Consider the following 56909-nt stretch of genomic DNA (forward strand, 5'->3'; position numbering starts at 1 on the left):
GGCCATGGCGATTTCCTGTTGTCTTTTTTGAGCTGCATTTCTTGTCCCGCGATTCCGGGGCGATTTCCAGTGAAAATGCTGCCGAGTGCAAAACTGGCTTTTTGCCGCCCTATGCTGTAGAAGCCGGCGCAAAGAGGTTAATCCATGTACAGACAAGCGCTTGCGAACGGCGAAAAAATCTTCGCCGTGGCCCCCATGATCGACTGGACCGACACGAGGTGCAGGTTTCTGCATCGGCAATTGTCGAAGCGCGCGCTGCTGTTTACCGAAATGATCGTTGCCGACGCCATCATCCATGGCCAGCGCGAGAGATTGCTTGGTTACCATCCGCAGGAGCACCCCGTCGCATTGCAGCTTGGCGGGTCTGATCCGGTAAAGCTTGCCGAGGCGGTGAGGATTGCCGGTGACTACGGATATGACGAGATCAATCTCAATGTCGGCTGCCCTTCCGACCGGGTACAATCCGGCACCTTCGGCGCCTGTCTGATGCGAGAACCCGACGTCGTGGCGCAATGCGTATCGGCGATGAAAGCGGTCGCGGCCGTGCCTGTTACGGTCAAATGCCGCATCGGGGTGGACGATCAGGAGCCGGAAGCGGTGCTGCCGGATTTTCTGAGGCGCGTTGTTGCTGCCGGTGCGGATGCTGTCTGGATCCATGCGCGAAAGGCCTGGCTGCAGGGGCTCTCACCGAAAGAAAATCGTGAAGTGCCGCCGCTCGATTATGAGCTCGTTTATCGCATGAAGCGGGAAAACCCTGCAGTCTTCGTCGGTATCAATGGCGGTATCGCCGATCTCGATCAGGCATGTGGCCATCTGCAGCATATGGATGGCGTGATGCTCGGCCGGGCCGCCTATCACAACACCTCCATCCTCGCCGATGTCGATCATCGCATCTATGGCGAGAAGGCCCGCCAGCCGGACTGGTTGGCGCTGCGCGATGTCATGATGGCCTATGCCGCCGATTATATTGCGGCCGGTGGACGTCTTAATCACGTCACCCGCCACATGGTCGGCCTGTTTCAGGGCATGCCCGGCGCACGCCGTTTCCGCCAGATATTATCCAGCGATGCGACCCGCCCGGGTGCGGGGCCGGAAGTGATCGAGGCGGCTTTCGCTGCCATCGATTTCAACCCGACGAAGGAACTGGCGGGCTGAGGGCCGAAAAGGGTCTTCCCGGTGTTCCAGGAGGAAGCCGACGCGGGCTTGCCCAGCCTTATCTGCCTCAGAGTGCTTTCTGCAACTCCTGTGCACCGACAGGCGCATTGACCTTGCCGCCGGTGATGAAGAAGGCGAAGACGTCGCGCGGGGTTTTCTCGACCTTGCGGTCTGGCGCGATCAGCGGCAGATCGTCGGGCATGCCGCCCGTCGCATAGGTCTTCACCCGTTTGGCCCAGTGGCCGATCTCCGCCTCCGGATAGCAGGTCTTGATATCGTCCTCGCCTTTTTGCAGACGGCAATAGACGAAATCGGCGGTCACATCCGGCAGCATCGGATAATCGTGATGGTCGGCGCAGACGACCGCGACCTTGTGTCTGGCAAGAAGATCGATGAATTCCGGCACCTGGAATGTCTCGTTGCGTACCTCGACCACATGACGAAGACGGATGCCATCCTGTTTTTCCGGCAGCAGTGCCAGAAACGCGCCGAAATCCTCCGCGTCGAATTTTTTGGTCGGCGCGAATTGCCACAGGATCGGGCCTAGATGCGCCCCAAGTTCCGTCAGCCCCTGAGTCAGGAACTTCGTCATGGATTCACCGGCCTCGGCCATAACCCTGCGGTTGGTGACGAAACGGCTCGCCTTCAGCGAAAAAATGAAATCATCGGGCACTTCGGAGGCCCATTTGGCGAAAGTCTCCGGCTTCTGGCTGCTGTAATAGGTGCCGTTCACCTCGATGGCCGTCAATTGCCGGCTGGCATGTTCGAGCTGGCGTTTCTTCGGCAGTTTTTCCGGATAAAACGTGCCTTCCCAGGGCTCGAAGGTCCAGCCGCCGATACCGGTGCGGATCGTGCCTGATGTCGACATATGCTGTTCCTCCCAATTCTGCGCTGTTTTCCGACGCGCTGCGCTATCGTCATTCTCTAGCCTGCAGCGACGGTCGATGTGTTTCTGATCATGGATCCCCGCCGCAAGGGCGAGGATGACGGAGGAGGCGCGGGGACCCTTGCGGCAATCCCCGGCGATTACTCCGCAGCTTCCCGCTTGCCTGCCGGACGACGGTCCAGAAGTTCCTTGAGGAAGTGCCCGGTATAAGAGCGTTCCACCTTGACGATGTCTTCCGGCGTGCCAGTCGCCACCACTTCGCCGCCGCCCGTGCCGCCTTCAGGCCCGATATCGATGATCCAGTCCGCCGTCTTGATGACTTCGAGATTATGTTCGATCACCACGACGGAATTGCCTTGATCGACCAGCGCCTGCAGCATTTCCAGCAGCTTGTTGACGTCATGGAAATGCAGGCCGGTGGTCGGCTCGTCGAGAATATAGAGCGTGCGGCCCGTCGAGCGTTTCGACAGTTCCTTGGCGAGCTTGACGCGCTGCGCCTCGCCGCCGGAGAGCGTATTGGCCTGCTGGCCGACCTTGATGTAACCGAGGCCGACATCGAAGAGCGATTGCAGCTTGTCACGCACGGCCGGCACGGCGGCGAAGAATTCCACGCCTTCCTCCACCGTCATATCCAGCACGTCCGCGATGGACTTGCCCTTGAAGGTGACATCAAGCGTCTCGCGATTATAACGCTTGCCGTGGCAGACATCGCAGGTGACGTAAACGTCAGGCAGGAAGTGCATCTCGATCTTGATGACGCCGTCGCCCTGGCAGGCCTCGCAGCGGCCGCCCTTGACGTTGAAGGAGAAACGGCCCGGCGCATAACCGCGCGCCTTGGCTTCCGGCAGGCCGGCGAACCAGTCGCGGATCGGCGTGAAGGCGCCGGTATAGGTGGCGGGGTTGGAGCGCGGCGTGCGGCCAATCGGCGACTGGTCGATATCGATGACCTTGTCGATGAATTCGAAACCGTCGATACGGTCGTGTTCGGCCGGGATTTCCCGCGCGCCCATCACCCGGCGCGCCGCCGATTTATACAGCGTCTCGATCAGGAAGGTGGACTTGCCGCCGCCCGATACGCCGGTCACCGCGGTGAAGACGCCGAGCGGCACGGCGGCCGTGACATTCTTCAGATTGTTGCCGCGTGCGCCAAAAACCTTGATCTCGCGGCCCTTCTTGGGCTTGCGGCGCTCCGCCGGCACGGCGACGCCGAGTTCGCCGGAGAGATATTTGCCGGTCAGCGATTTCGGATTGGCTATCACCTCCTGCGGTGATCCCTCGGCGATCACCTGACCGCCATGAATGCCGGCGGCCGGGCCGATATCGACGACATAATCCGCCGTCAGAATGGCGTCCTCGTCATGTTCGACCACGATGACCGTATTGCCGATATCGCGCAGGTGTTTCAGCGTATCGAGCAGGCGGGCATTGTCGCGCTGGTGCAGGCCGATGGAGGGCTCGTCGAGAACATAGAGAACGCCTGTGAGGCCCGAGCCGATCTGCGAGGCCAGCCGGATGCGTTGGCTTTCACCGCCCGAAAGCGTGCCGGAATTGCGCGACAGGCTGAGATAATCCAGCCCGACATCGTTGAGAAAACGCAGGCGTTCGCGGATTTCCTTGAGGATACGGACTGCGATCTCATTCTGCTTGGCGTTGAGGTTTTCCGGCAGCACCTCGAACCAGTCGCGCGCGGTGCGGATCGACATTTCGGTGACTTCACCGATATGCAGCCTGTTGATTTTGACGGCGAGCGCTTCCGGCTTCAGGCGATAACCGGCGCAGGCCGGGCAGGGGGCCGCCGACATGTAGCGTTCGATTTCCTCACGCGCCCAGGCGCTATCGGTCTCTTTCCAGCGACGTTCCAGATTGGGCACGATGCCTTCGAAATTCTTCACCGTCTTGTAGGAGCGCGCGCCGTCCTGATAGTTGAATTCGATCTTGTCATCCGTGCCCTGCAGGATGGCGTGCTGTGCGTCCTTGGAGAGATCGGACCATTTGCTCGACAGCTTGAAACCGAAGGCCTTGCCCAGCGCTTCCAGCGTCTGGTTGTAATAGGGCGAGGAGGATTTTGCCCAGGGCGCAATCGCGCCGTCGCGCAGCGTGCGGGCCGGCTCCGGCACAATCAGGTTTTCATCCACCTTCTGCTGCGAGCCGAGGCCATCGCAACTCGGGCAGGCGCCGAAAGGATTGTTGAAGGAGAACAGCCGCGGTTCGATTTCCGGAATGGTGAAGCCGGAGACGGGGCAGGCGAATTTTTCCGAAAACAGCACACGCTCATGGGTTTCGTTAAGCGACTTGTTGGCGGAGCCGCCGGCGGCGGTCTCTTCCGGCGGCAGGGGCTTGTCGGCGAATTCCGCGACAGCCAGCCCGTCGGCGAGCTTGAGGCAGGTCTCGAGACTGTCGGCAAGGCGCGCGGCCATATCCGGGCGCACCACCGCACGGTCGACCACCACGTCGATATCGTGCTTGTATTTCTTGTCGAGGGCCGGAACGTCGGCGATTTCGTAGAACTGGCCATCCACCTTGACGCGCTGGAAGCCCTTCTTCATGAGATCGGCGAGTTCCTTTTTATATTCGCCTTTGCGGCCGCGCACCATCGGCGCGAGAATATAAAGACGTGTGCCTTCCTCGAAAGCGAGGATGCGGTCGACCATCTGGCTCACCGTCTGGCTCTCGATCGGCAGACCGGTCGCAGGCGAATAGGGGACGCCTACACGCGCGAACAGCAGGCGCATATAGTCGTAGATTTCGGTGACCGTGCCGACCGTGGAGCGCGGATTGCGCGATGTGGTCTTCTGCTCGATGGAGATTGCCGGCGACAGGCCGTCGATCTGGTCGACATCCGGCTTTTGCATCATTTCCAGGAACTGGCGCGCATAGGCCGAGAGGCTTTCGACATAACGGCGCTGGCCTTCGGCATAGATCGTGTCGAAGGCAAGCGAGGACTTGCCCGAGCCGGAAAGGCCGGTCATGACGATCAGCTTGTTGCGCGGCAGGTCCAGATCGATGCCCTTGAGGTTATGCTCACGGGCGCCACGGATGGAAATCGTCTTCAGTTCACTCATGACAAGGCTCGGACAAAAATAACAGGCTTGATGGCGGCGCGTCCTTATGTAGTGACGCAGCCGGATGTGTCGAGGTCTATTCCCTATCGGTCACAGCTTTTCGGAATGCTTGACTCGAAATCTGCGATTTAATAGAACAAAAAAGGAACGAATTGCAAGCGCGAATGTCTGCTCCGGCAGCTTAAGATTATTCTTTGTGGATAGTTCCATGCTTGCGGTGCCCTTTGCGGGCAGCGGCAGCTATTGTGTGGCGAATTTTTTGAAATGCAATTGCCGGTCATGATGGCCGGCGGACAGGATGACGAGATGGCTGGTAGCGTAAACAAGGTAATTCTGATCGGGAACGTGGGCGCCGATCCCGAAATCCGCCGGACGCAGGATGGCCGCCCCATCGCCAATCTGCGTATCGCCACCTCGGAGACCTGGCGGGACCGCAACAGCGGCGAGCGCCGCGAAAAGACCGAATGGCACACTGTCGTCGTCTTCAACGAAGGCCTGTGCAAGGTTGTCGAGCAATATGTCAAGAAGGGCGCCAAGCTCTACATCGAAGGCCAGCTGCAGACCCGCAAATGGCAGGACCAGACCGGTAACGACCGTTACTCCACCGAAATCGTTTTGCAGGGTTTCAACTCCACGCTGACGATGCTCGATGGTCGCGGTGAGGGCGGTGGCCGCAGCGGCGGCGATTTCGGCGGCGGCAATGATTATGGCAGCGGCGGCGGCTCCAGCTATGGCGGCGGTTACGACCAGCAGTCCTCGTCGCGCGGCGGCTCTTCCCGTGGCGGCAGCCAGCCTTCCGGCGGCTTCTCCAACGACATGGACGACGATATTCCGTTCTGACGCTGATATCGAAGAAACTATCACAACCGTTCTGACGCTGATATCGAAGAAACTATCACAAGTCAGAATTTTTGTGATTTTTTCCTATTCTCTGGTATCTTGGGAGGACTGACGGGAGATTCAAACACATGGCGACCATGACCGTTTACTTGCCAGATCCCATGAAAGAATGGATCGAGACCCAGGTCCTGACAGGCGAATATGCCAGCGTCAGCGACTATGTGCGGGATCTGGTGCGTCGTGACCGGGCGCGGCGGGGGCAGGAGTTCAGCGTTGATGAGCTTCGCCAGATCGTCGCGGATTCCCGTGCGAGCGGCATCGGTTCCCGCAGTATGGATGATCTGTTTGCCGAAGCCGAACGGATAGCGGCGGCACGTGGAGTTGTGCGTGAATAGCTATCGGCTGACTAAACAGGCCGAAAGCGAAATTCTCGATATCTTTATCTATGGCGTTGAACAGTTCGGATTGAGACAGGCACATTTTTACAAGAATGAAATGGAAAGCTGTTTCCAGTTGCTTGGCGATAATCCGCGCATGGGACGTCTTGCCCCGGCGATTGGGGAAGGTGTGCGCCGACATGAGCATGGAAGCCATATCATCCTTTATGAAATTGACGGTTCAGGCGTCCTCATTCTCACGGTGGTGCATGGTCGAAGCATCCGCCACCTAAAGCTTTGACGCTTTCGAGTAGCAGTTGACGTCCTTGGAATTTTTCAGCGTGTGTTCTTCCCGCTCATTGGCTTGAGTGCTGCTGCTTATGCCGCGACCTTGTCCGCCAGCATCGCAACCATGACATCGGATTGCGACACGATGCCTACCATCTTGCCCCTGGCGTCGATCACCGGCAGGTAATGAAGCCCGTCTTCGGCAAAGCGGATGATGGCTTCCTCTATCGGGGTTTCCGGCCGCACGGCTTTCACCGGCGATGTCATGATGTCCTTCACCGTATCGTTGGGCGCGCTTGCAGCTGACAGGATGAGGCGCAGCCGTTGCAGGAAACCGATGGAGGGACGGCCGTTTCTCCAGCTCGCCTTTTCCAGAAAATCCGTCTGGGTGACAATGCCGACGATTTCGGCGCTGTCATTGGTGACGGGCAATGCCTTGAAATGGTGACTGCGCATCAGCGCATGGGCATGGCGCAGGCTGTCATCCGGGGCAACGCCCACCACATCCCGCGACATGACGCTTTCGCAATCGAGATGTAGAGCGCGACGCCGGTAGGAGCGCAGCTCAGTCTTGCGCAGGATGGTTTCCAGCGCATCACGGTCGATATCGATGAACTCGTCATATTCCCTCAACACCTCGTCGAGATCGGTGGAGGAAAAGCCGATTTTCTGGATGGGCGTCGGGTCCGTGGTGCCATGGGCGGCCTTGCCGAGCTTCAGGCCGTGTGGGTAGGCGCGGCCGGTGGCGTTGTTATAGGCGAGGGCCAGGGCAAGAAGGATCAGCGAATTTCCGGCGACCGGCCACAGCAGAAAGCCATAACCTAGGCTGTGCACGGCAGGGCCGCCGAGAACGGCGGTCAGTGCGACAGCACCGCTTGGCGGGTGCAGGCAGCGCAGCGCCATCATCGCGGCAATGGCGAGGCTGATGGCGAGCGCACTGGCAAAGAATGGATCCGGAACCAGAAGCGCCACTGTCACGCCCACAAAGGCGGAAACAAGATTGCCGCAGAGGATCGACCAGGGCTGCGCCAGCGGGCTGGAGGGTACGGCAAACAAAAGCACGGCCGACGCGCCCATCGGCGCGATCATGGCGGGCAGGGTGGGATCGAAACGCAGAGCGAGACTTCCCAGGAGGCCGGTCAGTAGAATGCCGACAAAGGCGCCGGTTGCGGAGCGCAGCCTTTCCCTGTTGCTGACGGGTGCGGCATCCGGGATGAAGCGGCGCAGCGTGGAACGCATGGAGATGACTTTCGAATCCGGAAAAACATGCGTCTTTTAGCTGAAGGCGCGGTCGGATTGAAAGGGAGGATTTTCCGGCATTTCAAAGGTCGGCAGGAGTTTATTGCGCTGGTCTCGACGAGACCAGCGATTCAGAAGTTGAAGGCCGATTTTATTCCGTCGACGACGAATTGCACGGAAAGGGCCGCAAGCAGCACGCCGAGAAGCCGGGTCAGGATGGCGCGACCGGTATTGCCGAGAAAACGGTCCATCCGCTCCGAGACGATCAGCGCGGCATAAACGAGGGCCATGGCGAAAGCGAGGATCAGGATGAGCACCACCATCTCGACGGTGGTCTTCATCGATCCAGCGAGAAGCACGGTGGCGGAAATTGCGCCCGGCCCGGCGATCAGCGGCAGGGCCAGCGGAAAGACCGCCAGATTATGGAGGTGGTCCTTGGTAATGGCGATTTCGGAGGTCTTTTCCTTGCGCTCCTGGCGTTTTTCGAAAATCATCTCGAAGGAAATCCAGAACAGCAGAAGGCCGCCGGCGATGCGGAAAGCGCCGAGTGAAATGCCGAGAAGGTTGAGGATGGCAAGGCCGAAAAGCGCGAAGACGGCAAGAATGCCGAAGGCGATGATCGAACCGCGCAACGCCACCTGGCTGCGCTGGTCGCGGTTCATGCCGGCGGTCAGCGCCAGGAAGACGGGGGCGAGGCCCGGCGGATCGAGCGTGACCAGAAGTGTGGTAAGCGCGTTGATGAGGGTTTCGCTGCTGGCCATTCTTTCCCCGTCTCATCTGTTTTTAGGGCGGAGCCTACGCAACTCGCCGGCACTTTAAAAGGGAGCGGGGACGCTTTTACCGGGCTAAATCGCGAAAAGCGCCGTTCGTCTTGCAAATGACGCAAAAGACTGTTCAAAACTCGCCGAGAAATTGGCTTAACGTGGCTGTTTCCGCTATAAAAATCCATCCGATTCTTAACAGAGAATGTGATCCGTTTTGACTGACCAGAGCCCCCCCGGCGGCGGAAAACTTCCGCCAGGCATTGAACCGATTTCCATCATGGAGGAAATGCAGCGGTCGTATCTCGATTACGCCATGAGCGTCATCGTGTCCCGCGCGCTTCCCGATGTGCGAGACGGCCTGAAGCCGGTTCATCGCCGTATTCTCTACGGCATGTCCGAACTCGGCATCGACTGGAACAAGAAATACGTCAAATGCGCCCGCGTTACCGGGGACGTGATGGGTAAATTCCATCCGCACGGCAATGCGGCTATTTATGACGCCTTGGCGCGTATGGCGCAGGACTGGTCGCTCCGTCTGCCGCTGATCGACGGGCAGGGCAATTTCGGTTCCATCGACGGCGATCCGCCGGCGGCCGAACGTTACACCGAATGCCGTCTGGAAAAGGCCGCGCATTCGCTGCTTGACGATCTCGACAAGGAAACGGTCGATTTCCGCGACAACTATGACGGCACCCTGCAGGAGCCGGTCGTCATTCCGGCCAAGTTCCCGAACCTTCTGGTGAACGGGGCAGGCGGCATCGCCGTCGGCATGGCCACCAATATTCCGCCGCATAATCTCGCCGAGGTCATCGACGGCTGTATCGCCATGATCGACAATCCGGCGATCGAGCTGCCGGAACTGATGCAGATCATTCCCGGTCCTGACTTCCCGACCGGCGCGCTGATCATGGGCCGTTCCGGCATCCGCTCGGCCTATGAGACGGGCCGCGGCTCGGTCATCATGCGCGGCCGCGCGACCATTGAGCCGATGCGCGGCGACCGCGAACAGATCATCATCACCGAGGTTCCCTACCAGGTGAACAAGTCGTCGATGATCGAGAAGATGGCCGAGCTGGTCAAGGAAAAGCGCATCGAGGGTATTTCCGACCTGCGCGACGAATCCGACCGCCAGGGCTATCGCGTCGTCATCGAACTGAAGCGCGACGCCAATGGGGAAGTGATCCTGAACCAGCTTTACCGCTACACGCCGCTGCAGACCTCCTTCGGCTGCAACATGGTGGCGCTGAACGGTGGCAAGCCGGAGCAAATGACGCTCATCGACATGCTGCGCGCCTTCGTGGCCTTCCGCGAGGATGTCGTCAGCCGCCGTACGAAATATCTGCTGCGCAAGGCGCGCGAGCGCGCGCATGTGTTGGTTGGTCTGGCGATTGCGGTTGCCAATATCGACGAGGTCATCCGTGTCATCCGTCATGCGCCCGATCCGGCTTCGGCGCGTGAAGAGCTGATGACGCGGCGCTGGCCGGCGCAGGATGTGGAAAGCCTGATCCGTCTGATCGACGATCCGCGTCACCGCATCAATGAAGACGGCACCTATAACCTCTCCGAAGAGCAGGCGCGCGCCATTCTCGAACTGCGCCTTGCCCGCCTCACCGCGCTCGGTCGCGATGAAATCGGCGACGAACTGAACAAGATCGGCGCGGAAATTTCCGAATATCTGGAAATTCTGTCGTCGCGCCTGCGCATCCAGCAGATCGTCAAGGACGAGCTTGGCGCCATCCGCGATGAATTCGGCACGCCGCGCCGCTCGGAGATTGTTGAAGGCGGTCCTGACATGGACGATGAAGACCTCATCGCCCGCGAGGACATGGTCGTCACCGTTTCGCATCTCGGCTATATCAAGCGCGTGCCGCTGACCACGTACCGGGCGCAGCGTCGCGGCGGCAAGGGCCGTTCCGGCATGGCGACGCGCGACGAGGATTTCGTCAACCGTCTCTTCGTTGCCAATACCCATACGCCGGTACTGTTCTTCTCCTCGCGTGGCATCGTCTACAAGGAAAAGGTCTGGCGTCTGCCGATCGGCACGCCGCAGTCCAAGGGCAAGGCCCTCATCAACATGCTGCCGCTGGAGCCCGGCGAGCGCATCACCACCATCATGCCGTTGCCCGAGGACGAAACGACCTGGGAAACGCTGGATGTGATGTTCTCGACGACACGCGGCACGGTTCGCCGCAACAAGCTCGGCGATTTCGTGCAGGTGAACCGCAATGGCAAGATCGCCATGAAGCTGGACGAGGAGGGCGATGAAATCCTCTCCGTCGAAACCTGCACGGACCGCGACGACGTGTTGCTGACGACCGCGCTCGGCCAGTGCATCCGCTTCCCCGTGGATGATGTGCGCGTCTTTGCCGGCCGCAATTCGGTGGGCGTGCGCGGCATCAACATGGCCGAGGGCGACCGCATCATCTCCATGACCATTGTCGGCCATGTGGAAGCTGAACCGTGGGAGCGTGCGGCCTATCTGAAGCGCTCGGCTACCGAGCGGCGTGCTGCAGGTGTCGATGAAGATGATATCGCGCTTGTCGGCGAAGAAGTGACGGAAGAGGGCGAACTCAGCGAAGAGCGTTATCAGGAGCTGAAGGCACGGGAAGAATTCGTGCTGACGGTTTCCGTGAAGGGCTTCGGCAAGCGTTCCTCGTCTTACGACTTCCGTACCTCGGGTCGCGGCGGCAAGGGCATCCGCGCCACCGATACCTCGAAGACCAACGAGATCGGCGAACTCGTCGCGGCATTCCCCGTGGACGAAGGCGACCAGATCATGCTGGTTTCCGATGGCGGTCAGCTCATCCGCGTGCCGGTCAACGGCATCCGCATCGCCAGCCGCGCCACCAAGGGTGTGACGATCTTCTCGACCGCCAAGGATGAGAAGGTGGTTTCCGTGGAGCGCATCAACGAGCCGGAAGGCGACGACGAAGCAGAGAATGGCAATGGCGAAGATGCCGCCGACGATCTGCCGGATACGCCGGAGGCACCGGAAAACGAGGCGTAAGCCGCCTCGTTATCTTCGGTTACCAATCAAGAAAAACCCCGCGGTGCTCAGGCTCCGCGGGGTTTTTTCTTTGTGTCGTATCGGCTGCGTTTGATTTTTAGCGAATCCGAATATGGACCGGAGCGCGACCCGAGCGGCTTGCGACATGAAGGTGGATGTTCGCTTCCGGCTGATTGGAGCGCCAGGCGCGGGCGCCATGCGACAGAAGCAGCGCCACGAGATCGCGTGTCTTCGCCTTGGAACGATTAAGACCGAGATCGGCGATGCGCATCGCCGCTTCGTGAATGGGGTGCAGAACCGAAAGGCTGCCGTGCCCGTTGCCAGACGCAATGTCCGAATAATTCTCGTTGACTGCCATCTTGGAAAGCCTCGCTACTCATTACACAATTCGAGGAGACAGGCGATGTTTCGACAATGAAGCACCGCCTGCGGAAACACCAGTTACTGGAGTGACGCCCAGCAGCTGACGCCTTTCTTTTTCAATGCATTGCATGCATTCACCGCAGCGTTCTGGCCATCGAAGCCGCCGAAACGGGCGCGGTAGATCTGGGAGCCGTCCTTGCTGAAGGCGACCGTGAAGGGTTTTGCGGAGCGCAGTGCCGCGCCGCCTTTTTCCTGCGCGTTCTGCAACAGGCCGCGGGCGGAGTTTTCGTCCGGCGATGCGCCGATCTGGATCACCCAGCCACCCTGCGGCGCCTCGGCCCTGGGGGAGACGGAAGGGGCGGCGGATGCAGATCCTGCCGTCGACGCGGTGACGATATTGTCCACCTTGGTCGAGTTGGTGATCAGGTTGCGATCGGGAGCGACCGGTGCGCGAACAATCGGATCCTTGCCCTTTTGCCAGGTCGCGGCTTCCATGGCCTTGACGGCGGCATTGGAAGAGGAACCGGCAAAGGCGCTGACCGGCGCTTCTTCATACCGGGTCTGCGGTACCGGACCGGAATTGGGCAGGCCGGCTGCGGTTGCTGCAACTGCCACGGAAGGCACGGCTGCAGCCACGGCGACGGGCTCTTCGACCGGCGCAGAGCGTGTCTGTGCGATCAGGTTGCTGTTGCCGCCGCGCGATGCCTGCGGCAGGTAGGTTGCGACGAGCTTGCGCATGGTGGCGTCACGGGCGGCGCTGGAGCGTCCGCCGAGAACGACGGCGACGATGGAGCGGCCGTCGAGCTGCGCCGAGGTCGCGAGATTGCTGCCGGCTGCGCGGGTGTAACCCGTCTTGATGCCGTCCACACCCTTCACGGTGCCCACGAGACGATTGTGATTACCGATGACCTGCTTGCCGAAATTGAAGGTACGGGTATTGAAATAACCGTAATATTGCGGGAAATGCTGGCGAAGCGCGACGCCGAGGCGGGCCTGGTCGCGGGCCGTCGTCATCTGCGCCGTGTTGGGCAGGCCGTTGGCATTGCGATAGGTCGTGCGGGTCATGCCAAGCGCACGGGCCTTGGCGGTCATCATCCGGGCAAAACGGTCTTCCGAACCGCCGAGATATTCGCCAAGCGCAGTCGCCATGTCGTTGGCCGACCGGGTGACGAGAGCAAGTATGGCCTGCTCGACCGTGATGCTGCCGCCGGCGCGAACGCCGAGCTTGGAAGGCGGCTCCTTGGCGGCATTTGCCGAGACCGGCACCTTGGAATCGAGCGAGATGCGCCCGGTATTGAGCGCCTCGAAAGTGAGGTAAAGCGTCATCATCTTCGTCAGCGAAGCCGGATAACGCAGCCCGTCCGGATCTTCACCGTAGAGGACCTTGCCGGTCTTTGCGTCGATGACGATGCCTGCATATTTCGGTTCGGCCTGCGCGGTCTGAACGGATGTTGCGGTTATGAACGCCGCAGCAAGGGTCAACGCAACAAACCTTACAAAAGACGTCGCACCCGCCTTGCGCGAAAGTGCCCCAGATAGACTTTTCAACACTGCTGAACTCTTCAATCGCATATTTCTATTCCGCTCGGGCACGCCCCGCCCGATGCTCCGGGTAGAAACTTTATCGGGATGGCGTTACCAAGTGGTTTATGAAAGGTGTCCGCCTTCCATAAAATGCGACTTTTCGCACGCAATCTGTGCCGTGACGTTTCACGGATTTCCGCCTCTTACGAGGCGCTGCTCGATATAGGTTTTCACATCTGTGTCCAGTTTTTGCCATTGCGGCAGCAGGGCGGAGGAAAAACGGTAGAACAGGCTGAGGTCCTGGCCGGCGTGGATATCCCTCTGGCAATCGCTGCCCGCTGCCCCCTGCGGCGTTTGCGGCAGCAGGCAACGCACCACATAGGCATTTTCGCCCGGGCGGTCGCCGGTCAATATGACCTCCCTGCCGTAGCCGGAATCGGCGCGCAGGCGGTGCAGCACAAGGCCATGTTTCAGCGGCACCGGTTCTCCTTCGGTCAGTCGCGAATAGATCGGCCCGAAACGGCCGGACATATCTTCCGACATGGTGCTTTGCGAAAGCTGGATGAAAATCAGCCCAGCCGCCTGCGAGGGATCGTCGAAGATGACCCGATTCGTATCCTCGTAACCTCTGAGGTCCGGCCAGGTGAGATAAAGGTCTACCCGTTCGCGTTCGCCGCCCTGTCGTTCGGCGGGCGCCCGCAGCGTGTTTTTGACGAGCTTCAGCCGGTCGTTGCCGATGGCGATCTCCACTTCCCCGGTATCGGTCGTATGGCCGGCCTGAAGAATTCGCTCGCCATACCATTTGATGCCGACATTGAGGACGCCGAGAAAAATGAGGAGGGTTCCGGCGATGAGGACGGCCCGGAGCACGAGGGACGAGGACAGGAGGGGTTTCTGATCGTGCATGGGCTTCCATTGTCGTTCCGGCCGCCGGGAAATTCCCGGACGGAAAATAGCCGTGCAAAGCTTTAACCCGGGGCGACCGGCATTGAAATGACGTTTTGCCGCTGCTACCTGATAAGCACCAAGCAAAGGACGGCATATGGCAGCGCGCGACAGATATTCCCGGAAGCTCGAATGTTCCAGATGTGGCCATCAGGGTTTTGCCGAGGCGTCGGAATCGGACGACAAGAGCCGCCGGGACGTCGATTTTCGCATTGATGAAATGCCTCGTGGATTTCGCGCGGAGCGCGTCTCGGGCGATCCGACTGATTTCATGATCCGCTGCGCCCAATGCGGCAATATATTCCGCTTCCTGCAGAAAACCACCTATGCGCCCGGAGGCGAACCGCGCGTGAAGGCCTGAACGGGAAGGTACGGGTATGAGTTTACCGCAACAACCGAACGGGGCGCCGCAGAGGCGTAAACCGATCTGGCCCTGGATCGTGCTTCTGGTGCTGACCCTCTCAGCCATCTATTCCTATAATCGCGCCAGCGAAATCCTTGCCGAATTGTCCGACACCTTGCCGCCGGCTCTGCTGAACCTGTTCGAGGACATTCTCCGGGGCGACGGCCGGCGCGGCGATGGCGGGCCGAGCATCGGCGTCTGAGGCGGGAACGTTGCGGCGTGCTGCCGGCCTTTTGGCGGCGCTTCGTCTTGTGTGACGATAAAAGAAAAAAGCCCCGCAAACAGGCGGGGCAGGTTGATCGCTCGGGGAAAGTTGGGCAATGCCCGGGAGCGATGGCTTGATATAAGTGACAATATTGCTGACGTGATAGGCCACTTATGTCCCAAACAGTACGCTTATGCATAAATTTCGCTCAGTCCGCAGGTTTTTGAACGATGATCTCGGCAAATCTGTAAGACAACTTGACAGACTTTCGCCTTATTCTTTGCATTGCCTCGAATTGCACATATTCGCCTTTAACATAACGTGACATGAGCAGACGCATGGATAAATCGGGAATCATTTTCGTGGCGCTTTTGCTGGTGCTTGTCGCAATCGTTTTAAGCCTGGCGCTATTCGATACGGCCCAACAGGTCCCGTCGATTCCTTCGGGCGAAGGATCCCTGCTGCCGCCGGCAACCACCCCGGGGCAATGATCTGCCGGACCATGAGAGAAGGGCGATGCCGCTCGCCCGGGCGGGATTGACGGGCCTTTTCAAACCGCTATAAAGCCTCACCACCGATGGATGGGTGTCCGAGTGGTTTAAGGAACCGGTCTTGAAAACCGGCGTGCGTGAGAGCGTACCGTGGGTTCGAATCCCACCCCATCTGCCACTTTTGTTTCGCATATGTTCTCATTTGCCCTTGCGCGCCGCGCTGCTTCCGGTTCATATATTCCCACTGGTTCCCATAACGTTTCGTACTATCCCGGTCATTTCCGGGTGCCAAACCGGGTATCAAATATAAAAACCGGGTATCGATGGAGTGGGCGTGCTTACCGACACGGCGATTCTAAAAGCGAAGGCGCAGGACAAGCCCTACAAGCTATCTGACACCAATGGTCTCCACGTCTATGTGACGAAGACCGGAAGCAAGATTTTTCGCTATCGCTATGAATTTCTTGGCAAGGAAAAGACCCTCGTCATAGGTGATTATCCCGAGATGAGTTTGCTCGAGGCGAGACGCGCGAGAGACAATGCGCGCCAGCTCCTCAAATCGGGGAGGGACCCGTCTGCGCAGAAAAAGCTTGAGAAGGCCATTCAGCGCTCTGACGCCGAGGCAACATTCGAGGTGCTCGCGAAGGAGCGGTTCAAACCGATTTCGGCTCTAGGCACATTATAGGGATACAACATAAAGTAACATTTGATAATTTTTCCCGCGAATGTTGATTAGAGGTCTCGAACATGTGTAAAAAAATATTGTACGAGATTCTAAATTGCGAGGCGGGACGTGGACGAAAATATGATGGAGGCGATCAATGACATCGCTGGTGGAGGCGCAATTTGCTTCGTGGGAGCGGGGTTCTCATGGGGAGCGACTGATAGTAAAAACGTCGAAGTGCCTAGCGTCGGCAAGCTTTGTGATGAAATCTGCAAGTTCCCTGGGCTGGAGGACGCGAAGGGATCTCCGCTCACAGATTTAGCTGACTACTGTGATGACAAACCTGAATTAAAAGAAGCGTTACATAACCTTCTGGTAGCGCGTCTCACAAGTTGCACAGTAAAACAGTTTCATTTTGATGTTATGCAAATGCCGTGGCGCGCCGTCTTCACCACCAACTTCGATGATGTTGCCGAAACAGCGATGGAGAAAAAGAGGCCCCAAATTATTACCACGGCCTCTGATGCGAGAAATCTAAAGGCCGGTACGTGCCCCCTATATTACTTGCATGGCAGGGCGAGAGATTTCTTGGAGGGTGTCAGAGACCCTTCGTTAGTCGTCTCAGAGACGAATTATCTTGAGCTAAAGGACGAAAATAGGAACTTATACGCTGCATTAGTAAACGAGGTTCACGCTGCAAAACGGGTATTTTTTATTGGCTACTCGCTGAGAGATGCTGAGATTGCATCCCGTCTCTTTTCAATTGAGGGCTTCAAAGATAAATCCATTGTAATTTGTGCGCCGGACGAAAAAAAAGTTACTGTGAGTCGTCTAACCAAGTTTGGAGCGACCTACCCATTGGGTGTAGAAAGATTTGCTGACCTCCTTCCCAAAAGGACAACTCCTCCCTCGAAAAGTGATGATCTTTCCTTGTTGGCATACGTTTCTGCGAAGAAGCCGATTGCCGCGAAAGAAGATGTCAGCAGCGAAGATCTCGAAACTTTGCTGCTATCTGGCAAATTCGATGATGCGGCTTACGCAGCTCAGCAACGAAACCGGCATCAGCGGCCTGAATATTGTATTCCAAGGAGCGCTCATCTATCGACTGTCTTCGATACTAATTTAAAAAGATTTATCGTAACGTCCGACTTAGGTAATGGAAAGTCGATATTCCTCGACCAGGTAGCTTATGAAGCTCAAGGCAAGGGTTATGAGGTAATTACGGTTTACACTCAGCTTCCCGACGCTTTATCGGAACTTGAGACGTTGTTATCTAGTAACAATAAAAGGCTATACATTGTCGATGGGCTAGTGCGCTATCGAAAAGCCGTACGTTTCATTGGAAGCAGGCTTCCGGCAAACAGTATTTTGATCTGTGCATCCAACGAGATGCTTGACGACATTTCTCTTTCGACAGTTGCAGAAGAAATGGGAGGGGCGACAAGAGAAATTGATCTTAACGTTTTGTCCTCCAGCGAACTCGACGATTGGGATTACCTGTTGGAGAGATGGGGGTTTTGGGAAAATCGCATCGAGGAAAGCAAATTCGAGAGGTTAGATTTCCTGCGTAATAGATGTGGCGCAGAGAACAGATCGATAATTCTGTCTCTGTTCAGAGAATCCAAGCTTAGCGTGAAAATCGAGCAGATAGTTGACTTTTTTGTTACGCGCTATCCATCTCACCGAAAGTCCTTCATAGCTGTGCTTATAAACGCTTTGTGCCAGAATCATGTCGATTGGCTGCGTATCGTTGACTGGCTGAAGATTGACAACTCGGAACTGAAAAAAGCCGTTATCTCCTCGCCGGTAGGCGAAATTATGAGAGATAAGAAACGCTGGTACGAGTTCACCTCAACGGAACTTGCGCTTTACATCCTCAACAATCATGATTTTGATTTTGATGATGTGGTGGGCGTCTATACAAAGATCGTAAGGGAAACTGCGTACAGCAGTAACGACCCTAGAAGTGGCTTCGATGCCCGAGAAAATCTCAAAGAATTAATGCGTTACCGTTTCTTGACTAGACTTTTCAACAACGAGGAGACAGGAACAAGTTCAATCAATGCTGTATATCATCAACTTTCAACCGTTCCTAGGATCAGAGAGAACGACCAGTTTTGGCTGCAATACGCGATGGCCAGAATGGAAGTGGACGATTTGCCAAAAGCAGAAACTTATTTGAAGACCGCGATAGGGATAGCGACAAAAAAGGGAGAGGCTTATTCCAAGCGCCAAATAATCGATCAGCGTGTTCGGCTTATTTTCCGAAAGTATGCAGCCACCACAAAAAAAATCGTCAAAGCAGATATAATTTTAGCGTGCGATGATCTCATAGATCTTCTGAAAGATAAGTCATCGCCGATGATTTATCCGTTAAGGTCGGCCAAGTACGTCCTCGCTTTTCTTGAGGAGAAAGCAGACCGGCTTGATCAAGCGCTTGTAGAGTCGTTGCGGTCGGCAGCAGAGGAGTTGGCGCGTAGAATACCGGAGGGCCGACTTGATAAGGCTCAGAAAGGCGAAACAGAGGTCATAAAAAAATGCGTGAGGTCCATCAAGCTGATACTCGGGAGCCTTTGAGTAGAGACCGTGGCGAGCGGTTGCCGTCAACAGGGACGCCTAAGCCGAAATATCGCCTTTCCTTGGTCCCGGTCATTGCAAGTTCCCTTTCTGCGCGCGTAGGCTGCGATAGGTGAGGGAGCCGTTTGCGGTGTCGAACGTCCCATCGATAAAAAGCTCTCCGCATTCGTCGAGGAACCGATCGGTGTGTTCCGGATGCGCGGCCAACACGGAAATGATTTGACCCGCCAGTTTACTTGCGGGTTCTCCGGCCTGCCACCCCAAGTCCGTCGCCAGTTGGGCGGCCTTGGCGATGAAGTTGTTCACCGCCGGCGTTCTGCCATTTTGCTGAAAACACGATTTAGAAATCGCGCGAGGGGATATCCCGGTCGCGCTGCCTGCCGTTGCAACGGCCGCAAATCGGCGCCAACGAGAAACCCGCCTTTCGGCGGGTTCCATGATGCTTATTCATCAGATTTCCGGGCAACCCCGTTCATTGGCGAAGGTGATGCGGTCCGGGCCCCGGCGGGTGAAGCCCTCGACGACAACACGGCCGGGGGTGACGCGCACGACCTCGGGATCGCGCAGGCCTGCCTCACGCGCAGCGGCGCGGGCTTCGCGTTCGCTGCAGCCGCGCATGCGCGGCGGGCCACGGCGGTCTACGTCCCGGTCACGATCGCGGATGACAGGGCGAACGCCATCTGGGCCGATTCTGAGTTCCATGTCCTGCGCACCCGCTTGGATCGGCGCGGCGAAGGATACCAGGGCGATGCCGATCGCCAGGCCTGTGGTCTTCATAAGCTTGATCATGTTTCCTCCCTCAGCCGAAACCGGCGGAAAGCTGGTTGTTTGCGGGGAGAGAACGCGGTCGCCTTCAGTTTGTTCCTTGCGGACGCAGTGAACCGGAGGTGCTGAGGCGGCTAAACCTGGCCTGATCGGTAAGCTCAAAAGATAGAAATCATTAACCACGTTCGTTACAATTTTATCGAATTTGCAGAACTCGTTCGCATTTTCGCCACGTTATGCACAAGATTAAGCGACTGTTAGGTGCTTCGATGGCAGGGGCAAATAATCGAGGCAAGTGAGGGTGCGGTTCTCCGAGCCAATAGCAGCGTGGGGCAGACGATTTGAATTCTTCGGTCAAGAAACTCGGCATCAACGCCAGGTCGGGCGTGAAGTGGCTCGCAATTTCCGTGCTTTGCGCCGCGACCGCATCGTGTTCCACGACCACCGAGACCAAGCCTAAGCCCAAGCGCAGCAAGGAATATTTTTCCGAATCCGAATATGGCGTCAAAGCCAGCCCGCGTGTGGCCGATGGCAAGGCCATTCCCAAGGGCGGCGGGCGCGAGCTGATCGGCAATGCCTATACCGTCAAGGGCCGCCGTTATTTTCCGAAAGAAGAGCCGGGTTACAACAAGACCGGTCTTGCCTCCTGGTACGGTTCCGCCTTCCACGGCCGCCTGACCGCCAATGGCGAAGTCTACGACAAAGAACATCTTTCTGCCGCACATCCGACATTTCCCCTGCCGAGCTATGCGCGCATCACCAACATGGAAAATGGCGCTTCGGTTCTGGTTCGCGTCAACGATCGCGGACCGTTCCATGAAGGCCGCCTGATTGACGTTTCCAGCAAGACCGCCGACCTTCTCGACATGAAGGCCACGGGTACGGCCAATGTGCGGGTGCAATATGCCGGCCGTGCACCGCTCGATGGTCACGACATGCCCTATCTGATGGCTTCCTACATTCCGAAGGGTTCGCGTTCGCCGGGCGTCGCGCCTGAAGGGCAGATCGCCACGGGCGTGATGGTGGCTTCGGCGTCTCCGAATTTCATTCCTGCTCCTGCGTCCAATCCGAATTACGGCGGCTCCACCCAGACGGCGCTTGTCGGTTCCAAGAAGAATGCTGCGCTTCAGGCCATGCCGCTGGTCAATGGTCCGGCGCCGGCTTTCGAGCAATTCGCGATCCTGCCGGAAATCGGCCCCATCCTGGCCGAGCGTCCGGAAGGCAATTTCCTGCGTGAGCCGGCGGCGCCCGGCGGCAATTATCTGCGCGTGCCGACGCCTTCCTCCAAATTTGCGGCGGCCTATTCCGAAGAATCTGCTACGGTCTCCAGGACCGCACGCGCCTTTGACAGCGTGCTCGTCGACCGGGGCGCGCTCAACGAGCAATCGATACTCGCCCATGTGAAGCGTCAGCAGGCGAAGTCGCGCTGACGGATTGAAGGTACGGCTGCCTTGCCCTTCATCGCGGGCGGCCGGTTGCGGCAGGCAGGACTGGGCGGTTTCATGCACAAGGCCATTCATCGCTCCTATTGTGCGGTCGTCACAGCGGCTGCGCTTGCGTTTTTCAGTGCAGGCGCGGCGCAGGCGCAGTCAGGCCCCTTCATCGCCAAGGCGGAACAGGCCTATATGATCGACGCCGAAACAGGCACGGTGCTCCTTTCGCAGAATGAGGACCAGACCTTTCCACCCGCATCGCTTGCCAAGCTGATGACGGTGGAAGTGGTGCTCGATGCGCTGTCAAAAGGGCAGGTGACGCCCGAGACGGCTTATCCGGTCTCGGAATATGCCTGGCGCACCGGCGGCGCGCCTTCGCGCACCTCGACCATGTTCGCGGCGCTGAAATCCTCCGTCGGCATCAACGACCTCCTCACCGGCATCATCGTGCAGAATGCCAATGACGGCTGCATCATCGTCGCGGAAGGCATGGCGGGATCGGATGCCGCCTTTGCCAAGCGCATGACGGTGCGGGCGGGCGAACTCGGCATGAGCCGCAGCAGCTTCACCAACTCCACCGGGCTTCCCGACCCGGGCAACCAGACGACCGCCCGGGATATGGTACGTCTTGCGCAGCACCTGCATGATACCTATCCCGACCGCTACGCGCTTTTCACCAAGCCGGATTTCGAATGGAACCGGATTTTCCAGCGCAACAAGAATTCGCTTCTGATGCCGGGCAGCGGCATAGACGGCCTTGGCCTCGGTTTTGCGGAAGGCAGCGGTTTTGCGGCTGTCGTTTCGGCCGAACGGGAGGGGCGGCGGGTCTATCTGGCGTTATCGGGCATCGCAGACGACAAGACGCGGCAGGAAGAAGCCCGTCGGGTCGTGGACTGGGGGCTGACGGCCTTCGAGAAACGCCATCTTTTCAGCAAGGACGAGGTGGTGGGTTCCGTCAGCGTTTATGGCGGCGATGCCTCATATGTCGATCTCTCGCCGAAGGACGATGTCAGCGTGCTGGTGCCGGTCAACAATCCGGATCGCATTTCGGGGCGGATTGTTTATCGCTGGCCGCTGAAGGCGCCGCTGGATGTTGGCGTCAATGCGGGAACGCTTAAGGTTTTTTCGGGTGAACGTCTGTTGCGCGAAGTGCCGCTTTATACAAAGGGCGCGGTCGGCAGGGGGTCGCTGACCCAGAATGCGACAGGTGCGCTGAAAGAACTGCTGCTGTTCTGGCTCTGAAAGCCTGTTCCAGAAGCCACCTTGCTCCTATGCTTTTGTTCAGGCATCGGATTTTCTGAAAAGCGCTTCACACATTTCGGTTCGATGCTGTAAACAGGCATTTCGAATTCGAGGAAACCCGTGCAGGACGTGACATTGGCCGAAAAGACCGGATTGTTCATCAGCTTCGAAGGTGGCGAAGGCGCCGGCAAGTCGACGCAGATTCGCGCGCTTGCCGAGGCGCTTCGCGGCCGTGGTTTCGAGGTGGTCGTGACGCGTGAGCCGGGCGGCTCGCCGGGTGCGGAGGCCGTTCGGCATGTTCTGCTCTCGGGTGCTGCCGAATCCTTCGGGGTGCGCATGGAAGCGATCCTGTTTGCGGCGGCGCGCAACGACCATGTCGAAGAGGTCATTCGCCCGGCGCTTGCGCGCGGTAAGATCGTGCTCTGCGACCGGTTCCTCGATTCGTCCCGCGTCTATCAGGGCACGACCGGCAATCTGGAGCCGGATTTCATCGAGACGTTGCAACGCATCGCGATTGACGGTGTCGTGCCGGAACTGACGCTGATTTTCGATATTGCCGCCGAAAAGGGGCTCGCCCGCGCCAGAAAGCGTGCGGATGAAGGCGCTGCGCCGGACCGCTTCGAAAAAGAGGAAATCGAGACCCACGAGAAGCGGCGTGAGGCCTATCTGGATATTGCGCTCGCCGAGCCGCGTCGTTGCCGGATCGTCAACGCCGATCAGCCGGAAGAAAAAGTGGCGGAGGATGTCCTGTCCTTCGTCGAACCCTTGCTCGAACAGCTGAAAACAGCGGCGGGCGCGGCGCATGAGTGAGGTTCAGGGCGTTCTCGACGGTGCGATTGCGCCGCAGCAGAACACGAAGCTTTTCGGGCATGAGGAAGCGGAAGCCTTCCTCGCGCAATCCTATCGTTCCGGCAAGGGTCACCACGCCATTCTGATCGAGGGGCCGGAGGGGATCGGCAAGGCGACGCTTGCCTTCCGCTTTGCCAATCATGTGCTGAGCCATCCCGATCCGTCGCTGGCGCCGGATTTTCTCGCCGATCCCGATCCGCAATCGATGGTCAGCCGGCAGATCACGGCAGGCGCCTCGCATAATCTGCTGCATCTGACCCGTCCGGTGGATGAAAAGACCGGCCGGGTGAAATCCGCCATTACGGTGGACGAGGTGCGGCGGGCAGGGCACTTCTTTTCGCAGACATCGGGCACCGGCAACTGGCGTATCGTCATCATCGATCCCGCCGACGATCTCAACCGCAACGCCGCGAATGCGATCCTCAAAATACTGGAGGAGCCGCCGAAACGGGCGATGTTCCTCGTTCTCTCGCACGCGCCGGGAAAATTGCTGCCGACCATCCGCTCACGCTGCATGCCGTTGAGGCTCCTGCCGCTTTCCGATGCAGCCATGGTGCAATCCCTCGATCATCTGGGCATCAGCCCGGAAGGAGAAAAGCGCGACGCCCTGCTTGCCGCCTCCAAGGGCAGCGTGGCGCAGGCGTTGAAGCTGCTGAATTATGGCGGTTCCGACATTGTCGAAGCCTTTGCCGAGGTGATGGCTGCCGAAGGGCCGGGCGCCCGCAAGCAGATGCACAAGCTTGCCGAGATTCTCGCGCAGAAGGATGGCGACATCGTTCTCGGCTTCTTCATGGAACACGTGACCGAAGAACTGATGGAGCGCGCACGGGCGGCGGCGATGGCGGGCGATATCGCGGCGGCGGAGAAACACGCTCGGCTTTCCTCGGCGCTCTCGGAACGCATCACCGTGGCGCAGGCCTATAATCTCGACAAGAAGCAGATGGTGCTTTCCATTCTGGAAGATATTCGCGGCGTTTGAAGGCGAGGGATCGTGCGAAACGCACCCCCATTGTGTAGGTCGCTGTGCTGCCTCCGTCGTCCTCGGGCTTGACCCGAGGATCCGCAACCCGTTGAAATCAATGGATCCTCGGGTCAAACCCGAGGATGACGGAGGTTAGGAGACCATCAATGCCAGTGTACGAAAATCGTACTCTTTCGCTTTCGCTGCTGCGAACAATGGTTTAAGAGCGGTCTATCCAAAAAACAGCCTGTAAAGTCGATAGACCGTCATGACAGACAAGACACCATTCTACATCACCACCGCGATCTCCTATCCTAACGGCAAGCCGCATATCGGCCATGCCTATGAGTTGATTGCGACGGACGCCATGGCACGCTTTCAGCGCCTGGATGGAATGGATGTGTTCTTCCTGACCGGCACCGACGAACACGGCCAGAAGATGCAGCAGACGGCGCGGGCGGAAGGCATTTCGCCGGAAGAGCTGGCAGAGCGCAATTCCGACCAGTTCCGTGCGATGGGCAAGCTGCTCAACGCCTCGAATGACGATTTCATCCGCACCACGGAAGAACGCCACCACGAGACCTCGCGCAATATCTGGAACCTGATGGCCGATAGCGGCGACATCTACAAGGACAGCTATGCCGGCTGGTATTCCGTGCGCGACGAGGCCTATTACGCCGAGGACGAGACGGAAGTGCGCGCTGACGGCGTTCGTTACGGGCCGCAGGGCACGCCGGTGGAGTGGGTGGAGGAGGAAAGCTATTTCTTCAAGCTTTCCGAGTATCAGGACAAGCTGCTGAAGCTCTACGAGGAGAACCCTGAATTCATCGGCCCGGCAGAGCGCCGCAACGAAATCGTCTCCTTCGTCAAATCCGGCCTCAAGGACCTGTCGATTTCCCGCACAACCTTTGACTGGGGCATCAAGGTTCCCAATGATCCGAAGCACGTCATGTATGTCTGGGTCGATGCGCTGACCAACTACATCACCGCCACGGGTTACATCGAAGACAGGAACGGTCCCCGCGCCAAATATTGGCCAGCCGACGTGCATATCATCGGCAAAGACATCATCCGTTTCCACGCGGTTTACTGGCCGGCTTTCCTGATGAGCGCCAAGCTGCCGTTGCCCAAGCGGGTCTATGCGCATGGCTTCCTGCTCAACAAGGGCGAGAAGATGTCGAAGTCGCTCGGCAATGTCGTCGACCCGGCCAATCTGGTGAACCATTTCGGTCTCGATCAGGTCCGTTATTTCTTCCTGCGCGAAGTCTCCTTCGGCCAGGACGGCAGCTATAGCGAAGAGGGCATCGCCACCCGCATCAATGCCGATCTTGCCAATGGCGTCGGCAATCTTGCCAGCCGTTCGCTGTCGATGATCGTCAAGAATTGCGACGGCCAGATCCCGACGCCCGGTGCGTTCACCGAAGAAGACAAGGCGATGCTTGCCTCCGCCGACGGCCTGCTGGCGCTCTGCCGCGAGGAGATGGGCAAGCAGCTCATCCACCGCGCGCTTGCGGCCATCATCGCCGTTGTCTCGGAAACCGACCGCTATTTCGCCTCGCAGGAGCCGTGGGCGCTGAAGAAGACCGATCCCGAGCGCATGGGCACCGTGCTTTACGTTACGGCGGAAGTGGTGCGCCAGATCGGCATTCTCCTGCAGCCCTTCATGCCTGATTCCTGCGACAAGCTGCTGGATCTCGTCGCGGCTCCCGCCGACAAACGTGATTTTTCGGCTTTGGGTGAAGCCGGCCGTCTGGTTCCGGGCACGTCGCTTGAGGCACCGAAGCCGGTCTTCCCGCGTTACGTCGCACCGGAAGCGTGAAGGCGAGACCCATGTTGATCGATACCCATTGCCATCTGGATTTTCCCGATTTCGAGGCTGAGCGCGACGATATCATCGCCCGCGCCCATGCTTCGGGCGTGAGCCAGATAGTGACGATCTCGACGCGGGTGCGCCGTCTGCCCGAACTTTTGAAGATTACGGAAAAATATCCGTCGGTCTTCTGCTCGGTCGGCACGCATCCCAACAGCGCCGCTGAAGAGCTGGATATTTCCGCCGACGACCTCGTGCGGCTGGCGGAGAGCCATGACAAGATCGTGGCGATCGGCGAGGCGGGTCTGGATTATTTCTACGATACGCAGAAGCCGGAAGACCAGAAGACCGGCCTCATCCGCCACATTGAAGCGGCAAGAAGGACGAAGCTGCCGCTCGTCATCCACAGCCGCAGCGCCGATGACGACATGGCCGCTATTTTGCGCGCCGAAAGCGGGAAGGGAGCATTCCCCTTCATCCTGCACTGCTTCTCCGCCGGTCCTGAGCTGGCGAAAACCGGTGTCGAGCTTGGCGGCTATGTGTCCTTTTCCGGCATTTTGACCTTCCCCAAATCGCAGGACATCCGCGATATCGCCGCCACCGTGCCGCTGGACCGGCTGCTGGTGGAGACGGATGCGCCTTATCTGGCGCCGAAGCGCTGGCGGGGAAAGCGTAACGAGCCGTCCTATGTGGTCAATACCGCCGAGGTTCTGGCCGAGGTGCATGGCGTTTCTTATGAGCGCATGGCCGAAATCACCACCGAAAACGCCTTCCGCTGCTTTTCCAAGATGACAAGGGTGTAGGCGTGGCAATCTACCGTCGCCGCTTCACGGTTCTCGGTTGCGCGTCGTCGCCCGGCGTGCCGCGCATCAACGGCGACTGGGGGGCCTGCGACCCTGATAACCCCAGGAACAGGCGCACCCGCACCGCCTTCATGGTGGAGCAGATCGGCCCGGATGGCGGAAAGACCACCGTTGTCATCGACACCGGCCCGGATTTTCGTGAGCAGATGATCGCGGCGAAGGTGGAGGCGGTCGATGCGGTGCTCTATACCCATGCCCATGCCGATCATCTGCACGGTATCGACGATCTGCGCATCTATTTCGCCATTCAGCAAAACCGCATTCCCATCTATGCCGATCCCGTTACCATGGCGCGCATATGGGACGGTTTCGCCTATTGCCTGGAAACACCGCCGGGCAGCAGCTATCCGCCCATCGTCGAGCCGCGGATCATCGCGGATATCGACGCGCCTGTTATCATCGATGGGGCAGGCGGGCCGATCCCGTTCAACGTGCACATGCAGCAGCATGGCGATGTGCATTCGCTCGGTTTTCGCATCGGCGATGTCGCCTATTGCACGGATGTCAGCGATTTTCCGACTGAGACCCTGCCGAAGCTTGCCGGCCTCGATGTCCTCGTCATCGACGCGCTGCAGCATCGGTATCACCCCAGCCATCTGTCGCTGGAACAGGCGCTTGGGTGGATCGAGAGATTTTCCCCGAAAAGGGCGATCTTGACCCATATGCATATTCCGCTCGATTATGACACCGTGATGCGTGAAACGCCTGAACACGTTGAACCGGCTTATGACCAGATGCGTTTCGAGATCGAGATCGAAGCTTTCTGATACGCCTGAAAAGGAACAGCATGTCGACCAAGCCTTTCCGTGCACCCAGTATGGCGAGCTTCTTCGACAATCTGCGCGCCAGCCGGTTGCGGGCCATGTTCCGTCGCGGCGAAGTGGGGCTGGTGATCCTCGCCGTCTTTATCGGCATTGCGGCGGGGCTTCTGGTGGCGCTGATCGGCGCCCTGAGCACGGCGCTGCATATACTGGTCTTCGGTGTCGAGCGCTTGAGCAGCAGCGACCTGTCCGGATGGATCGTGCTCGCCGGCCCTATCATCGGCGGCGTCGTGCTCGGCCTGATCATCTTCATTCTTTCGAAGACCCGCAAGAAGCCCATGGTCGATCCGATCGAGGCAAATGCGCTGCATGGCGGCCGCCTGTCGTTGACGGACAGCATCATCGTCTGCGTACAGAACATCGTCTCCAACGGTTTTGGCGCGTCTGTCGGGCTGGAGGCCGGTTATACGCAGATCGCCAGCGGCGTTGCTTCGAAGCTCGGCATCAAGCTGAAACTGAGGCGAGGGGACATGCGCATCCTCGTCGGCTGCGGCGCTGCGGGCGCGATTGCGGCCGCCTTCAATGCACCCCTGACCGGGGCCTTCTACGCCATCGAACTCATCATCGGCACCTATACTGTCGTAACACTCGCGCCGCTCATCGTCTCGGCACTGGTGGCGACCACCGTCATCGGGCTGATCGGCGGCCATGGCCTCTCCATCGACATTGTGGATGCCAGTCGTGTGACGCCGGCGGATTATGTGCCCGCCATCTTTCTCGGCGTTGTGTGCGCGGCCATCGGCATCGTGCTGATGCAGGCGGTGTCCTTCATCGAGGAGACGGCTCGCAAAAGCGCCATTCCCGGCTGGCTGCGTCCTACAATTGGCGGTGTGGCTGTGGGTGGGCTTGCACTGATCTCGCCGCAGGTGCTGTCGAGCGGCCATGGGGCACTGCATCTCAATATCGATGCCGAACTGACGATTTACGGGCTTGCCGGGCTGTTCCTGCTGAAAGCGGCGGCCAGCGCCATCTCCATCGGCTCGAATTTCCGCGGCGGCCTGTTTTTCGCCTCGCTGTTCATGGGCTCACTGCTCGGCAAGATCTTCGCGCTCTGCGCCCCCTATATCGGTTATGGATCGACGGCGCCCATCGTTTATGCCGTGATCGGCATGAGCGCCTTTGCCGCCGCCATCATCGGCGGGCCGCTGACGATGACGTTTCTGGCGCTGGAACTGACAGGCGACTTCCAGATCACGGCTCTGGTGCTTGCCGCCGTCATCACCACCTCGCTGGTGGTGCGCACCACCTTCGGTTATTCCTTCGCCACATGGCGTTTTCACCTGCGGGGCGAGAGCATTCGCAGCGCCCATGACATCGGCTGGATCCGCGACCTGACGGTCGGCAGGATGATGCGCGCCGATATCCGCAAGGCCAATGTCAGCATGGGCCTTCCGGCCTTCAAGGAGAAGTTCCCTCTCGGTTCGACGCAACGGGTGATCATGACCCATGATGACGGACGTTATGCCGGCATCGTCCTCGTGCCGGAAATCTATGCCGACCCGATGGATCGCGACCCCAGCAAGATCAGCCTCGAAACCTATCTGCGCTACAAAAACGACATCTTGCTGCCGACCATGAATGCCCGCCAGGCAGCAGCGGCCTTTGACGCAGCCGAAAGCGAGGCGCTGGTCGTCGTTAATGACAAGATCGAAAACCGCCCGGTTGGCCTTCTCACCGAAAGCCATACGTTGAGACGCTATAGCGAAGAGCTCGATCTGAGACGCCGGGAGGCGTCTGGAGAATTATGACGGCACATTATGTTATGATTTTTATATATTGATATTATTATGTTTTTTCTCGATTCATCCGCCCAAAATCCGAAAGGCAAGGTTGAAGCGGTTCACTCGAAAGTCACGGCATATTACCTCAATAAGTTCCAAAGAGTGCGGTTTCGGCTTTGAAGCTGGATGAGTGAGTGAAGTATTCCCCCTTGTTGGCAGGGGAAGCAGCGCGTTCTTCCGACAAAAGGGTGTTGCACCGCTGCATCCGCCCCCTTTGTTGCTTTTGAAGAGCCGCGATTTCACTACACTTGGCAACGCTGTTGCGCCCGCAAGAACACCGGTCTGTTGCTTTTTGATCGTGACGTTTGAGTGACGGAATCTTCACTCGACGCTCGACGCATTGCCCGATAGGTTCCGCGAACTATAACGCCACCCTAAGGATTCTCGGTGTCCGAACCTGCCACAGTGATGATGTCCCGCAACGCTCCAGCATCTTTCGGAGGAGGGGCCTTGGCCGTGTCTCGTTCAAGGGCCCGTGGTGGCTTTTCTATCGTGCGCCGCAGAACTTCGGGATCGCCTACGATGACGACGGTCTCCACGCCAAAGAGAGTATACTTGCCAACGGCAGTCCTGTTCACGAATATGGGAGAGACGGACAAGCCGATCTCAATACGACATCCCATATCGAGTGCTTGGGTGCGAATGTATGCTATACTTGGGGGTGACGCTGGTTGGCTGAGCTAAAGGATCTGTTACAATGGGTGAAACTACTAAGGACTTAATTGACGCCGACTGCAGTGCCTTTAAACTTGAACCTGTCTGCGCGGAGCAATCTTCGCCACTAAGGGACATGGTGGGGAAACTACAAGATGAAGTCGCGGGTATTTTGGGACCGAACCCGGAACCCTTCGACATGAAGATGTTCACCGATGAGATATAGGGTGACTAAGGGGTAGCATCCCTATTGACAGCATCATTATATCCATTAATCTGGATACATGGAAAACAACATTGCGATAACGGCCCTCGCGGCCTTGGCCCAGAACACTCGACTCGAGACGTTCCGTCTACTTGTGCGGCATGAACCTGATGGAGTTCCGGCGGGGGAACTCGCCCGACTGCTTGATGTCCCTCAGAACACCATGTCGGCACACCTTGCAACCCTCTCAAGAGCGGGACTAGTCAAGAGTGAGCGGCAGAGCCGATCTATCATTTACCGCGCTGATCTCGACGGTCTGCGCGATCTGACACTTTTCCTGCTGAAGGATTGCTGCGGCGGCTCGACAGAACTTTGCGCGCCACTCATCGCAGAACTCATGCCATGCTGCGCTCCGGAGGTGAAGCCGTGTTGAATTCGATCCTGTTGACCGAAGTGCAAGGCAGCGATCCGGGTTTTCGGAGCGCGCTTGTTGCTGCGCATCTTCCGGCAGAAGACATCGAAGAAGAAGGCCGAACCTTCTTCAAGGCTATTTCGGATGAAGGCCAGACCGTCGGATATTCCGGTATCGAACTCTGCGCCTACGATTTGCTGCTGCGGTCGGTGGTGGTGCTTCCAGAGCATCGCGGCAATGGCCTCGGCCAAGCGATTGTTGAGGCAACCTTGCAAAGCCTCGATTGCAGTGGCGACGTTTATCTTGCGACCACGACCGCGGCGCCGTTCTTCTCTAATCTCGGTTTCTCTGAAGTGGCGCGCGACAACGTTCCAGAAGCAGTCCTTTCGACCCAACAGCTATCGGGGTTCTGCCCATCGTCGGCGACCATCATGAAGCTCAACAGGCCTCCGGCCTAACTACGGATCACGACCATGACTGACAAGACCTACAACGTGCTCTTCCTGTGCACGGGTAATTCCGCTCGCTCTATCCTCGCCGAATCCATTCTGAACAAGGAAGGTGCTGGACGGTTCAAGGCCTATTCAGCTGGCAGCCAGCCAAAGGGTGAGGTCAATCCTCACGCACTGAAGGAACTGAGTGCGCTTGGTTATCCGTCGACAGGTTTCTCATCGAAGAGCTGGGATGTATTCGCCGAGTCGGGCGCACCGCGGATGGATTTCATCTTCACCGTCTGCGACAGCGCTGCCGGTGAAGCTTGCCCGGTCTGGATCGGTCACCCGATGACTGCCCATTGGGGTGTTGAAGATCCGGCGGCCGTTATTGGCTCCGAAGTGGAGATCCAGCGTGCCTTTGCTCAAGCGGCACGCTTCCTGAAGAATCGTATCGTGGTATTCCTTAGTCTTCCCCTGGAATCGATCGATCGCATGGCGCTCCAAACGAGGCTCCGGCAGATCGGTATGCTGGAAGGGACCACCAACCCCGAAGGAAAGACAGCCTGATGTCCACGTTTGAACGATATCTGACCGTTTGGGTCTCCCTCTGCATCGCCGTCGGCGTGGCCTTGGGTCACCTCATGCCAGGTTTGTTCCAAGCAGTCGGAGCCGCCGAGATCGCCAAAGTGAATATCCCAGTCGCGATCCTGATCTGGTTGATGATCATTCCAATGTTGCTGAAGATCGATTTTCGATCGCTGGCGAAGGTTGGGTCATACTGGCGCGGGATCGGTGTCACCCTGTTCATCAATTGGGCAGTGAAGCCGTTCTCGATGGCGTTGCTGGGCTGGCTCTTTGTCGGTTGGCTGTTTCGGCCATACCTTCCGGCAGACCAGATCGACTCCTACATCGCCGGGCTGATCATTCTCGCCGCAGCGCCTTGCACGGCCATGGTGTTCGTCTGGAGCAACCTGACACGCGGCGAACCGCTGTTCACGCTCTCGCAGGTCGCACTCAACGATGCGATCATGATCGTGGCCTTCGCGCCCATCGTTGGTCTGCTGCTGGGTCTTTCGGCGATCACTGTGCCATGGGCGACACTCACCTTGTCCGTCGCTCTCTATATCGTCGTGCCAGTCATCATCGCGCAGTTGGTGCGAAGCCGCCTGACTGCTGACGGAACAACCCGTGCGCTCGACGGCTTGCTTGCCAAACTTCAGCCGATGTCGCTCGTGGCTCTGCTTGCAACCCTTGTGCTCCTCTTTGCCTTCCAGGGCGAGCAGATCATTGCACAACCGACCATCATTGCGCTTCTGGCGGTTCCGATCCTCATTCAGGTCTATCTGAACTCCGGACTTGCCTACCTTCTGAACCGGATGACAGGTGAACGCCACTGCGTCGCCGGGCCTTCGGCGCTGATTGGTGCCAGCAACTTCTTCGAACTTGCGGTCGCGGCCGCCATCAGCCTGTTCGGCTTTCAGTCGGGCGCGGCACTGGCAACCGTTGTCGGCGTCCTCATCGAGGTTCCGGTCATGCTCTCGGTTGTCTGGATCGTGAACCGTTCGAAAGATTGGTACGAGGCATCGCCTGCAGTTTCCCGAACCACCATCACCGAAAGGAACTGAACGTGGACGTCACCATTTATCATAACCCGGCCTGCGGCACATCACGGAATTCGCTCGAGCTCATCCAGCACGCCGGCATAGAGCCAACCGTCATTGAATATCTGAAGAACCCACCGAGCCGCGAGCAACTCGTCCAGATGATCGCTGACGCCGGACTGACCGTCCGTCAGGCGATCCGCGAGAAGGGTACACCTTATGCCGAACTCGGTCTCGACAATCCGGACCTGACCGACGACCAGTTGCTCGACGCCATGATCGCGACGCCGATCCTGATCAACAGGCCGTTCGTTATCACTCCAATGGGGACGCGGCTGTCACGCCCCTCTGAAGTCGTTCTCGACATCCTTCCTGCGGATGTTTTCAAAGGGCCTTTCACCAAGGAGGACGGCGAACAGGTCCTCGATGAAGAAGGAAAGCGCATTGTCTGAGACATTCCCCGCCCTCAAGGGCCAGCACTTGCACGCGATTGATCTCGACGATCTCCGCCCGGCCTTCTCAACACATAAGCCCCGCATTCTGATCCTCTACGGTTCGCTTCGCGAGGTGTCCTACAGCCGTTTGTTGGCGTTCGAAGCGGGAAGGCTGCTGGAACGGCTTGGATGCGAGGTTCGGATATTCGATCCGAAAGGCCTGCCTTTGCCCGACGAAGCGCCTGTCAGCCACCCGAAGGTGCATGAATTGCGTGAACTTTCGCAATGGTCAGAGGGGCAGGTCTGGGTCAGCCCGGAGCGCCACGGCGCAATGACCGGCATCATGAAGTCGCAGATCGACTGGATTCCTCTTTCGGTTGGATCGGTCCGCCCGACACAGGGCAAGACGCTGGCCGTCATGGAGGTTTCCGGTGGCAGCCAGTCCTTCAACGCCGTGAACCAGATGCGGATCCTCGGGCGATGGATGCGGATGATTACCATTCCCAACCAGTCTTCGGTCGCCAGAGCCTATCAGGAGTTCGACGCCAATGGCCGGATGAAGCCGTCATCCTATTACGACCGGGTGGTGGATGTCTGCGAGGAACTGGTGAAGTTCACCATGCTTACCCGTAACGCGTCTGGCTACCTGACCGACCGCTATAGCGAACGCAAGGAAGAGGCGGACGAACTCGAGAAGCGTGTTTCGTTGAAGTCGATCTGAAGGTTCAGGCCGTTGCTGTGGCGGGTTGCCGTGAGGAGGTTGCCACAGCAACGAATGCGGCAATGCTGATCGCCCCGAGACAGGCGTTGGCAGCGAGCGCAAAACTGATGCCGACATTCTCCATCGCTGCGGCAAAGACGAATGGCGCGGCGGCACTCACTGCCAATCGCGCGGCGACCATCTTGCCCGTAATCGCTCCATAACCGTCGGAGCCAAACAGATAGAGCGGCAGGCTTCCCTGCGCGATACTGTTGATGCCGGAACCGAGACCAAGGCAGATCGCGAAGGCAACCGCTCCCGGCAACCAGTCACCTGTCATCATCAAGATGAACACCCCGGCGACGATGAGGATTGCGGAAAGCGCTGCAAGCGCCGGCGGCAAAAGGCTTTTACCAAACACCATGTTGATCAGTCGGCTCAGCACCTGGGCTGGGCCGAAGAGCGATCCGATCACCACCGCAGCAGCGCCAAGCCCGATCGACCCGAGCATTGGAACCATATGCGCGAGCATGGCAGAGAGAGTAAAGCCCAGCATGGCAAAGGCAAACGAAACGAGCATCATGCTGCGCCGGCGCGCATGGGCAGGAAGCGTCCCGATCACCGTCTCACGCGTTCGGATCGTGGAATCAGCGTTAACGCCTGTTTTCGCGACGCGCATGATCCAGTAATGAAGCGGCATGCACAGAAAGAGATTCAATCCCGCGAAGACGAGATAGATCTCGCGCCACGACAGATACGCAGCAAGTGCTGCCGAGATCGGCCAGAAGATGGTCGAGGCGAAACCGCCGATCAAGGTCAAATAGGTGATGCTGCGGGATGCTGATCGGGGTTCGCTTTCGACCAGCGTTGCGAATGCGGCTTGATACTGCACCATGCCGGACGATATCTCGAGCAGGATGATGGCGAACGCAAAGACAGCAACGGATGGCGACCACGCACAGATTGCCAGGGTAAATGCGGCCAGGGCCGAGCCGACCGTCATGACCGTCGCAGCGCCGATATGGTCCATCTGTTTACCGATATACATTGCGGATAAGCCGCCGATAAGCAGGGAAGCTGAGAAGATGCCAAATATCTCGGCCAGCGTAAGGCCGAGATCCTTTGCCATGCCAGGTGCGAGGATACTGAAGCTGTAGTAGAGAGTGCCGTAACCGATGATCTGCGTCAGGCCAAGCGCAGAGACAATGCCCGCGGGTACTTTCGAATTATGCAATGACGTTATCCCCGTCAGTCAAAGTTTCAGCCAGATTGCAGCATCCATCGTTTCGCTCGACATTTTCCCGGATCACTGGATGTCCGGCACAGCAGTCTTCCATCAGGAATTTCACAAGATCGGCGAGAGCTTCGTAGTTGGCGCTGTAGAGGATTGAACGCGATACCCGCCGCTGAGATATGAGACCTGATCGCTCCAGTTCCTTGAGATGGAACGACACATTCGTCGCCGAGACGCCCATGCGTTCGGCGATCACGCCAGCGGCTAGCCCCTCGGGACCAGCGACAACCAGCGCTCGAACGATGGCAAGGCGCGTTTCCTGCGAGAGTGCGGCGAATGAAGAGAGGGCTTGACGTTCTTCCATTATTCAATAATCCTTGAATTATTGAATATAGGGATAACCCACATGAACGCGATCGACAAGACACATTCTTCCGACGTCACTCTCGGCCATCTTCTTGATGTCCTCGCGGTCGCGCCGGATGCGCCGCTGGTGTTCACTTATGATGGCAACCCGGTCCGGCCCGGCTACCATGTCACCGAGGTCAAGGCAGGGCAGTTTTCGGCGCTCGATTGCTGTGCCAATCCGGAGGTCTGGTCAGAGATATTTGTCCAGCTTTGGGATATCGAAGAAGACGGCAGGACACATATGCCGGCGGGCAAGTTCTCGGCAATCATCCGCAAGGTTTCCGATCATGTCCAGCTTGAGCCGTCGGCGAAGCTCACATTCGAGGTCAGCGACGGAGAGCGGCCTATGGCTCTTTACTGTGCATCGGCGCCGAGGCTCGTGGCCGGCACATTTGAGGTAGTTCTTGCTGCTCGACCCGCGAGTTGCAAGCCGCGGGACCGCTGGCTAGTAACAGAAGCACGCGCCACCAAATGTTGCTAGAAAGTCTTCTTCGACTTGGTATCATTTTGAGTTGTTTCGGAAACCTAGATATTCTTTGGCTCGTTCCGTTACATCGTGTGCATTTGCTATGTACACCTCGTCACCCGTTGTTCGCGCGTCCGCAAGAAAAAACTCGATCTCCTCATCGTCTGCGAGACTGTGTGCCGTGTCAAACGTCGTAAATTTTTCTCTCATCGTTATTTTCCTCACTGGTGTGCTTTACGCAGTCAGACGGTTGCTCTGCCATTGTTTGAATATAGGTCAGTAAAGGTTCAATCGAATACTAAACAATGATCACGCAGGAGTGTCTTAGGCACGCTGGTGATGACCTCGTTTACGTGGTCGATATCGCCTACAAGGACGACGGTTTCGACGGCCCGCGTAATGGCGGTGTAGAGCATGGTTCGGTCAAGCAACCTTGACGGGACGATGGGGACGACGACCCTACGGAACGCTGAACCCTGAGCCTTATGAACGGTGACCGCCCAGCCGTGTGTCAACTTTTCGAGGTCGGCTGCGGTAACGATATCCTCGGCACCATCGTCGAACCTGACCACGGCACCTTTGGGATGAAGCTTCTGCAGAACGCCAAGCGCTCCGTTCATGAAGCCATTACAGATCGGTTTGCCAGAGGCCGGATCGATGATTGGATTTCCTTCGGGATCGAGCTGTGGGGCCTTGGAGTAGTCGTTCTTGAGCCACATGACTTTGGAACCTTCACGCAGTCCCCAGTCTTCGACATTCGGCTGGCGGGCCATGTATTCGATTTCGATTGATCGGTTCAGCTCCTTCGATCCCGCCGGGCCGTTCTTCATCTGCGTGAGTAATTGCACATCGAGGTCGTGCAGTGCAGCCGTCTTTCCCAAGGCCGGTACAGGACCGCACATGGCACGGAAGACTGCCAGTGTCTTCGTCGCGACGTCTTCCTTTCGGGCAGGGAAGAGATAGACCCCCGGAGACAAGGCGGCGTTCGGATCGAAGCGCTGAAGATTGATTGTTTCGCCGTGTCGAACAGAAGACGCGACGGCGGGAATGCCAGTGATGATGTCTTGTCGATGCACGACATCGAGAGTGACAGAGGGGATTCCGTCTGTCTTCACCATCGTGTGGAAGGGAAGGCCCGGCCCGATTGGTGGAAGCTGACCAGGATCACCTATAAAGATCAGGTCCACCTCGATCGGTATCTGAACGAGAACCCGATAAAGCGACGGCGTGTCCAGCATCGAGGATTCGTCGAAGATGACAGTGCCCCCTCGAACCTTACGTCCCGCGTTCTCAATGTCATGGACTAGGCGGGACAGGGTACTTGCCGGACGTCCGGTGGCCTCGCTGATCCGCCTGACGGCGCGTCCCGCAAGAGCGACCTGAAGATGCTCTATTCTATTGCGCTGGTCGGCTGGCAGGCCACCCCGCCGCGCTTCCAACGCAGCGAGAACAGCACGTATGACAGTGGTCTTACCCGTTCCAGCACCACCGCTGATTACGCAAACGCCGCAGGATGTTGCCATGAACACGGCTTCGCGCTGGGCCGGGGTCAGCCTGTACCCGATTTCGCTCTCGACCCTCGCGATTGCAGCAAGAACGAGTGGGCCATCGACATCCGGCAATTGCCGCCGGACCCGTTCCGATACGAGCCGAGCGACCTCATCCTCCATGTACCGGCATGCTCGGGATTGAAGGGTTTCTGAGTCCGGGGCGACCACCCGTCCATTCGCCAGCGCTATCTTTATCGCCCGTGCAGGATCGCCACCCCAGGGTGACAACAGGCGGCGAACGAGTAGCCTTACGGATGTGGCAGGGGAGGCCATGTGTCCAGCCTTGAACCGTATCGCCAAGGCTTCCTCCACTGCCACGCAGAGCCTCCTGTCATCCTCAGGGGCGACACCAAGACGAAGTGCCCTCTCATCGACAGCCTGCCACGGCTCCAACAGCGTCATGGTGTACGGATCGGCCATGATGCGGTCGATTGCCCCGATGCCCCACACCCGAGCCGCAGCGCCAGCGACGCGAGGTGACACGCCATAGCGGTCGAGCCAGCGGAAGATTTCGACCTCATCCGACAGCATGCCGAAGCCGTCCACGATCGCGACGGCCCGCTCAGGGCCGACAACCACCGCCAGGGCTTGCAGATCGCGATCCCGGATGCGGTCATAGATCGTTTCGCCGAAAGTCTCCCAGAGCTTGGTCGATGTTGCCCGACCGATCCCGACAAAACGTTTGTCGGTCGCCAGGTGGCGGATGATAGCACGACCTCTGGTGACCAGAGGGAGAGCAACATCCGCTTGGAGCTGTGGACCGTAATCGGGATGCTCTATGATTTGCCCCGTGACCCGCCACGTTTCGCCGACAGCAGGGTCGCGTGGTGATTTTTTCGCGAGAACAAGCGCACGCAGCAGCAGGTCGGTTTCGTCACGGCCGATGATGACATGATCACCGTAGCGGCTGACGTGAACTGAGGTAATAGTCAACTCCCAGGAAGACTGCTCAGAACGCTCACCAAGGACCAGGAACGTCTGCCTCTCTGCGCCACCCCGTCGTTGATTGGCCCCTGCCATGGTATCCGGCTCTCCGTTCACTGCGGCCACCCACGACGTTCCGTCGCGGGTCCCTGAGCCTCATTCACTGCGATCCGGCTCCCACGGCCTGTCGGGGCCACGACGGCGCGGCTCCGAGGACCAGACTTCAGACACCCAATCACGGAAGCCTCCCAGTCTCGGCGATCACCGCGCTCAACCTCTTCAGGCGATCCAGTTCGCGCCGGAGCGAGGCGTTCTCGGCAAGTAGGCGAAGGTTTTGGTCTTCGAGCGCCATCTGATCCGCGTCTGTTCGCGCTTTCTGCTCCCGAACAGCTTCGGCATTCTCAAGCCGGGTGAGGTACGCCTTGCGATCCTCCTCGTCGGCTTTTTCGAGGATTTCCGAACATCGTGGGTTCGTGCGGAATACCTGCCTGTCGAACCCGCATTCCTTGGCGATGGCACTTTTGTTCAGGTCGACACCGTATCTGGGAAGCGGTTTATCCTTTTGCCGCTCCAGATATTCGATCAGGGAATCGACATGCTCTTGGGCGATCTCGACGCCGCTTTTCCCAGTCCCCCGTGCCATCAGGTCTCCCTTCGGGACGAGAGGCTGATAAGATTCGCATCAGGCAGGGAACGCATGTTTTCAAGCTGGTCGATGGTAGCCTGATAACGGTCGAAGAACCTTCTCCAGGTCGGGAAGCCGCCCATCTCGGCGACCGCAAGGATCATGGCGCGGTGAGAGGCGATCAGCAGCTCCTTATCGGCCTGTAACTGTGCGATCTCCGCATTCTTCATCGCCACCAGATTCTCCAGTTCCGCGCGGGACTTCTTGCTGGATCGGTTGACGGCTGTCCTGATAATTTCCTGCTTCGTGATCGCGGTTTTCACCATCCTGTGGCGAGCCTCGTTGCGGGTAATGTCGGTCGCGTGCTTGAACACGCCATCGCTCCGCCTGCACACCGCCCGGACGGTGATATCCTCGTCCTCGGCTATCATCGCCTCCAGCAGTTCCTCAAGAATCTGGGCTTTATCAATCATCGAGATCCCTCAGCCGCTTCATCGTGTCGATGATGCTGGTCCCAGCCTTCTGCTCGGCCGTGATCGACAAGTCCCTGCCGTCGGGGAAGACCTGCATTCCCGGCCCCACGCTTAATGCTTTGACGATGTTTTCGTACCGAATACGAGCGTGGCTGAGCTGGTTCGCCCAACCGATGTTGCGACGGTCCTCAGGCAGGGCCTCCAACGTGACGATCACTTTCGCGAACCGATCCCGCATGCGTTCCAGGTTTTCCTGCTCGCTGATGACGTTCGTTCGCGCCAGGTGGAGACACCCGTTGAAGCACTCAAGGTGTTTGGGGCAGGGGTCGCTGGTAAAGCTGTTCATACACAGGCCATAGGGCGTGACGTGCAGTCCGTCCGCCTCGGCGTTCAAGTAGTCGAAAGCCGCTTCGTCACCGTACTCGCGCTGGATGTCGCGGAACTCGTCGACGACGGGACCACGGGCCTTATTTGAGGAAATAAGCTTGAAGACTTGGAGTGCTTTATCTCCAAGCCGCTCCTCAACCTCCGGCGGAATATCGATATCGGCAAGGTCCTCAGCGAGGCTGCGGTGGTCATAGACGTGGCTCTGCTGGACACTGCGTCGGTTGAACTTCTTGGTGATGATCGTGTCGGCAACGCCAAGGCGGAACAGTTCGGTGTTTTGAAGGTGTCGCAGGGAGTGTGAGGTCAAACGCAACGCCCGGTCCTCATCGGTCTGCCCATATCGCTCGAACAGGCTTTCTCCACCTCCTTTGCCACTGATTGTGTTGTTTAGGCCGCTGCTGTCGATCCGTCCAATCGCGGAATACATGGTGGCATCGAGGATACCATCGTTACGGCCCTCTATCAGGTTTCTGGCCGGCATGATGAACAGGAGGTCGTGAGGATAGAGTTTGGTGCCATCCGTAATCGTCGTGGGCGTCGTATCCGAGAGCTTGGTGGAACGATTCGCCCGGATATGTTCCTCAACATCCCCGACGCGGACGAACGCAGACTGCCAGTCGATGCGGTCCATGGGAACCCCGGATGCAGTTCGAACTCGAATATGGCGCTGCGCCGGTTGGGTCCAAAACTGTGACAGGCCGGCAGGCTTGCCATTAAGCTGAAGTTTTCGAATTTCATCAAGTAGCTGCGGGTTGTAGCTTTGGCGATACCTCTGGACCAATCCAGGCGGAATCTTTTTATGGGAGATGACAGCATTTCCTGTCATCCTGACGTACATCTCCCAGGCCGGCACCAGTTGATCGTCGGCATATTCTGGGAACACCCGTCCGGTTTCAACCTGTTGCCGAAGCCTCTTGCGCAATGGCGCTGTGATCCTCTCAATGTGGTCGAGCGTCTCGATCAGCACTTCCTCGAACATCGGCGGTACGTGCTGAGTGTTTTCGTAGAAGGACAGGCCATCCGTCTGCTCATCCTCTTCCTGTTTCTCAGCGAAGTGGCGGATCATCAGCGATCTAGAAAGGCCACCCCGCTCCCCGGCCGGACGCCCGTCCGCATCCAGATATTCCCGCCATCGCTTCCAGTCCAAGGGAAGGAGGGCCGTTTCGCCAATCCGGAAGCCCATGATGATCTGCACCCTGAATGCTGCGAACCGGATAACCTCTGAGAAGGTGCGCGGTGTCTCTGTGAAGATGATCCGGACCAGCTCCCAAAAGGCGCGTTCGTCAGGCAGCTTCGAAGAAGATTTCCGTTCTGCCAGCTCTCGCCGCAAGCTTTGGCGACCACCATTCGCATTCTGGCGTTTGCGGATAGTTTCCGCACGTTGGTAAGCTGTTTGCGATTCTACACTCGGGTAGGGAACACAGAACCGGACGAGAGCAGGGGTATCGGCAAGCTTCTGACCGTCGAGGACGTTGCGGACTGTAGTTGCAAAGTCCAAAGCCAGCTTGCCAGATTCAGTGGATTGCAGGATCGCATTGTAGGCCTGTTGGATTTGTTCTGGTTTGACCGCCCAGGGAGGCGTATCCCATGCGGTCGGAGCCAACCGCCTGATACCAGCAGCGATTTGCGTTGCGCTGATGGGCTTCGTCCGACGAACGAGAAGTTGATGGACAATCACTGCCTGGTACAGGTCCCGCCATGCCTGCGGCAATGGTCCCGCGACCACCAACTCCTGCTCCATCCTCCTCCTGATCTCGTTTAGCTTTGCGAAAGCAGTCGGGTCCACTCCGACCTGCCCAAGCCATATGATAGGCGGGGGGAGCATGCGCACCAGCTCCGTCAGGTTCCAACGGGTGTCCTTGCTAACCTTCCCTTGCTCGTCAAAGACGAGGTCCCAGATCAACCCGCGCTCGGCGGCTAGTGACTTGGCCGTCGCGACGTACTCGGCATAGAACGGGTTCATTCGCGGCCCTTTCTCTGCCGGGTTGCGCTCAGGTCTTCCACCACGCGGCGCACGGCGTCGAGGGTGCCCTTTAGCTGACCATAGGCGGGAGACTGTTGATTGTTCCGTGATGCGGCCGCAAATTCGGTCACAATAGGGCGCAGGTTCTCCAGCACATCTTCGTGGACTTTTGGTTCGTCGAGCGGCATGAACCTGGAACAGGTGTAGCACGCCAGAACCGGGTTTTTCATGCAGAGGCTCTGACCGAGACCGCAGCCGCCGATCCCTGCAATCGGAACGCCGTGGGGTGCAGCTCCGATCTGCTGGTCGGACGGCAGCCCCAGGAGCGCCGCCTTGTCTATGGTCTTGGTCTTTGCGATCTTGGCGAGGTTCGAATAGATCGGTGATATAGCCAGTGCCTCGTTGATCCGTTGTGCTTGCGCAGGAGACTTGTCGAAATAGACGTTGGCGATCCTGTCGCTGGTCTGCCCCATGAACTCTGTCAGTCCGACATGGGATATGCCACCGTCTGCAAGGCGTTGAGCGGCCGTATGCCTAAGGTCAGTCGGCGTCCAGGCGTCGCCCGTCAACTCCTCCGTCAATCCCAGAATCGCACTGCTGACGTCACTGGGTGTCAAGCCAAAGAGCAGGCGAGGGGACACGCCATCCTCTGGCTGGATCGTTCCGACATCACGCCGTCTTACCAGTTCGTTGAACAGTGGACCCCATTCACGCTTGACCTTCCGGGTAATACGAATGCGCTTGCCGTTGGCTTTCTGCTTGATGATGGAAACGGCTACATGCACCGCGCCGGTTGAGAAAAGTCGGACGTCGGCTAGCTCGATACGGGCGATTTGGCCCGGTCGGAACGCATACTGGAAGGACATGACAAGCATGCAAACGTCGCGAAGCTCGTCATTGTCGAGAGCCGCAGGAGCAGCGGCCAGCCTCCCGCACATGCTGTCGATGTGGTTGACGATCATGGCCTGCTGATCGAGCGGTAGGAAACAGTCGCCAGCACGGATGACGCGGTACCTGTCGACCTTTGGGCTCTTTAGACCCCTTATGATTGAAGCTGCAGGTGGTGACCAGTGTCCAATGTTGAGGCGACAGAGTGAGTGCAATACTGCCCGCAAAGCCCAGCTCTCATCGGCCTTCACATCTGGTAGAACCTGAACAGACCAGTAGGCCCGGCTGTCAAACGGTGACGACACAAATAGATACGCGACTGGTTTCAGCCCGCATCGGGAGATGTATCTCAGGACGTTTGCAACTTTAATGACAACGGTTGTTGGATCCAGTCGCTGGAACCAGTCAACTACCACATGCTTCATAGCGATATTTAGAGCGCCGAACGCATCGAAGCTGATGAATCGCTCAAGCCCGTCCACGGCGATCAATACTTTACCACTCGATGAGATATCGCGGATCGATTGCATCTCGTTTTGAAAATCATCGAAGTATCGAACAACAGCAGGAAGCGGTGGCAAACGGGCAGTTAGGCTATTCACGTCGTCCAGAAGTCTGGATTCCAGATCTAAGGCAACAGCTTTCAATTTCCGTGCTCCGGATTGATATCTCTCAAGGCGTCCACAAACGTATCGAACTTCTCATCCCAAACCTCCGCAAGGGTCGTTTCGAAGTAGGCTTTGGCATAGAGTCGAGGCATATTGGACGTCCTCGACCAGCCAAAAAACACCCGCAACTTCTCCTGTGCCTTGTCGACGTCGAGCCCGGAATCCTGGTAGCGCTTCATACGCACCACGGCCGAAGTATGGCGGAGATCATGACAGGAAACGCCTTGAAGGCCTTGTTTTAGTAGAGATTTTCTAGCTTCACCGGATAGAGATCTCGTGGCAGTCTCAAAGATTTCGTTGAATGATCGCAGGGACAAGGGCTTGGCCTTCTGCGATATCAGAAGATGGGTGTAGTTCACCCGACCGCGATAGCTTCGGCTGTATCGCTGCTCCGCCTCAATGATCTCCCGCGGAAGCGGAAGCTGTCGACGAGATGAACCCGTCTTTAACCCGGGTTGCTCGTAGCGTGGATCATCGTCGTTAGTTTCCTCGACATCGAGCCAGTGGACCGTTTTCCCTGCCACCGAATCGAAGTCCTCTTTGAACGAGCTGGTGTGGAGGAGCGCAGCCTCTCCACGGCGTAGGCCAAGGCGGAGCATAAGCATGAAAAGCAGTAAGTTCCGCCAGCGTAGCGCCTCGGTCTTAAAGGGGTTGCGCGGCGAATCCGGGTTGAAGATTTCATATAGGTCTTCGACCACTAGCGGAGACAGCGCCCGGACGGGCGGCGCAGGATTCTCACGATTTGGTACAAGCTGACGGTAGAGCGTGTCGAGCCGCAGGAGCTTTTCCTCCATCTTGGAGGCTCGCGCGTCAGAAGCACTCCCGGCATATCGGAGCATGTCTTTCACAAAGCTGATCGCGGACATCCATGTGGACGTCTTGTCGGCATTGTCGACGGCGGACTCGTTCCGAAGATGAGCCAGAAATCCAACGAGGCAGTCTTCGAGTGCATCCCCATCGCCGTCAGCAATCAGCCGGTCAAGGCAATCACGACCGTGTTGAAGCTCGACGGCAGCATACAGCCTGTCCAATGCGGTAAGATGTTTTCTTCTGGTTGAAGGTTCGATGCTTGTCTTGAGCACGTCGGACCAGATCGTTGCCCAGAAGCGTGGGATACCAGATTGTCCAACGCTGGCCATGCCCGAGAGTGTCGGCGGTATCGATGACGAACTGAGATTGACTGGCATGGCAACCCGCGATCAGAGACGAATGCGAACCTCCCACACTCATTTCGAAAAGCAACACCCAGAACCGCTCTTTGTCGAGATAATCCACGATCGCGTAAACGGCGCTTAACTTTCAAAAAGCAACAGGTAAGAAACCGCTCGGGTGTTCCAAAGAGTGCGGTTTCGGCAGTGAAGCTGGGTGAGTGAGTGAGCCGATCGCCATGCGTTGCAATGGTTTCCGGAGGATGACCTCGGGACAAGGTGTTGCAGCAATGATTTGACACCGTTTGTTGCTTTGGTGGTCGGCCCGTTTCGCTACACTTGGCAGCATTGTTGCACCGCTCTATCCCTCCCTTGTTGCTCCGTAGAGCGTCGGTTCTGGCGGCATAGTTCGACGCGAGGCACGCAACAATCGGAGCGCTGATCATCAAGCTTGGCCAGAAGGCACCGACGATGCCGTGACCATTATGCGCGTCAGGGATGAGGTGCCCGCTCCGTCTATGCTACAACTTGAGCAAGCACCCGTTTCCCTTTCACCTTTAACCCGCGCAGCAGGATAGCTTTTTCACGTCCCTGTCGAAGGTCTGAGCCGCAAGCTTCAAACCTTCGACGGTTGTCAGGTACGGGAAGATCGTCTCCGACAGATCGTCAATCGTCAGGCCGCCACGGATAGCCAGCGCGGCCGTCTGGATGCTGTCGGCACCTTCCGGCGCGAGAATGTGCGCCCCCAGCAGTTTCCGGCTTGCTCCGTCCGCCACCAGCTTGATCAGGCCGCGTGTGTCGCGCGCCGCCAGCGCCCGCGGCACATTGTCGAGGGAAAGGACGGAAGTGCGAACCGAATGTCCGGCGGCGCGCGCCTGCGCTTCGGTCAGGCCGACGCTCGCCACCTGCGGGTCTGTGAACACCACAGCGGGCATTGCGGTGTTGTCGTAGCGCAGGCCGTCGCCGTTCAAGGCGTTCCTGGCGGCGAGCTTTGCGCCATAGGCAGCCATGTAGACGAACTGATCCTTGCCGGTCACGTCTCCGGCCGCATAGACCCCCGTCTTCGAGGTGCGCATGCGGTCGTCAACGACGATGGCACCGGCAGGTGACAAGTCTATGCCGGCCTCAGTGAGCCCGAGGGCCTCGGTGTTCGGGCGGCGTCCCGTCGCTACAAGAATCCGCTCGGCCGTCAGGGTCTCCGGACGACCGTCCCGCACGATGGCGAGCGCAATGCCGCCGTCATCGGTCCTGCGGGCGGATTCGTAGCTGATGCCGCCGACGATCCGGATGCCCTCGTCGGCCAGGTAGGTAGCAAGCGCAGACCCGATTTCGGGTTCAGCCTCCGGCAGAAGCCGACTGCGGAACACGAGCGTCACCGCGACACCGGCCCGCGCGAAAGTCTGGGCAAGCTCCAAGCCGATGTAGCCGCCGCCGAGCACGATCATCGAACGCGGCAGTTCGGTCAGGGCGAGCGCCGTCGTGCTGTCGAGCGGCGATACGTCGGCGATCCCCGGAATTTCCGGCAGTTCTGGACGCGCGCCTGTCGCGATGACGATCCGTTCGGAGGCGAGCCGCTGGCCTGCCACCTCGACACCGCCGTCTACAAGACGGGCCTGCCCTTCGCGATAGACCACGTTGTTGTACTCCGGCAGCAGATCGGCGTATTTCGCCTGTCGCAGAGCGGAGACCAAAGCGTCCTTCTGGGCGATCTGGGCGGCCCAATTGACCACCCGCGCACCGCTTTCGACACCATCAAAACGGGCAGCCGCATCATTGGCGTGACGCACGGCCTCCGTGGCTCTGATCAGGGCTTTCGAGGGCACGCAGCCGATGTTGACGCAGGTGCCGCCGATCGTGCCATGCCCGACAAGGGCCACTTGCGCGCCTTGTTCGGCGGCCGTGATTGCGGCGGAAAATCCGGCCGAGCCGGCCCCGACGACAACGAGATCGTAACGGCCATTGCCTTTGTTCGAAGTGGGTTCGCAGTGTTCACACATTCAATTCTTCCTTGTTTTCTGTCGGCGATCCGCAGCAAGCGGCATCCGCCGCCGATCCGGAACGGCTGCGCCGGTAAAGGTAAAATGCAGCTACCCCAATGGCAGCGAGCGCGATCGGGACCTGCATATGGCCCGCTGCCGCGAACCATGCGTAAGCCACGAAAGAGCCCGCAGCAGCCAGCAGAAATGGGGCGGCGCAACAGGTGATAGCCAGAAGCGCGACGACGCCGAAGCCGATGAACTTTCCATCAGTCATGCTGAGCCTCCCTACTGCGAAAGGCTGGAGGGATAGCCAGCATTGCTGGTTGCGGTGATCAGCGCCTCAACATTCGTCTGACTGTCATCGAAGCGCACCTTGGCGATTGCCGCGCCAATCGCCTCCGACACGTCGACATCGAGTACGCCTGGCACGTCGCTGAGAGCCCGCTGCACGATCGGGCCGCAAAGTTCGCAGGTGGCGTTGGCGACATTCAAGGTCACCGTCTGCTCGGCGGCAAAGGCGGGAACACTCGTAAGCAGCGATACGGTGAGGGCAACGAGGGGTAGGATTTTCATGAGGATTTCCTTCAGGTCAGGCGTTAAGGAGGAAGCGCGCAGCGTAGGGAAAGCCCACAGCGACGACGATGAGGACCGTTGCGATCCAGAGGCCGATCTTGGCGTTCCGGTGGGACGACGGGCGCGCGCAATAGGAGCCTTCGACGCATTCCGCGGCCTTCGGCTTGCGGTATACGAGATAGAAGCCATAGCCGAGGCAGGCGAGCGCGATCGTGACGAACACAGGCTGATAGGGCTCGAAGGCAGTCAGATTGCCGATCCATGCGCCGCTGATGCCGGCGAAGAACAAGGCAAAAGGCACCACGCAACAGGTTGCCGCGCCCAGTGCCGCCACGATGCCGCCAACTGACAGCAACGCCGCCCGATCAAATCCTTTTTCCTCGGGCTCTACGGCGGTATTTCTCAGCGTCTGAGTTTCGTCCTGCGTCATCGTTCACATATTCCCAAAATTGATCTATCGTGACCCTAGCGTCTGTAGCGACTACAGGGTCAAGCGGGAAAAATTCACCAATTTGTGAGCACATCGTGATGAAGCAGACTGAAGAAGAATTCTCGATCGGCGTGCTGTCTGAACGCAGCGGCGTCAACATCGAGACGATCCGCTACTACGAGAAGATCGGCGTCATGCCGGAGCCCGCCCGCAGCGCAGGCGGGTATCGTGTATACGGCAATGACCACACGCGGCGGCTACATTTCGTGCGGCGCGGCCGGGAACTCGGCTTCAGCCTCGATGAACTGCGTGGGCTATTGCAACTTGTCGATGGCCACGCCCACACCTGCCAGGAGGTTCACGCGCTCACAATCGAACATTTGAAAGATATCCGTCAGAAAATCGCCGATCTAAGGCGTCTGGAGCGGGTCATGTCGGATATGGCAGCGCAATGCAGCGGCGACCAGGTTCCGGAATGCCCGATTATTGATGCCCTTTTTGAGATGCGCCCGGTGGGCCGTTCCCGCTCCGTTCGGCCTTAGCGCGATTTCGAGCAACTATTGTTCCGCCTCCAAGCTCATCGAACTGCTTCGATCAAGAGCCGTGGGCGGCTCTTCAATCGTGCGACGAAGGACTTCCGGGTCACCAACAATGACGACCGTCTCGACGGCTCTGGTGACGGCCGTATAGAGCAGGGTCCGGTCAAGAAGTTTCGAGCCGACGAGCGGCACGATCACCCTACGGAAAGCCGAGCCCTGCGCCTTGTGAACGCTGATCGCCCAGCCATGAGTAACCTTCTCAAGGTCGGCCGCAGTGACCGCATCTTCAGCGCCGTCATCGAACCTAACCCAAGCACCCTTCGGATGAGGCTTGGTGACCACGCCCAGAGAGCCGTTCATGAACCCGGAGCAGACAGGTTCGCCGGTCACCTTGTCGAGTAGGGGACTGCCATCAGCATCCAGTTGCGGTGCCTTGGAGTAGTCGTTCTTCAACCACATGATCTTCGAGCCGACGCTCAGGCCCCAGTCCTCGACGTTGGCCTGCCGCGCCATGTATTCGATCTCGATGGCGCGGTTCAGCTCCTTCGATCCGGCCGGTCCGTTCTTCACCTGAGTGAGTATCTGGACATCCATATCGTGCAGGGCGGCCGTCCTGCCGTAGGCGGGCACCCGACCGCACATGGCGCGGAAGGCGGCCAAGGTTCTTGCTGCCACATCCTCCTTCGTCGCCGGGAAGAGATAGACGCCCGGCGAGAGGGCGACGTTTGGATCGAAGCGCCGGAGGGCGACGGACTTACCTGATCGCACCGCAGAGGCGACGGCGGGAATGCCAGTGGCATCATCCTGACGATGGACGACATCCAAAGTGACCGAAGGGATGCGCGTCGCCTTGACCATGGTGTGGAAGGGCAGGCCGGGTCCGATAGGCGGGAGCTGACCGGGGTCGCCAATGAAGATCAGGTTGACCTCGATGGGCAACTGAGCGAGCACCCGATAGATCGACGGGGTGTCGAGCATCGAGGACTCGTCGAAGATGACGGTCCCTGACTGAACACGGCGGCCAGCATTTTCGATGTCGTGCACCAGTCGCGAAAGAGTGCTTGCCGGGCGGCCTGTCGCTTCGCTGATCCGTCTGACGGCGCGGCCTGCCAGAGCCACCTGCAGGTGTTCGACGCCTTGGCGCTGCGAAGCTGGAAGACTGTCGCGGACGGCCTCCAGTGCGGCAAGGATTGCACGCACGACTGTCGTCTTGCCCGTGCCTGCGCCACCGCTGATGACGCAGATGCCGCAGCTCGTGGCCATGTAGACCGCCTCTCGCTGGGCATCGGTAAGCGCGTAGCCGATTTCCTCTTCCACCTTGGCGATGGCGTCAACGACGAGTTTACCGTCGAATGCCGGAACTTCACGACCAACGCGCTCGCTGACCTGTCGCGCGACCTCTTCCTCCATGAACCGGCAGGCCCTCGACTGCAAAAGGTCGGGGGTTGGCGACACAACGCGACTGCTGGCCAAGGCCAGGTCGATGGCACTCGCCGGATCGCCGCTCCAAGGCGCGAGCAGGCGTTTCACCAGAGGCTTCAGAACTGGGGAAGGGGAGGCCATGTTCCCTGTCCGGAACCGGATGGCCAAGGCCTCCTCGACGGCGGCCGTTAGCCGCCTCGGATCGTCGAGGGCGACTCCAAGACGAAGCGCTCTCGCGTCCACGTCTTTCCACGGCTCCAGCAATGTCATCGTGAACGGATCGGCCTTGATGCGGTCGATGGCTCCGAGACCCCAGAGACGGGCGGCAGCACCAGCCACACGAGGCGAGACGCCGTATCGATCCAGCCAGCGGAAGATTTCGACCTCCTCGGCGAGCATGCCGAAGCCGTCGACGATGGCGATGGCCCGATCCGCGCCGACGACGTCCGCGACCGCCTTCAGGTCACGATCTCGGATGATGGAGTAGATGGTCTCGCCGAAGCGCTCCCAGACTTTCTCCGCCGTAGCCCAGCCGATACCTACGAAGCGCTTGTCGGTGGCCAGATGGCGGATGATCGCCCGCCCCTTGGTGACCAAGGGCAGGGCCACCTCGGCATGGAGCTGCGGCCCATATTCGGGATGGAGTTTGACAGGACCCGTGACACGCCACGTCTCCCCTGCGACCGGATCGCGCGGCGACCTCTTCGAAGGGACGAGTGCACGACGGAGCTGCTCGGTCCCGTCACGGCCAATGATGACATGGTCGCCGAACCGGCTGGCATGAACGGAGGTGATGGACAGCTCCCAGGAAGACTGCTCAGAACGCTCACCAAGGACCAGGAACGTCTGCCCCTCTGCGCCACCCCGTCGTTGATTGGCCCCTGCCATGGGCTCTGGCTCTCCGTTCACTGCGGCCACCCACGACGTGCCGTCGCGGGTCCCTGTGCCTCATTCACTGCGATCCAGCTCCCACGGCCTGTCGGGGCCACGACGGCGCGGCTCCGAGGACCAGACTTCAAACACCCAATCATGGAAGTCTCCCAGTCTCGGCGATCACCGCGCTCAACCGCTTCATGCGGTCAAGGTCGCGGCGCAGCGAGGCGTTCTCCGCCTTCAGCCGAAGGTTCTCTTCCTCCAAAGCCATCTGATTGCCATCGACCTTGGCCTTCTGCTCGCGGTCCGCTTCCGCCTGTTCGAGGCGTGTCAGGTTAGCCTTGCGATCACGGTCGTCTGCGTTGCCCAGGATTTCGGCGCATCTCGGATTGGTGCGGAACACCTGACGGTCGAAGCCGCAGGCCTTGGCGATGGCGCTCTTGTTCAGCTCGACGCCGCCGTAGCGGGGAAGCGGCTGGTCACCGAGGTTCTCCAGATACTCTTGGAGGGCATCGACATGCTCCTGGGCAACCTCGACACCGCTTTTGCCCGTTCCTCGCGCCATTAGGACTTCCTCGGAGGAAGGGTTACGACCTCGCCAGAAGGAATGGCATTCATTCCGTCGAGCTTGTTGACTGTCTCCTGATATCCCTCGAACAGACGTTTCCATTTTGAGAAGCCGCCCATTTCGGCGACAGCCAGGATCATCATGCGGTGTGACGCGATCACGAGCTGCCGATCAGCCTGAAGCTGGTCAATCTCGGCGTTCTTCACTTCGACCAGTCGCTCCAGCTCTGCGCGAGACTTACCGCTGCTGCGACCAATCGCGATCCTTATAGTCTCCTGCTTTCGCTGGGCACCCTCGAACTTGGTGCGACGGTCCACATTCCGAGTGATGTCAGTGGCGTTCTTGAACACGCCGCCGCTGCGCCGGACGATGGCTCTCGCGGTGATGGTTTCGTCCTCGGCGATCATCGCCTCCAACATTTCCTCAAGATGGGCGATCTTATCAATCATCAAGGTCTCTCAGGCGGCTCATGGTGTCGATGATGGTGTTACCGAACTTCTGCTCCGGCGTCACGGAGAGGTCTTTGCCATCGGGGAAGGGGCGGTCACCGGGTTCGGTCGCGAGAGCCTTGCCGATATTCTCGTATCGGATGCGGGCGTGGGCGATCTGGTTCGCCCATCCGGCATATCGACGGCCCTCGGGTACGGATTCCAACTGGATGATGATTTTCGCGAAGCGGTCGCGCATCGTTTCGAGATGGTCGTGCTCCTCTACGACGTCGGTTCGGGCTAGATGCAGGCAGCCGTTGAAGCATTCGAGATGTTTCGGGCAGGGATCGCTGGTGAAGCTGTTCACGCACAGCCCGTAGGGCGTGACGTGAAGACCGTCGGCCTCGGCATTCAGGTAGTCGAAGGCTGCATCGTCGCCATACTCGCGTTGAACACGCCGGAACTCGTCGACGATAGGTCCTCGCACCTTGTTGGCGGCGATCATCTTGTAGACCTGAAGCGCCTTGTCGCCGAGAGAATCTTCGGCTTCCGGGGGAACGTCGATATGCTCGATATCCTCATGAAGGCTTCGGTGATCGTACTCGTAGCTCTGCTGAACGCTACGGCGGCCGAACTTCTTGGTTATCATCGTGTCAGCGACGCCGAGACGGAACAGCTCGGTGTTCTGCAGGTGCCGCAGGGAATGAGAAGTCAGCGTCAACGCGCGGTCCTCGTCCGTCTGGCCGTATCGCTGGAAGAGGGTCTCCCCGCTTGCCTTGCCGCTCAAGGAGCCGTTCAGAGGGCCTTTGTCCAAAATGCCGATGGCAGAGTACAAGGTCGTGTCAAGAAGGCCGTTGTTGCGCCCCTCGATGAGGTTTCTGATCGGCATCAAGAACAGGAGGTCGTAGGGATAAAACACCGTACCGTCGGTCGTCGCGGTCGGCTTGGTAGCGGATAGCTTCGTCGCGCGGTTCTCCCGGATGTGTTCCTCGACATCGCCAACGCGGACGAATGCAAATCGCCAGTTAATCCTGCCGTTTTCGATCACGCCCGCCGATGTCCGGATCGGAATGTTGCGTTGAGCCGGATTGGTCCAGAACTGCGACAAACCAGCGGGTCTGCCGCCTAATTGAAGATCGCGGATGGTGTCGAGGTACTGCGGGTCGTAGCTTTCGCGATATTGCTGGATCAGTTGCGGCGGAACCTCTGCGTCCGAGAACACCGCATTTCCTGTAATGCGGACGTACATCTCCCAGGCAGGAACGAGCGCGTCCTCAGCATATTCGGGAAAGATGCGACCTGTTTCAGCCTGCCGTTTCAATCGCTCCCGCAGCGGGGCGGTAATGGTGGCTATGTGGTCGAGCGTCTCTACCAAAATCTCCTCGAACATCGGCGGGACGTGCTGGATGTTCTCGTACAGAGCCAATCCCTCGGCAAGGTCGTCCTCTTCCTGCTTTTCAGCGAAGTACCTGATTATCAGGGAACGGGAGAACCCACCATGCTCTCCGGCCAGTCGGCCGTCGGCGTCCAGATATTCGCGCCAACGCTTCCAATCCAATGGAAGAAGGGCGGCCTCTCCGATCCGGAAGCCCATGATGATCTGGACCTTAAATGCCGCAAACCGGATCGCATCCGAGAAGGACAGGGGCGTCTCGGTGAAGACAATCCGAACCAGTTCCCAGAAGGCCTTCTCATCCGGAAGCTTCGACGCCGACTTCCGTTCAGCCAGGCTGCGCCGCAGGCTCTTGCGGCCACCATGTGCGTTTTGGCGGTCTTTGACCGCATCGGCCCGCTGCTGCGCTGCCAACGCTTCCTTGCTGGAATAGGGTTGGCAGAAACGAGCCAAAGCAGGGATGTCGGCGAGCTTTTGTCTGTCGATGACGTTCCTGACCATGGTCACGAAGTCGAGCGCTTGCTTGCCGGATTCCGATGACCGAAGAACGGCATTGTAGGCCTGCTGGATTTGATCGGGGGTTACCGCCCAGGGCGGTGTATCCTCTGCTGCAGGTGCCAGCCGTCGGATGCCAGCGCCCACTTGAACGGCGCTTCCGGGCTTCGTCTGACCAAGGAGAAGCTGGTGGATCAATACAGCCTGGAAGAAGTCCAGCCAGTGGGGGGACAGGGGCATGGCGACCAAGAGACCTTGTCCCATTTCCACTCTGATCTCGTTCAGTTTTATGAATGGCGCGGCGTCCACGCCAACCTGACCAAGCCATGAGACCGGTTTGGAAAGGCCACCCCTCAGTTCCGTCAGGTTCCACCTCGTCTCCTTGGTGACCTTGCCCTCACCGTCGAAGACTAGCTTCCAGCTCAGGCCGCGTTCTTCGGCCAGCCTCTTGGCCGTGGCAATGTATTCGGCATAGAACGGGTTCATGGCTCGTCCCCGCCATCGGATTTCAGTTCCTCGGCAACACGTCTTGCGGCGTCGAGCGTGCTCTTCAACTGAGCGTAGGCAGGGGATTGCTGGTTGTTGCGGGACGCGGCGGCGAACTCAGTGACGACCGGACGAAGGCTCTCCACGACGTCCTGGTGGATTTCGGGATCGTTGAGGGGCATGAACTGGGAACAGGTGTAGCAGGCAAGCACCGGGTTCTTCATGCAGAGGTTCTGACCCAAGTTGCAACCACCTATTCCTGCGATAGGAATCCCGTGAGGCACACCTCCGATCTGCTTCTCGGCCGGAAGGCCCAGAAGCATCTCCTTATCGATGGTTCTCGTCGTCGCGATCTTGGCTACGTTCTTGTAAATGGGCGAGATTGCAAGGGCATCATTGATACGCTTGGCTTGTGGTGGCGATGCGTCGAAGTAGACATTGGCCACGCGGTCGCTGGAGTGTCCCATGAACTCCGAGAGGCCAGCGTGCGAGATGCCGCCGTCCGCGAGACGTTGTGCCGCCGTATGTCTCAGGTCGGTTGGAGACCAGGCTTCTCCTGTCAAGTCCGACGTAAGCTCAAGAATGACCCGGCCAACACCGGACGGCGTGAGGCCGAAGAGGAGGCGAGGGGGCACGCCCTCCTCTATCATGACGATTCCTGCGTCCCGGCGCTTCACAAACTCATTGAAGAGCGGCCCCCACTCACGCTTGATCCGCCGGGTTTCTCGAATGCGCTTGCGGTGATCCTTCTGCTTGATCCGGGTGACCGCAACATGCACCGCACCAGTCGAGTACAGCCGAACATCGGCCGTCTCGATCCGCGCTATCTGCCCCGGACGGAAGGCATACTGGTATGACGTGACCAAGATGCACACGTCCCGTAGCGCTTCGTCATCAATCGACTGAGGATCATTCGATAGCGCGGCGCACATCGCATCGATGTGGTCGACGATGATGCTTTGGTGATCCAGTGGCAGGAAGCAATCACCGATGCGAACGACGCGATACTTGTCGACCTTTGGGCTCTTCAGAGCCCGAATGATCGATGCCGCCGTGGGCGTCCAATGACCAATGTTGAGCCGACACAGGGAATGAAGAATGGCTCTTAGCGAGTAACTTTCCCTGGCACTTACCTCTGCAAGAACGAATGTGTTCCAATGGGATCGAGCATCGAACGGCTGTGACACTAATAGCTCGATGAGAGAGGCGACGCCGCGACGTGCGAGATAGCTCAGGGTGCTGCCAAACAGGATCGTCACGTAGTGAAGGTCGTGCTCGCCAAGCCATTCGGCGAACACATGTTTCATTACCTGCGTTGCGGGACCAAACGCATTGAACGATATTGAATGCTGGCGGCCGTCCAAGGCAAGGAAGACTTGGTCGGTTTCGGATAGGTCTCGGACGGAGCATATCTCGTTCGCAAAATCATCGTAGTATTTGACCACCGCAGGCAGCGGCGGCAATCTCGATGTCAGGCGATCAATATCGGCGACGAGGCGGTCGTTCTGAAGCGTGACGGCGGCTTTCAATGGGATGTCTCCGGAACAGTGCGTCGAAGAGCATCCACAAAATGGTCAAATTTTTCGCCCCAGGCTTCGTCCAGGCTGGTTTCGAAGTAGGCCTTGGCATAGAGGCGCGGCATATCCGACTTCTTCGACCACCCAAAAAATGTCCGTAGCTTCTCCTGAGCCTTGTCCAGATCATTGCCCGTGTCCTGATACCGACGCATCCTAACGACAGCGGATGTATGGCGGAGATCGTGACAAGAGACGCCTTTAAGCCCTTGCTTTTTCAGAGATTGCTTAGCCTCGTCGCACAGGGCCTTCGTCGCAACCTCAAAGATTTCACTGAGGGATCGCAGCGAAAGTGGCAGGCCTTTTTGAGAGATCAGAAGGTGTGGGTGGTTTGCCCGTCCGCGATAGTTGCGGATGTAGAACCTGACGAGTTCAACGATCTCTTCCTGTAACGGAAGCTGGCGTCGCGAGGTCTCCGTCTTCAGCCCAGGCTGTTCGTACCGTGGGTCCGGATCATCGACTTCCTCGACATCCAACCAGTGGACGGTCTTGCGAGCGACTGGGTCGAAGTCCTCCTTAAACGAGGAAGCGTACAGCAACGCGCCTTCACCACGCCGAAGCCCAAGGCGCAACAGCAACATGAAGACCAAGAGGTTGCGCCAGCGCAGCGCTTCAGTCTTGAAGGGGTTTCGCGTCGAATCCGGCCTGAAGATTTCGTAAAGGTCCTCGATTACGAGCGGCGGAAGTGCCCGGATCGGCGGTGGCGGCTTCTGGGGGTTCGGAACTAGGTTGCGGTAGAAGGTCTCAAGGCGATGTACCTTTGCCTGGATTTCGTTCGCCCGCGCACCGGCCGTGCTACCGGCCTGGCGAAGCATTTCCGTCGCGAAGTCGAGCGCAAACTTCCATGTGGACGACTTGTCCGCGTTCTCGACGACGGCCGCGTTCCTGAGTTGGGCGAAGAAGCCCAGAAGACATTCTTCCAAAGCATCTCCATCGGCTTCGGCTATAAGACGGTCCAGACAGTCGGTACCGTGTTGCTCGCAGACTGCCTCGTAGAAACGATCAATGGCCGTCAGATACTTCTGTCGGCTCGATGGTTCCAGTCTTGGGTTCAGGACGTCACTCCAGATGGTGGCCCAAAACCGTGGGACGCCAAGAGAACCGACAGCGACAAGCCCACGTGCTGATGGCGGCAGGGCTGCATTTCTTATATTGATGATCGGCATGGTCACTCGCGTTTCTCAACGAAAGCAACAATGCCATCGGTTCGGTTAAACGCAACACAGCAAACCGCAGCATCTACGGTTTTCCACAGTCGTGGAAAACGCGGTTTCAGGCCAGAACGCAACAGCCCGCAAACCGCCTAGATGTTCCATAATCTATCTTATGCGATCTAAATGGGGGATTTCGTGAACATCTGAAAGGGATCGTTCATGAAAGGTATCGTTTCCGTTCTCGTGAAACCGATTGGAGCGCGGCTTGGCGCTCTCGCCGCTGGCGCGGTTTCCGGCCTTGCAATCACTGATCCGGTGATTGCGTCCCGCGTAGAAGCGTGGGTTCTGGCCGGTGTCCTGTTGGCTGCTGATCTTGTCGGCAGCTATTTCTGGTCCAAGACACAGGAGGGTCGGTAATTCATTTCAGCGCTTATTGGCGGCGCGTTATCTCTTTTCGGCGCTAGCTCGAAAAAGAAGGCCGCCCAGCGTCAAGCGCAGCAGCAGTT

The 56909-nt window shown here is 58.5% G+C and carries 56 protein-coding genes and 1 tRNA gene (1 of these 57 only partly in view); 29 read left to right on the forward strand and 28 right to left on the reverse strand.

Features of this window, described 5'->3' with window-relative positions; genetic code table 11:
* On the reverse strand, nt 1-6 hold the 5' portion of the coding sequence (locus N5D22_RS11565; protein ID WP_279655131.1) for a fumarylacetoacetate hydrolase family protein. It extends 684 nt beyond the left edge of the window; the window shows 6 of its 690 coding nt (coding positions 1-6); the start codon lies at nt 4-6; the stop codon falls past the left edge of the window.
* A gap of 138 nt (nt 7-144) precedes the next feature.
* Here N5D22_RS11565 and dusA point away from each other — a divergent pair, with 138 nt between their 5' ends.
* On the forward strand, nt 145-1155 hold the full coding sequence (gene dusA, locus N5D22_RS11570; protein WP_279655132.1) for a tRNA dihydrouridine(20/20a) synthase DusA: 1011 nt from the start codon (nt 145-147) through the stop codon (nt 1153-1155).
* A 67-nt stretch (nt 1156-1222) separates the two neighbouring features.
* On the opposite strand, the gene N5D22_RS11575 is transcribed toward dusA, so the two are convergent.
* Together N5D22_RS11575 and uvrA are read right to left on the reverse strand one after the other, a co-directional pair.
* Entirely contained in the window at nt 1223-2023 is an 801-nt protein-coding gene (locus N5D22_RS11575; RefSeq protein ID WP_279655133.1) for a DUF72 domain-containing protein, read from the reverse strand.
* Between the two features lie 158 nt (nt 2024-2181).
* Nucleotides 2182-5103: an excinuclease ABC subunit UvrA gene (uvrA, locus tag N5D22_RS11580; protein WP_279655134.1), complete on the reverse strand. Its 2922-nt coding sequence runs from the start codon at nt 5101-5103 to the stop codon at nt 2182-2184.
* 264 nt (nt 5104-5367) lie between these two features.
* On the opposite strand from uvrA, the gene N5D22_RS11585 reads away from it, so the two are divergent.
* The 3 genes from N5D22_RS11585 (at nt 5368) to N5D22_RS11595 (ending at nt 6621) form a co-directional block, all read left to right on the forward strand.
* Nucleotides 5368-5943, forward strand: a complete 576-nt coding sequence (locus N5D22_RS11585) for a single-stranded DNA-binding protein (RefSeq protein WP_279655135.1) — start codon at nt 5368-5370, stop codon at nt 5941-5943.
* Nucleotides 5944-6071: 128 nt separating this feature from the next.
* Nucleotides 6072-6338: a type II toxin-antitoxin system ParD family antitoxin gene (locus tag N5D22_RS11590; RefSeq protein WP_279655136.1), complete on the forward strand. Its 267-nt coding sequence runs from the start codon at nt 6072-6074 to the stop codon at nt 6336-6338.
* Complete coding sequence (locus N5D22_RS11595) at nt 6331-6621, forward strand: type II toxin-antitoxin system RelE/ParE family toxin (protein ID WP_279655137.1); 291 nt, start codon at nt 6331-6333, stop codon at nt 6619-6621. Before N5D22_RS11590 ends, N5D22_RS11595 begins: the two co-directional genes overlap by 8 nt.
* Nucleotides 6622-6698: 77 nt before the next feature.
* On the opposite strand, the gene N5D22_RS11600 is transcribed toward N5D22_RS11595, so the two are convergent.
* Nucleotides 6699-7847 carry an HPP family protein gene (locus tag N5D22_RS11600; RefSeq protein WP_279655138.1) on the reverse strand — a complete coding sequence of 383 codons (1149 nt, stop codon included), beginning with the start codon at nt 7845-7847 and terminating at the stop codon, nt 6699-6701.
* Between the two features lie 131 nt (nt 7848-7978).
* Complete coding sequence (locus N5D22_RS11605) at nt 7979-8608, reverse strand: MarC family protein (protein WP_279655139.1); 630 nt, start codon at nt 8606-8608, stop codon at nt 7979-7981.
* 217 nt (nt 8609-8825) lie between these two features.
* On the opposite strand from N5D22_RS11605, the gene gyrA reads away from it, so the two are divergent.
* Nucleotides 8826-11618, forward strand: coding sequence for a DNA gyrase subunit A (gyrA, locus tag N5D22_RS11610; protein ID WP_279655140.1), 2793 nt, complete (start codon nt 8826-8828; stop codon nt 11616-11618).
* Nucleotides 11619-11715: 97 nt separating this feature from the next.
* Here gyrA and N5D22_RS11615 read toward each other — a convergent pair whose 3' ends face one another.
* The 3 genes from N5D22_RS11615 to N5D22_RS11625 form a co-directional block, all read right to left on the reverse strand.
* The gene (locus N5D22_RS11615) at nt 11716-11976 is read right to left on the reverse strand and encodes a hypothetical protein (protein ID WP_003502750.1); all 261 of its coding nucleotides are present in this window, start codon (nt 11974-11976) and stop codon (nt 11716-11718) included.
* An 83-nt stretch (nt 11977-12059) separates the two neighbouring features.
* Nucleotides 12060-13553, reverse strand: coding sequence for a D-alanyl-D-alanine carboxypeptidase (locus tag N5D22_RS11620; protein WP_279655141.1), 1494 nt, complete (start codon nt 13551-13553; stop codon nt 12060-12062).
* 138 nt (nt 13554-13691) lie between these two features.
* A complete protein-coding gene (locus N5D22_RS11625) occupies nt 13692-14411 on the reverse strand; it encodes a hypothetical protein (protein WP_279655142.1) in 720 nt (239 codons plus the stop codon).
* 136 nt (nt 14412-14547) lie between these two features.
* Here N5D22_RS11625 and N5D22_RS11630 point away from each other — a divergent pair, with 136 nt between their 5' ends.
* From N5D22_RS11630 to N5D22_RS11655, 6 genes are all read left to right on the forward strand, one after another.
* The gene (locus tag N5D22_RS11630; RefSeq protein ID WP_279655143.1) at nt 14548-14811 is read left to right on the forward strand and encodes a hypothetical protein; all 264 of its coding nucleotides are present in this window, start codon (nt 14548-14550) and stop codon (nt 14809-14811) included.
* Nucleotides 14812-14827: 16 nt separating this feature from the next.
* The gene (locus N5D22_RS11635; protein WP_279655145.1) at nt 14828-15055 is read left to right on the forward strand and encodes a hypothetical protein; all 228 of its coding nucleotides are present in this window, start codon (nt 14828-14830) and stop codon (nt 15053-15055) included.
* Between the two features lie 341 nt (nt 15056-15396).
* Nucleotides 15397-15549, forward strand: a complete 153-nt coding sequence (locus N5D22_RS11640; protein ID WP_279655146.1) for a hypothetical protein — start codon at nt 15397-15399, stop codon at nt 15547-15549.
* 88 nt (nt 15550-15637) lie between these two features.
* Nucleotides 15638-15727, forward strand: a tRNA-Ser gene (locus tag N5D22_RS11645).
* 156 nt (nt 15728-15883) lie between these two features.
* The gene (locus N5D22_RS11650) at nt 15884-16234 is read left to right on the forward strand and encodes an Arm DNA-binding domain-containing protein (protein ID WP_279655147.1); all 351 of its coding nucleotides are present in this window, start codon (nt 15884-15886) and stop codon (nt 16232-16234) included.
* A 120-nt stretch (nt 16235-16354) separates the two neighbouring features.
* Nucleotides 16355-18790, forward strand: coding sequence for an SIR2 family protein (locus tag N5D22_RS11655; RefSeq protein WP_279655148.1), 2436 nt, complete (start codon nt 16355-16357; stop codon nt 18788-18790).
* Between the two features lie 72 nt (nt 18791-18862).
* On the opposite strand, the gene N5D22_RS11660 is transcribed toward N5D22_RS11655, so the two are convergent.
* Together N5D22_RS11660 and N5D22_RS11665 are read right to left on the reverse strand one after the other, a co-directional pair.
* A complete protein-coding gene (locus tag N5D22_RS11660) occupies nt 18863-19228 on the reverse strand; it encodes a hypothetical protein (RefSeq protein ID WP_279655149.1) in 366 nt (121 codons plus the stop codon).
* A 12-nt stretch (nt 19229-19240) separates the two neighbouring features.
* Entirely contained in the window at nt 19241-19579 is a 339-nt protein-coding gene (locus tag N5D22_RS11665; RefSeq protein WP_279655150.1) for a hypothetical protein, read from the reverse strand.
* 317 nt (nt 19580-19896) lie between these two features.
* Here N5D22_RS11665 and N5D22_RS11670 point away from each other — a divergent pair, with 317 nt between their 5' ends.
* From N5D22_RS11670 to arsH, 15 genes are all read left to right on the forward strand, one after another.
* Nucleotides 19897-20985 (forward strand): septal ring lytic transglycosylase RlpA family protein, encoded by a 1089-nt coding sequence (locus N5D22_RS11670; RefSeq protein WP_279655151.1) that lies wholly within the window; start codon nt 19897-19899, stop codon nt 20983-20985.
* Between the two features lie 72 nt (nt 20986-21057).
* Entirely contained in the window at nt 21058-22230 is a 1173-nt protein-coding gene (locus N5D22_RS11675; protein ID WP_279655511.1) for a D-alanyl-D-alanine carboxypeptidase, read from the forward strand.
* A gap of 135 nt (nt 22231-22365) precedes the next feature.
* Nucleotides 22366-23040, forward strand: a complete 675-nt coding sequence (tmk, locus tag N5D22_RS11680; RefSeq protein ID WP_279655512.1) for a dTMP kinase — start codon at nt 22366-22368, stop codon at nt 23038-23040.
* Nucleotides 23033-24058, forward strand: a complete 1026-nt coding sequence (locus tag N5D22_RS11685; RefSeq protein ID WP_279655152.1) for a DNA polymerase III subunit delta' — start codon at nt 23033-23035, stop codon at nt 24056-24058. The genes tmk and N5D22_RS11685 overlap by 8 nt, the downstream gene beginning before the upstream one ends.
* Before the next feature lie 250 nt (nt 24059-24308).
* Nucleotides 24309-25859, forward strand: a complete 1551-nt coding sequence (gene metG, locus N5D22_RS11690) for a methionine--tRNA ligase (protein WP_279655153.1) — start codon at nt 24309-24311, stop codon at nt 25857-25859.
* 11 nt (nt 25860-25870) lie between these two features.
* Nucleotides 25871-26653 carry a TatD family hydrolase gene (locus N5D22_RS11695; RefSeq protein WP_279655154.1) on the forward strand — a complete coding sequence of 261 codons (783 nt, stop codon included), beginning with the start codon at nt 25871-25873 and terminating at the stop codon, nt 26651-26653.
* A 2-nt stretch (nt 26654-26655) separates the two neighbouring features.
* Entirely contained in the window at nt 26656-27480 is an 825-nt protein-coding gene (locus N5D22_RS11700; protein ID WP_279655155.1) for an MBL fold metallo-hydrolase, read from the forward strand.
* A gap of 20 nt (nt 27481-27500) precedes the next feature.
* On the forward strand, nt 27501-29282 hold the full coding sequence (locus N5D22_RS11705) for a chloride channel protein (RefSeq protein ID WP_279655156.1): 1782 nt from the start codon (nt 27501-27503) through the stop codon (nt 29280-29282).
* Between the two features lie 730 nt (nt 29283-30012).
* Complete coding sequence (locus N5D22_RS11710; RefSeq protein ID WP_153513696.1) at nt 30013-30195, forward strand: hypothetical protein; 183 nt, start codon at nt 30013-30015, stop codon at nt 30193-30195.
* 58 nt (nt 30196-30253) lie between these two features.
* Nucleotides 30254-30607 carry a metalloregulator ArsR/SmtB family transcription factor gene (locus tag N5D22_RS11715; protein WP_279655157.1) on the forward strand — a complete coding sequence of 118 codons (354 nt, stop codon included), beginning with the start codon at nt 30254-30256 and terminating at the stop codon, nt 30605-30607.
* Nucleotides 30601-31044, forward strand: coding sequence for an arsenic resistance N-acetyltransferase ArsN2 (gene arsN2 / locus N5D22_RS11720; RefSeq protein ID WP_279655158.1), 444 nt, complete (start codon nt 30601-30603; stop codon nt 31042-31044). The genes N5D22_RS11715 and arsN2 overlap by 7 nt, the downstream gene beginning before the upstream one ends.
* Before the next feature lie 15 nt (nt 31045-31059).
* Nucleotides 31060-31587, forward strand: coding sequence for an arsenate reductase ArsC (locus tag N5D22_RS11725; protein ID WP_279655159.1), 528 nt, complete (start codon nt 31060-31062; stop codon nt 31585-31587).
* Nucleotides 31587-32645, forward strand: coding sequence for an ACR3 family arsenite efflux transporter (arsB, locus tag N5D22_RS11730; RefSeq protein ID WP_279655160.1), 1059 nt, complete (start codon nt 31587-31589; stop codon nt 32643-32645). The genes N5D22_RS11725 and arsB overlap by 1 nt, the downstream gene beginning before the upstream one ends.
* Entirely contained in the window at nt 32642-33073 is a 432-nt protein-coding gene (gene arsC / locus N5D22_RS11735; protein ID WP_279655513.1) for an arsenate reductase (glutaredoxin), read from the forward strand. Before arsB ends, arsC begins: the two co-directional genes overlap by 4 nt.
* The gene (gene arsH / locus N5D22_RS11740) at nt 33048-33776 is read left to right on the forward strand and encodes an arsenical resistance protein ArsH (RefSeq protein ID WP_279655161.1); all 729 of its coding nucleotides are present in this window, start codon (nt 33048-33050) and stop codon (nt 33774-33776) included. The genes arsC and arsH overlap by 26 nt, the downstream gene beginning before the upstream one ends.
* 4 nt (nt 33777-33780) lie before the next feature.
* Here arsH and arsK read toward each other — a convergent pair whose 3' ends face one another.
* Both arsK and N5D22_RS11750 read right to left on the reverse strand, forming a co-directional pair.
* A complete protein-coding gene (gene arsK / locus N5D22_RS11745; protein WP_279655163.1) occupies nt 33781-34989 on the reverse strand; it encodes an arsenite efflux MFS transporter ArsK in 1209 nt (402 codons plus the stop codon).
* Nucleotides 34982-35353 (reverse strand): metalloregulator ArsR/SmtB family transcription factor, encoded by a 372-nt coding sequence (locus tag N5D22_RS11750; RefSeq protein WP_174372613.1) that lies wholly within the window; start codon nt 35351-35353, stop codon nt 34982-34984. The genes arsK and N5D22_RS11750 overlap by 8 nt, the downstream gene beginning before the upstream one ends.
* Before the next feature lie 42 nt (nt 35354-35395).
* Here N5D22_RS11750 and N5D22_RS11755 point away from each other — a divergent pair, with 42 nt between their 5' ends.
* Nucleotides 35396-35878: a DUF6428 family protein gene (locus N5D22_RS11755; RefSeq protein WP_279655166.1), complete on the forward strand. Its 483-nt coding sequence runs from the start codon at nt 35396-35398 to the stop codon at nt 35876-35878.
* Between the two features lie 272 nt (nt 35879-36150).
* Here the strand turns inward: N5D22_RS11755 and N5D22_RS11760 are convergent, their stop codons facing one another.
* From N5D22_RS11760 to N5D22_RS11805, 10 genes are all read right to left on the reverse strand, one after another.
* On the reverse strand, nt 36151-38433 hold the full coding sequence (locus N5D22_RS11760; protein WP_279655167.1) for an AAA family ATPase: 2283 nt from the start codon (nt 38431-38433) through the stop codon (nt 36151-36153).
* Between the two features lie 139 nt (nt 38434-38572).
* Nucleotides 38573-38980, reverse strand: a complete 408-nt coding sequence (locus N5D22_RS11765; protein WP_279655168.1) for a hypothetical protein — start codon at nt 38978-38980, stop codon at nt 38573-38575.
* The gene (locus N5D22_RS11770) at nt 38980-39435 is read right to left on the reverse strand and encodes a hypothetical protein (RefSeq protein WP_279655169.1); all 456 of its coding nucleotides are present in this window, start codon (nt 39433-39435) and stop codon (nt 38980-38982) included. Before N5D22_RS11770 ends, N5D22_RS11765 begins: the two co-directional genes overlap by 1 nt.
* Entirely contained in the window at nt 39428-41785 is a 2358-nt protein-coding gene (locus N5D22_RS11775; protein ID WP_279655170.1) for a hypothetical protein, read from the reverse strand. The genes N5D22_RS11770 and N5D22_RS11775 overlap by 8 nt, the downstream gene beginning before the upstream one ends.
* A complete protein-coding gene (locus N5D22_RS11780; RefSeq protein WP_279655171.1) occupies nt 41782-43320 on the reverse strand; it encodes a tyrosine-type recombinase/integrase in 1539 nt (512 codons plus the stop codon). The genes N5D22_RS11775 and N5D22_RS11780 overlap by 4 nt, the downstream gene beginning before the upstream one ends.
* On the reverse strand, nt 43317-44528 hold the full coding sequence (locus tag N5D22_RS11785) for a tyrosine-type recombinase/integrase (protein ID WP_279655172.1): 1212 nt from the start codon (nt 44526-44528) through the stop codon (nt 43317-43319). The genes N5D22_RS11780 and N5D22_RS11785 overlap by 4 nt, the downstream gene beginning before the upstream one ends.
* 518 nt (nt 44529-45046) lie before the next feature.
* Entirely contained in the window at nt 45047-46486 is a 1440-nt protein-coding gene (merA, locus tag N5D22_RS11790; RefSeq protein ID WP_142174827.1) for a mercury(II) reductase, read from the reverse strand.
* Complete coding sequence (locus N5D22_RS11795) at nt 46479-46742, reverse strand: hypothetical protein (RefSeq protein ID WP_142174826.1); 264 nt, start codon at nt 46740-46742, stop codon at nt 46479-46481. Before N5D22_RS11795 ends, merA begins: the two co-directional genes overlap by 8 nt.
* An 11-nt stretch (nt 46743-46753) precedes the next feature.
* The gene (locus N5D22_RS11800; protein WP_142174825.1) at nt 46754-47041 is read right to left on the reverse strand and encodes a cation transporter; all 288 of its coding nucleotides are present in this window, start codon (nt 47039-47041) and stop codon (nt 46754-46756) included.
* A 16-nt stretch (nt 47042-47057) separates the two neighbouring features.
* Nucleotides 47058-47471, reverse strand: a complete 414-nt coding sequence (locus tag N5D22_RS11805) for a mercuric transporter MerT family protein (protein WP_142174824.1) — start codon at nt 47469-47471, stop codon at nt 47058-47060.
* Between the two features lie 98 nt (nt 47472-47569).
* On the opposite strand from N5D22_RS11805, the gene N5D22_RS11810 reads away from it, so the two are divergent.
* On the forward strand, nt 47570-48013 hold the full coding sequence (locus N5D22_RS11810; protein WP_264813001.1) for a helix-turn-helix domain-containing protein: 444 nt from the start codon (nt 47570-47572) through the stop codon (nt 48011-48013).
* 15 nt (nt 48014-48028) lie between these two features.
* Here N5D22_RS11810 and N5D22_RS11815 read toward each other — a convergent pair whose 3' ends face one another.
* The 6 genes from N5D22_RS11815 to N5D22_RS11840 form a co-directional block, all read right to left on the reverse strand.
* Complete coding sequence (locus N5D22_RS11815; protein WP_279655174.1) at nt 48029-50320, reverse strand: AAA family ATPase; 2292 nt, start codon at nt 50318-50320, stop codon at nt 48029-48031.
* A 139-nt stretch (nt 50321-50459) separates the two neighbouring features.
* Nucleotides 50460-50870: a hypothetical protein gene (locus N5D22_RS11820; RefSeq protein ID WP_264813003.1), complete on the reverse strand. Its 411-nt coding sequence runs from the start codon at nt 50868-50870 to the stop codon at nt 50460-50462.
* Nucleotides 50870-51322 carry a hypothetical protein gene (locus tag N5D22_RS11825; RefSeq protein ID WP_264811912.1) on the reverse strand — a complete coding sequence of 151 codons (453 nt, stop codon included), beginning with the start codon at nt 51320-51322 and terminating at the stop codon, nt 50870-50872. The genes N5D22_RS11820 and N5D22_RS11825 overlap by 1 nt, the downstream gene beginning before the upstream one ends.
* Nucleotides 51315-53675 (reverse strand): hypothetical protein, encoded by a 2361-nt coding sequence (locus tag N5D22_RS11830; protein ID WP_264813004.1) that lies wholly within the window; start codon nt 53673-53675, stop codon nt 51315-51317. The genes N5D22_RS11825 and N5D22_RS11830 overlap by 8 nt, the downstream gene beginning before the upstream one ends.
* The gene (locus N5D22_RS11835) at nt 53672-55204 is read right to left on the reverse strand and encodes a site-specific integrase (RefSeq protein WP_264813005.1); all 1533 of its coding nucleotides are present in this window, start codon (nt 55202-55204) and stop codon (nt 53672-53674) included. The genes N5D22_RS11830 and N5D22_RS11835 overlap by 4 nt, the downstream gene beginning before the upstream one ends.
* Nucleotides 55201-56415 carry a tyrosine-type recombinase/integrase gene (locus tag N5D22_RS11840; RefSeq protein WP_264813006.1) on the reverse strand — a complete coding sequence of 405 codons (1215 nt, stop codon included), beginning with the start codon at nt 56413-56415 and terminating at the stop codon, nt 55201-55203. Before N5D22_RS11840 ends, N5D22_RS11835 begins: the two co-directional genes overlap by 4 nt.
* 207 nt (nt 56416-56622) lie before the next feature.
* On the opposite strand from N5D22_RS11840, the gene N5D22_RS11845 reads away from it, so the two are divergent.
* Nucleotides 56623-56820, forward strand: coding sequence for a hypothetical protein (locus N5D22_RS11845; RefSeq protein ID WP_279655175.1), 198 nt, complete (start codon nt 56623-56625; stop codon nt 56818-56820).
* The last annotated feature ends 89 nt before the right edge of the window (nt 56821-56909 follow it).

The organism is Agrobacterium sp. GD03872 (assembly GCF_029840625.1).
Classification (GTDB): domain Bacteria; phylum Pseudomonadota; class Alphaproteobacteria; order Rhizobiales; family Rhizobiaceae; genus Agrobacterium; species Agrobacterium fabrum_A.

Bases quoted from the DNA above. Each gene is read 5' to 3' on its own strand.
- arsH (WP_279655161.1), top strand. From the start codon at position 33,048: ATGAAGAAGGAAAGCGCATTGTCTGAGACATTCCCCGCCCTCAAGGGC.
- arsB (WP_279655160.1), top strand. From the start codon at position 31,587: ATGTCCACGTTTGAACGATATCTGACCGTTTGGGTCTCCCTCTGCATC.
- N5D22_RS11815 (WP_279655174.1), bottom strand. From the start codon at position 50,320: ATGGCAGGGGCCAATCAACGACGGGGTGGCGCAGAGGGGCAGACGTTC.
- N5D22_RS11770 (WP_279655169.1), bottom strand. From the start codon at position 39,435: ATGATTGATAAAGCCCAGATTCTTGAGGAACTGCTGGAGGCGATGATA.
- N5D22_RS11685 (WP_279655152.1), top strand. From the start codon at position 23,033: ATGAGTGAGGTTCAGGGCGTTCTCGACGGTGCGATTGCGCCGCAGCAG.
- N5D22_RS11715 (WP_279655157.1), top strand. From the start codon at position 30,254: ATGGAAAACAACATTGCGATAACGGCCCTCGCGGCCTTGGCCCAGAAC.
- N5D22_RS11775 (WP_279655170.1), bottom strand. From the start codon at position 41,785: ATGAACCCGTTCTATGCCGAGTACGTCGCGACGGCCAAGTCACTAGCC.
- N5D22_RS11805 (WP_142174824.1), bottom strand. From the start codon at position 47,471: ATGACGCAGGACGAAACTCAGACGCTGAGAAATACCGCCGTAGAGCCC.
- N5D22_RS11655 (WP_279655148.1), top strand. From the start codon at position 16,355: ATGATGGAGGCGATCAATGACATCGCTGGTGGAGGCGCAATTTGCTTC.
- N5D22_RS11590 (WP_279655136.1), top strand. From the start codon at position 6,072: ATGGCGACCATGACCGTTTACTTGCCAGATCCCATGAAAGAATGGATC.
- N5D22_RS11630 (WP_279655143.1), top strand. From the start codon at position 14,548: ATGGCAGCGCGCGACAGATATTCCCGGAAGCTCGAATGTTCCAGATGT.
- N5D22_RS11625 (WP_279655142.1), bottom strand. From the start codon at position 14,411: ATGCACGATCAGAAACCCCTCCTGTCCTCGTCCCTCGTGCTCCGGGCC.
- N5D22_RS11605 (WP_279655139.1), bottom strand. From the start codon at position 8,608: ATGGCCAGCAGCGAAACCCTCATCAACGCGCTTACCACACTTCTGGTC.
- N5D22_RS11820 (WP_264813003.1), bottom strand. From the start codon at position 50,870: ATGGCGCGAGGAACGGGCAAAAGCGGTGTCGAGGTTGCCCAGGAGCAT.
- metG (WP_279655153.1), top strand. From the start codon at position 24,309: ATGACAGACAAGACACCATTCTACATCACCACCGCGATCTCCTATCCT.
- N5D22_RS11620 (WP_279655141.1), bottom strand. From the start codon at position 13,553: ATGCGATTGAAGAGTTCAGCAGTGTTGAAAAGTCTATCTGGGGCACTT.
- N5D22_RS11615 (WP_003502750.1), bottom strand. From the start codon at position 11,976: ATGGCAGTCAACGAGAATTATTCGGACATTGCGTCTGGCAACGGGCAC.
- N5D22_RS11845 (WP_279655175.1), top strand. From the start codon at position 56,623: ATGAAAGGTATCGTTTCCGTTCTCGTGAAACCGATTGGAGCGCGGCTT.
- N5D22_RS11765 (WP_279655168.1), bottom strand. From the start codon at position 38,980: ATGGCACGGGGGACTGGGAAAAGCGGCGTCGAGATCGCCCAAGAGCAT.
- N5D22_RS11825 (WP_264811912.1), bottom strand. From the start codon at position 51,322: ATGATTGATAAGATCGCCCATCTTGAGGAAATGTTGGAGGCGATGATC.
- uvrA (WP_279655134.1), bottom strand. From the start codon at position 5,103: ATGAGTGAACTGAAGACGATTTCCATCCGTGGCGCCCGTGAGCATAAC.
- N5D22_RS11705 (WP_279655156.1), top strand. From the start codon at position 27,501: ATGTCGACCAAGCCTTTCCGTGCACCCAGTATGGCGAGCTTCTTCGAC.
- dusA (WP_279655132.1), top strand. From the start codon at position 145: ATGTACAGACAAGCGCTTGCGAACGGCGAAAAAATCTTCGCCGTGGCC.
- N5D22_RS11665 (WP_279655150.1), bottom strand. From the start codon at position 19,579: ATGATCAAGCTTATGAAGACCACAGGCCTGGCGATCGGCATCGCCCTG.
- N5D22_RS11695 (WP_279655154.1), top strand. From the start codon at position 25,871: ATGTTGATCGATACCCATTGCCATCTGGATTTTCCCGATTTCGAGGCT.
- N5D22_RS11660 (WP_279655149.1), bottom strand. From the start codon at position 19,228: ATGGAACCCGCCGAAAGGCGGGTTTCTCGTTGGCGCCGATTTGCGGCC.
- N5D22_RS11800 (WP_142174825.1), bottom strand. From the start codon at position 47,041: ATGAAAATCCTACCCCTCGTTGCCCTCACCGTATCGCTGCTTACGAGT.
- N5D22_RS11640 (WP_279655146.1), top strand. From the start codon at position 15,397: ATGGATAAATCGGGAATCATTTTCGTGGCGCTTTTGCTGGTGCTTGTC.
- N5D22_RS11600 (WP_279655138.1), bottom strand. From the start codon at position 7,847: ATGCGTTCCACGCTGCGCCGCTTCATCCCGGATGCCGCACCCGTCAGC.
- N5D22_RS11755 (WP_279655166.1), top strand. From the start codon at position 35,396: ATGAACGCGATCGACAAGACACATTCTTCCGACGTCACTCTCGGCCAT.
- N5D22_RS11795 (WP_142174826.1), bottom strand. From the start codon at position 46,742: ATGACTGATGGAAAGTTCATCGGCTTCGGCGTCGTCGCGCTTCTGGCT.
- N5D22_RS11760 (WP_279655167.1), bottom strand. From the start codon at position 38,433: ATGGCAGGGGCCAATCAACGACGGGGTGGCGCAGAGAGGCAGACGTTC.
- N5D22_RS11710 (WP_153513696.1), top strand. From the start codon at position 30,013: ATGGGTGAAACTACTAAGGACTTAATTGACGCCGACTGCAGTGCCTTT.
- N5D22_RS11635 (WP_279655145.1), top strand. From the start codon at position 14,828: ATGAGTTTACCGCAACAACCGAACGGGGCGCCGCAGAGGCGTAAACCG.
- N5D22_RS11810 (WP_264813001.1), top strand. From the start codon at position 47,570: ATGAAGCAGACTGAAGAAGAATTCTCGATCGGCGTGCTGTCTGAACGC.
- N5D22_RS11675 (WP_279655511.1), top strand. From the start codon at position 21,058: ATGCACAAGGCCATTCATCGCTCCTATTGTGCGGTCGTCACAGCGGCT.
- merA (WP_142174827.1), bottom strand. From the start codon at position 46,486: ATGTGTGAACACTGCGAACCCACTTCGAACAAAGGCAATGGCCGTTAC.
- N5D22_RS11840 (WP_264813006.1), bottom strand. From the start codon at position 56,415: ATGCCGATCATCAATATAAGAAATGCAGCCCTGCCGCCATCAGCACGT.
- N5D22_RS11785 (WP_279655172.1), bottom strand. From the start codon at position 44,528: ATGCCAGTCAATCTCAGTTCGTCATCGATACCGCCGACACTCTCGGGC.
- N5D22_RS11575 (WP_279655133.1), bottom strand. From the start codon at position 2,023: ATGTCGACATCAGGCACGATCCGCACCGGTATCGGCGGCTGGACCTTC.
- N5D22_RS11830 (WP_264813004.1), bottom strand. From the start codon at position 53,675: ATGAACCCGTTCTATGCCGAATACATTGCCACGGCCAAGAGGCTGGCC.
- N5D22_RS11585 (WP_279655135.1), top strand. From the start codon at position 5,368: ATGCAATTGCCGGTCATGATGGCCGGCGGACAGGATGACGAGATGGCT.
- N5D22_RS11725 (WP_279655159.1), top strand. From the start codon at position 31,060: ATGACTGACAAGACCTACAACGTGCTCTTCCTGTGCACGGGTAATTCC.
- N5D22_RS11750 (WP_174372613.1), bottom strand. From the start codon at position 35,353: ATGGAAGAACGTCAAGCCCTCTCTTCATTCGCCGCACTCTCGCAGGAA.